Below are 57,671 nucleotides of genomic sequence, written 5' to 3'. Positions count from 1 at the left end.
CACGACATTCGGTTCGCCGGAGAGGGCGCGCGCCAGCGACAAGCCAAAGCGTGCCGCCGCCTGTCCCATGGACAACGTGGCAGACCCGCCGCCGGCCTTGGCTTCGACCACTTCGGTGCCAGCGTTTTGAATGCGCTTGGTAAGATCGGCCGCTTCTTTTTCGGTAAAGGAAACGCCTTTGACCTGGGACAACAGCGGCAGAATGGTGACACCCGAGTGACCGCCGATAACGCGAACCTCGATATCCTCCGGCGCGCCGCCTTTGAGTTCGGCGACAAACGTATTGGAACGGATGATATCCAGGGTACTGACGCCGAATAATCTGCGTTTATCATAAACGCCGGCTTTCTTCAGCGTCTCGGCGGCAATGGCCACCGTGGTATTGACCGGATTGGTAATAATGCCGATCATGGCGGCAGGACAGGCTTTGGCGACCTGACTAACCAGATTTCGCACGATGCCGGCATTAACATTAAAGAGATCGGAACGATCCATACCCGGCTTGCGCGCCACGCCCGCTGAAATAAGAACGATATCCGCGCCGTCCAAGGCCGGCGTGGCGTCTTCACCGCTAAACCCTTTGATGTTTACCTGGGTCGGGATGTGGCTGAGGTCGACCGCCACACCGGGCGTAACGGGGGCGATATCATACAGAGAGAGTTCAGAACCGGAGGGTAGCCGGGTTTTAAGCAACAGGGCAAGCGCTTGGCCTATGCCGCCCGCTGCGCCGAGGACTGCGACTTTCATTCATATCTCCTTATTATAATAGAGAAAATTAAATGCCGACAAATCATCTGCTTAAGATCATAGTGACATCATCGGCTAAAAACAAATCAGTGATCGCAAAATTGCGAATTGACGCCGGTATTTAGCTAAATGGGCGCGCAATGTTGACCAAATTTGCCTTATTCACTTTTTTCCGTTAGCCGGCATCAGTCATGTTACCTGTGTTTATTATTAACATTACACCCAATTTACCGGACAAAACAACGACGTTTTAATAACAATTTGTTTACTTTAACACCCATGCTAAACCCGGCCGTTGCCCATCGCAGTGAGATGTCCCAAGGGTTGGTATTGCATAAAAATTCATTTAAATGCATAATTAACCCTTAATTATGGGTCAATTTCGGGTTCGATATGCGTAATCAATTAAAACAAGAAGAATTGGTCAAAGCTTTCAAAGCCATGCTCAAAGAAGAAAAATTCAGTTCCCAGGGAGAGATCGTGCTTGCCTTGCAGGAAGAGGGCTTCGAAAACATCAATCAGTCCAAAGTGTCGCGGATGTTGACCAAATTCGGCGCGGTGCGCACCCGTAACGCCAAAATGGAGATGGTTTATTGCCTGCCGGCGGAACTGGGGGTGCCAACCACCACCAGCCCATTAAAAAACCTGGTTCTCGATGTGGATTACAACGAAGCGGTCATTGTCATTCATACCAGTCCCGGCGCAGCACAACTCATCGCCCGTTTGCTGGATTCCCTCGGCAAAGCGGAAGGCATTCTGGGTACCATTGCCGGGGACGATACGATTTTCACCACACCGGCCCGCGGCTTTAGCGTCAAGCAGTTATATGAAGCCATACTGATCCTGTTCGAACAAGAGCTTTAAGAGGCGTAGGTCGTGCTGACAAAAGGGTTTGCGGCGGGGGGTTCTACGCCGGAACCGCCGAAATTTCCGTTACCCCAGTTTCAGCCTGGCAACCAGCGCATCCGGGTCAATAATTTCATTGCCACTCTGGAAGAGCATAAATTTGAGCGTGAAGCCCCTGACGACAATAGGCCAGCGCCAGCTCAGATTGGTCCAGAGCAAGATATTCCAGGCGCTGTGCATCATCGAAATCAGGGAGACCCTACAGCGCTTCCTGCTGGGCATTATTTAAAACAGCCAGTCGTTCACTTTTGCCTGTCGCTTTGCCACGCGTTGTCATCCTGATCCCGCTTAATCATGTCCGTAAGAATATGGCTATCGCCCAGGGAAAAGGGAAACTGCGGGAAAACAACCTAAGTTGTCTGATAAACAGCAAAAAGAGCTTTGCAGGATGCGCGGAAGCGGCGAGTATTCCATCAGCGATCTGGCTGAATTATTTTCCGTTTCGCGGCCGACGGTTTACCGGACGCTTTCCCGCGTACAAAAATAAAAAACTGGATTTAATGAAAATAGCAAGGAGCGGTTATGTACAACAACAATGAAGTTATCAGATACTGTCAGGCCAACAGGATCCTCGCCTTAAACTCGACCATGCAGTTTCTACCGTCGGTCAGCAGGTTACAACTCAGGTTGAAACATTAGGAAGGGGCGCTTCTTCTTTTCGGTCTACGGCCCAACCGTGCTAACAATTGTTTTTGCCCTGGTTCAGGCCTATTTTTTCCCAGGTAGTCCAGTCTGGCCAATCGGTGTTTTCTTCATAGCCGTAATGATTATTTTTGGTCGTTATGTGAAAGGGTGAAACGCTGAACACCCCAATTTGCGTGAACATTTCTAAATTTTCATAACAAATTATGAGCAAACTACTAGTAACGATTGTTATTAGTGTATACTTATTTTCGTGAAGTACATCACGCTTTTACGGGTGATGACGCTAAATTTTCATGCAAGTAAGAGAGGTGGAAAATGAAAGTCAAAACCGCTGTTTCTCTGATGGGGGTCTTATCCGCCCTTTCATTCGGTTCTTTTGCCGCCGAATCCATTAATCTTGACCAGTCGGCGTCCCTGCAACCCATGGGTAGCGTCAGCGTCAGCGGCACCGATGCCTCGCCCGCGGATATGCACCAGGCGTTAAACCAGGCCGCCGATGCCCAAGGCGCCGCCGCCTACCGGGTGGTTGAAGCCCATGACGGCGATTATTGGCACGCCACGGCGGAACTGTACAAATAAAGGCGGTTCAAGCGCCCGACCTCGGGGCCCCGGCCTTTGCCGGCCGGTTGCCGATAGCCGGAAAGGGGGCGTCCCCGGTAAATCAATGCCATCATACCGTACATCGCCTTACCCGAGAGGCCAGTTACAGGATGGCGCATACAACACCCTCAGTGAGTCTGTGTCTTTATCATGACATAAATTTCGTTAGTGATTCTCTCGTCGTCCTATCCGACGAATTTTTGCCTCCGCGTGCGGAGGCTTTTTTTGATCATAACACAGCGCGGTCAATCAAACGGCCTGGCCGGCCTTGAGGTTCAATTGCTTAAGCAGTTTTTCATGAATGCCGCCGAATCCCCCGTTGCTCATGACCAGGACGTAATCGCCGGGCTGGGAGGTTTTCACTATCATATCCACCAGGGTATCCACGTCGGCGCTCCAGTGAGCCGGTTGGACGCAGGCTTCCGCCACTTCGCTCACCTGCCAGGGAATATGCTGCGGCTGGAACAGAAAGACTTCGTCGGCGCGTCCCAGCGCGGGGGCGAGCTCATTTTTGCTTAATCCCATTTTCATGGTGTTGGAGCGAGGCTCAAGCACCGCCAGGATACGGGCTGTGCCGCCTATTTTACTGCGCAACGCCGCAAGGGTCGCCAAAATGGCGGTGGGATGATGGGCGAAGTCATCGTAGAGTTTCACGCCGTTGGCGGTACCCCGCAGTTCCAGACGGCGCCGGGCATTGATAAAACCAGCCAGGGCCCGGCAGGCATCCGCCGGCTGAACCCCCACATGACGGGCCGCGGCAATCGCCATCAGGGCGTTGTGCATATTATGCTCGCCCACCAGATCCCAGTGAACCTCGCCTACCCTCTCGCCCTGTAAAAAGACCTGAAAGACGCTGAAGTCGGCGGCGACTTTCTTGGCGCGCCAGCCGTTGTCTTCGCCGATAAACTCCTGTTCGCTCCAACAGCCCATTGCCATGACCTGCTTTAGGTGGGGATCGTTTTCCGGCAGGATAATGCGGCCCTGACCCGGCACCAGGCGGATAAGATGATGGAATTGCCGCTGAATCGCTTTGAGATCGTCGAAAATGTCCGCGTGATCGAATTCCAGGTTATTGAGCAACAAGGTTCGCGGGCAATAGTGGAGGAATTTGGAGCGCTTATCGAAGAACGCGCAATCATATTCGTCCGCTTCCACCACGAAAAACGGGCTGTCTCCCAAACGGGCCGACACGGTGAAATTGCCGGGCACGCCGCCGATGACAAAGCCGGGATGATAGCCGCATTCTTCGAGGATCCAGGCCACCATGCCGGCGGTAGTGGTCTTGCCGTGGGTGCCGGCGACGGCGATAACCCAGCGTTGCTGCAAGACCTGGTCATGCAGCCACTGAGGGCCGGAGACATAGCGGATTCCCCGCTCCAGTACCGCCTCCACACACGGATTTCCCCGGCTCATGGCATTGCCGATAACGACCAGTTCCGGCTCCGGTTCCAGTTGCGCCGGATCGTAGCCCTGGATAAGTTGAATGCCCTGTTCCTGCAACAGTGTACTCATGGGAGGATAGACATTATCATCGGACCCGGTCACCTCATGTCCCAGGGAACGGGCCAGCATTGCCAGGCCGCCCATAAATGTGCCGCAGATGCCGAGAATGTGTATGCGCATAAGTTTTCCATTTTTTAACAACGTACTGCCATCCATTCTACCGCTGCGATCGTTTGTGATAAACGGATTTAATGATGTGCTTGCATTCGCTTAAGCTAAACTGTTAATAATTATGTCGTGGTAAAGTGCACAAATACCGCTTTTTATCCGCGGCATCTCGTCTTCTTTGGTCAGGGAAAGTGTTATGAAAACGTTAGGCGAATTTATTGTTGAAAAGCAGCATGAGTTTCCGCATGCCACCGGTGAACTGACTTCACTGCTTTCCGCGATTAAATTGGGAGCGAAAATCATTCATCGCGACATCAATACTGCGGGATTGGTGGACATACTGGGTACCAGTGGCGCCAACAATGTGCAGGGCGAAGTCCAGATGAAACTCGATCTGTTCGCCAATGAAAAGCTTAAAGCGGCGCTGAAGGCCCGCGGGCAAGTGGCGGGTATCGCCTCAGAGGAAGAGGACGAACTGGTCATTTTCGACGGCGGCCGCTCGTCAAGCGGTAAATACGTGGTATTGATGGACCCGCTGGACGGATCTTCCAATATCGACGTCAACGTTTCGGTCGGTACCATTTTTTCCATTTACCGTCGGATTTCGCCGGTGGGCACGCCGATTACCGAGGCGGATTTTCTTCAACCGGGCAGTAAGCAGGTGGCGGCGGGTTATGTGGTGTACGGCTCGTCCACCATGCTCATTTATACCACCGGCTGCGGTGTGCATGCCTTCACCTACGATCCGTCCATCGGGGTCTTCTGCCTATCCCATGAAAGCGTCCATTTCCCGCCAAGCGGCAATATGTACTCCATCAACGAAGGAAATTACATCAAGTTCCCCAATGGGGTGAAAAAATACATCAAGTACTGCCAGGAAATGGACGAAGCCACCCATCGGCCTTACACGTCGCGCTACATCGGTTCGCTGGTGTCGGATTTCCACCGCAATTTGATCAAAGGCGGCATTTACATCTATCCCAGCACCGCGACCCACCCGAAAGGCAAGCTGCGCCTGCTGTACGAATGCAATCCGATGGCGTTTCTGGCCGAGCAGGCCGGCGGCAAAGCGAGCAATGGCAAAAACCGGATTTTGGATATCATGCCCGAGAGCATCCATCAGCGCAGCCCCTTCTTTGTCGGTACGCAATCCATGGTGGAAGACGCGGAACGTTTTATGCGCGATTATCCTGACGAATAATCCGTCCGCGGCCTGATATGGAACGCCCCGGAGTGGGTTCCCTCCGGGGCGTTGTTTTTAGGCTGTTTAGCCGGCTCTTGCGTCAAACCGGCCGGAACGTGATCAGGCCGCCGCTTCCTCGATTTCGACGATTTCCGCTTCCTCGACGTTTTCTTCCAAATGAAACAACGCCATACTGTGAGTCAGTTGCCGGGATTGCGATTGCAACGACTCAGTGGCGGCGCTGGACTCTTCCACCAGCGAGGCGTTTTGTTGCGCCATGGCGTCCATCTGGGATACCGCCAGGCTAACCTGTTCTATACCACGGCTTTGCTCATCGGTGGCGTTGGATATTTCGCGCATCAAACGGGTTACCCGCATGACTTCTTCGGAGATTTCATCCATGGTTTCGCCAGCGGTTTGCGCCATTTCCGACCCCTCGCCCACCCTTCCCTGGGATTCCTGGATAAGCGCCTTAATTTCTTTGGCCGCTTGCGCGCAACGGTGCGCCAGACTGCGTACCTCGCCGGCGACCACAGCGAAACCCCGCCCCTGTTCGCCGGCCCGCGCCGCTTCCACCGCCGCGTTTAACGCCAGGATATTGGTCTGAAAGGCAATACCGTCAATCACGCCCAGAATATCGGCGATTCGGCTGGAACTGGCGGATATGGCTTGCATTTTCTCAATCATATAACATACCGCCTCGCTGCCCTTATCGGCGATATCTGATACCTCTTTCGCCAGCTCGTGGGCCTTGCGGGCGTGTTCGGCATTGAGTTTAACGGTTTGGGTTAATTGCTCCATGCTGGCGGCGGTTTCTTCCAGCGCGGCGGCGGAAGCTTCCGTTCGCCGGGATAAGTCGGTATTGCCCGCCGACAGTTCCCGGGTGCCGATATCGATTTGCGAACCGGCTTCGCGCACCTCGCTCACCGCGCCGGCCAACGCATCCTGCATTTGCAACATGGCCCGGCTCAACCGCCCCAACTCATTATTGCGTCCCGCGCTGATGGGATGGTAAAGATCGCCGGCGGCTATCTGTTCGAGATGTTCAATGGCGCCATCCAGCGGACGTAACACAAAACGCCGCACCGCCAGCCAGGCCACCAGGCCGAGCGCCAACGTCACCGCGCAGGCCGCCAGGATCAGGATCTGCTGTAGCCGGGCGGCGCGTTCCGCCGTTTTCTGGATGTCCTGTCCGGTTTGCAACGCCAACTGCTGAAACTTGTCCAATTGGCTATCCATTTCGTTGCTAAGCGGTGTCAGCGTGGTTTCGAGCAGATGAAAGTATGCGGCGGTATTGGCGTCGTTCAGCGCCGCCAATACCGGTTTAAGGCCCTGATGGTCGTAACGCCGATACGCATCCCGCATCTGCCGGGCGCGTTCAGCCCCTTGGGGGGTCAGTGTGCCGACCGCCAAAAAGGCATTCATGGATTCATCGGCCTTTTGCGCCAGCGCGGCGGCTTGGACTGTCGCCGCTTTTCCTTCGTCGGTCAGCCCGGTTTCATATTTTCTCACTGCCAGAGAAGCCTCGGTGCGCGCCCTCAGCGAGGCATTGTAAGCGCGATTGAGGTATCCCAGTTCAACCCCTTGTATTTGATTGACTTTGTGTAGGGAATTTACGCTTTGCCGAATAGAGTGGACACTCATGCCACTGATAATAAAGATAATTATTGCAACCAGTCCCATCCAGGCGAAAAGCCCCGCCTTTACGGTGATATTTTTTAACATACGCTGCCTCTGCAATTCAGAAGATCCTTGCAAAAATTCGCCCGAACGAAGTGGGGTTCTTCGCCCTGTATCGGTTATCGGTCCGGCAGTATGATGCTTTAACAATTCGCGTAATTTTAATGAGTTATGTGATTTCCATCACATGATCCGAACGATACGGGCAAAAAAGCAGGGGCGGAAGAGGCCGGCGCAAACAATCGTGATATACCGCAATTTCAGTTATAATAGCCGCCACATCACATTTCGACGTGTTTAAGGAAACCGACATGAGTTTGATTCAAGTACCGGCGGGTAAAGATCTTCCCGAAGATATTTTCGTGGTCATTGAAATCCCGGCCAATGCATCCCCCATCAAGTATGAAGTTGATAAGGAAACCGGTGCGCTGTTCGTCGATCGTTTCATGTCCACCGCCATGTTCTATCCCTGCAATTACGGCTACATCAATCACACGCTGTCGCTGGATGGCGACCCGGTGGACGTGCTGGTGCCGACCCCCTATCCGCTGCAACCGGGTTCGGTCATTCGTTGCCGTCCGGTGGGCGTGCTGAAAATGACCGACGAATCCGGTGAAGACGCCAAAGTCGTCGCCGTACCGCACACCAAAATGACCAAAGAATACGATCATATCCGGGACGTCGACGATTTGTCGGAGCTGCTGCGGGCGCAAATCGCCCATTTCTTTGAAAACTACAAAGACCTGGAAAAGGGCAAATGGGTGAAAGTGGAAGGATGGGACAACGCCGAAGCCGCCAAGGCGGAAATCATCGCTTCCTTCGAGCGCGCCAAAAATAAATAATCCCCCCTTTCGCCGCCTCCGGCGAGCTAAGGCTCGTCGGAGCGTTTTACCCAATCGCCGCCCTTGAGTTGCCGCAATCCCTTGACCGGGCGTTGATAAACATACATCCAGGCGCTGCCATAAGGCGTATCGACCAAAGCGCGTTTATATTCGCCGCTTTTGGTGCGCAGCGCATCCAGTTCGGCCAAGGTGGTGGAGTCAATGCGGTAAACTTCGCAATAGACCGTCCCCTCGCCAGCCACCACCGCCGGATAATGGCCGAGATCATATAATTCGTAGCCTGATATCACATGGTCGCCCAACCATTGGCCATTGGTCATCCAGTGGCTGTTGCCCTGATTGCGTCGCAGACTGCCGTAAACAATTATTCGCATCGTTAAAACTCGAACTGATAAAGCAAATCCAGCGCCTGATTAAGACCAGACACCGCTTCCAGGTAAAGTCGCGGCATTAAACGGTAACGTAGCGTTAGCGTTGCCAATGAATCGTAAATACCCACACCGTATTTGACCTGAAGATCACGGGTGACGTTGCCGCTCACCACCACCTGGGATTCGTCGCCGACCCCCTGGGTATCCAGCGTCAGATTGCTCACGCCGAAGGCCGCGCCGATTTTACCCACAAGTCGACCGCTTTGCGCAACCCCCATACCGATCAACATCGATGTCATCATACTACTGTCGGCGCCAGGAGTATCCAGCCCTTGGCCGCGCAAAAGGTAAGACAGCGCTTCCTGCTGCGATTTGACCGGATCACTGAACACTTCCACTTTTGGCTGATCGGCCATGCCGGTCACCCGGACCCCCGCGGTGACGCCATCGGCGGTGGAATCCGGGTTGCGAATGGCCTCGATATTCAATAGCGGTTGGGAAGGCGAACCGGCGAAGATCAATTGGCCGCGACGAATGATCAGATCCTGGCCATAAGCCCTGAAACGGCCGTAGGGAATATTGATTTGTCCGTGCAGCCCAAGCCCCTCCTTATCCTGGACGACATTCAGGTCGCCGCCTAGCCGCGCCTTGAGGCCAAAAGCGTCCAACCGGACATCATTGCCCACATGGATTTTCAGGTTGCTGTTGATAACCATCGCCGTGCCGGGTTCGCTGACCGGCTGAAGATTCTCGTCCAGGATCACTTCGTCGGGGGAGACGGCCACCGCGCTGGGCGGCAGTTCCTGTACTGTGATACGCGCCCAGGGAATGTCGACATTGCCGTTAAGGGTCAGCATTTGCGGCGACGCTTCCAGGGTAATGTTCGGCGAGGCATCCAGCCGGACCATCGGCGGCAACGTGATCCTGACCCGGCTACCTTGTGCGGCGATCCGGGCGCGCCAATCGTCGAGACGGCTCCAATCCGCGTCGCCGCTCAGGTTAAGCTGACCGCTGGTGGTGTGAACCACGCCTTGCAGGGTGGAACCGCTGCCGTTGAAGTTCATGACCAGTTGGCTTTCACTCATGGCAAACGGCATCCAGTTGGCGCGAACCCATGCCCGCTCCAGCGCCAAACGACCATAGAGCAACGGCCGGGCGCCGGTGCCGCCGAGGCGCAGCGAGGCGTTGACCTGTCCGGCGGCATGTTCTTCGCGGGACAACACGGGGTTGAGCAGGGCCAACGACAGGTTTTCAATGGTGACCTCCCCGCCTAAACGGCGGACATTGCGGGGATCGGCGACTTGAACCCGCCCGTTGAAACGCCCGTTGCCGGCAATGCCGATTTGCCAATCAAGCGTGGCCCGGTCATGCTCCAGGCCGGCTGAAACCGTGAAGCGGTCAAAGTCCACCGGCAGGACGCCGCCTTGCAGCGTCTGTCGCGCTTTGATTCCGGAGCCGGTCAGAACAATTTTGCCCTGAGGGAGAGCGCCGCCCGGCTGCCAGCTCAGATTGGCGTCGCCGCTGAACGTCCCGCTGAGGGCCGTATCGGGCGGCAGAAGCGGTTTAAGCATCGCCAAATCAAAACGTTCAAGCCGCACCGCCGCCTGTCCGCTCGCCCCAAGCCGGATATCGGCCGGGACGCAAAGACGGGCATTGGGGTTTTGCCAGCAATGGGGGCCGATTATGACCGTCTGCGCCTGTTGCTGGTAATCAATGGTCATGGGACGGGTCAACAGCCATTCGCCCACCGGCGTGGCGAACCGGGTTTGGCTCAGGCTGCCGCGCCAGCGCTGCTGCGCGCGATCATAGCCGCCTTGTAACGTCAGATGGCCCGATACCGGTTCGCCCCGGATATTAAGTTGCAGCCGATGCGCCTGTTCGTCGCCGGTCAGCGCCAGGGTCAGGCGGCTGACGGTCATGGCGTCACGCCGCAGGTCATCCACTTCCAGCCGTAGATCGCCGCCCACCTTATCACTTGACCGCACATTGCCGTTAAGCGCGACACGCCGGACGGTCAGGGCTTGCCAACGCAGACCGGACGCGGCCAGGTCGGCCGTGATTTGCGGCGCGTTCCGGCTACCGCGCGCTTTGAGGGCGCCCCGAATGGTACCGGCCAGTCCGGGGAGCGCGCCATTCAGGTTAGGGGCGTCGATAACGGCGTCCAGCGCCAATTGGTCGTTTATCTTCCCGTTGACCGTCAGGTTATTGCGCCCCAACGCCAGCCGGAGCGCGTCAACCTCCCATTGCCCGGCGGCATTGCCGGCGAGAGAGCCGCGGACACTGACGGCGTTTTGCCGGACGACGCCGTCCAGCGCCAGTTCCGGTATGCGCAATTGCCAATTGCCGCCGTACAGGCTACCGGTCATCGCCAGCTTGCCCGCCAGCCGGGCCGGCCATTCCGGCCATTGCCGGGAAGTATCGATACCGCTAAGCACCAGTTGACTGCGCCAGCTAACCGCTTTGCGCCAGTCCACCAGCGCCGTCAGATCCGCATGCCCCTGCAGGGCCGCGATACGAAGCAAGGACAGGGTGAATTGCCCGGTATCGCCCTTGCCTTGCAAGGTGACTTCCGCCGACGGCAACCCTTCGCCGCTCAGGGAGGCGCGGATATCCAACCTGTAATCCGTCGCTTTGCCGTCCAGCCGCAACGCCAAATCGCGGGCCTGGTACTCCGGCTGGCCGGTCGTCGGCCATTGCAGACCGGGACTTTCCACGGTCAGGGCGAGCGGCAGCCCCGGCTCCGCCAAACGTGTGCGTAGGTTCAGCCGCGTTTTGACCGGACCGGAAAGGTTCACCGCGACGGCCAGTTGATCCCGCAGAGCGCCATCCAGGTTCAATTTGATCTTTTCCCCTGCGAACGGAGCCATTCGCACGGCGGTATTCAACGTCAGCGTCAGCGGCCATTGTCCGCTCAACCTGGCCTGGCCGCTGGCGTTGAGCAGTCCTTGCGGCGCGTCGACGCGCAATCGCCGCAAAACGACTTGCCCGTCGTTCGCCTCGGCCTGTAAAGCGAAACTGTTCAGTTGTAAATCGGTATCGCCGGTCAGTCGCCAGTTTTCGCCCGTCAAATCGGTCAGCCGCAGGTTAAGCGGTAATACCGTTTCCGGCAGCGCCGGCAGAAGGGGTTTGGCGAAAAAGGCTTGCAGGGTTTGTTGGAGGGATGGCGGCGGCGCATCCGACGGCGGATGGGTATCCCGCGCCGCGGCAACGGCCTGTTCGGTCGCCGCCGCGGCGGTCTTCGGCAACGCGACGAGCAGATTGCGGATGCGGGTCGGCGTCAGGGTCAGGGTATTGCCGCGAAACGCCATTCCGCTTTGCAGGCTGCCAAGCGCGACCTGCGTATCGTCGATACGCACCTGTACGCCATTTATCGCCAGATGGCGCAAAATCAGCGGGTACGGCGTGCTGATAAGGCCGCCCGTCTCCTGGGCGGGGGTCCGGCTCTCCGCCGCCGGCGGTAATTCGCCGGTGGTGACCCGCACATCCACCTGATCCAGTGAAAAATCATTTAAACACAGCTGGCTATGACGAAGGCACGACGGATCCAGCGCCAGGTGAAAACGCGCTACCCCGACCGTCACTCCCGGCATACGGTAACGCAGGCGCCGGATCGTTAAATCCCGCCAGCCGCCGTCAACCTGGCCGATTTCCAACCCCGGCACCCAGCGAGCCGCGCCGGTCAGCAAGAGATGCAGGCCGCGGGCGGTACCGAGCAACAGCGCCACGGCGCACAACAGCACCAACAGCAAAGCCGCCGCGCCCAAGCCGATTTTTCTCGCCAGGCTCATAGCTCGGTCCCCAGGCCTATGTAAAACTGTAATCCGTGGGTATCCGGATCGCCCACCGGCGCGGCCACATCCAGTTTGATCGGCCCCACCGGCGATTGCCACCGCACGCCCACCCCGGCGCCGGTTTTCAAATGCGTATGGCGGATATCATTGACCGCCTGGCCGGTATCGACGAATGCCGCGCCCCACCACCGGCCGGTCACGTTGTATTGGTACTCCAGCGAGCCGGTCGCCAGTTTGGAGGCGCCGGTCAGCTTGCCGTCGTCGTCCCGCGGCGAGATGGACTGAAAACGATAGCCGCGGATGCTGCGATCGCCGCCGGCGAAAAAGCGCAGCGAAGGGGGAACCCGCTCGAAGTCGCTGGTTTCGATCCAGCCCAGATTGTAGCGGGCCACGAACCGATGCCGGCGCGCCAATGTGCGAACCCAGACGTTTTGCGCCTGGAGGATGTAAAAATTCACATCCGAGCCCCAGGCGGTACTCGAGACATCGACGGAATATCGCTGGCTGTCGCCCCAGGTGGGCATGGTGCCGCCCCGCTGCCGGGTTCGGTTGACGGTGAATCCAGGGTAGATCAGCATGGTGGTGTCGGTTACCGTGCCCTGGGTAAAATGGTCAAGACTCCAGCGCAAATTGACCGACCGTTGCCAGCCGCTGGAGAAATTCCAGAAACGCGCCACATTCAATGTGGTGGAATCGGCATTCGTGTCATTCAAATTCTGCCGCTTGAATCCGCCCTGGACCAGGTAATATTGTTCCAACGGGCTTCGGTACACCGGGATTTTATAACTCAGGTCGAGGTCTTGTTCCGGCGCCGACAGGCTTACGCCGGTTTGCAGGCTATGACCGCTGGCATTTAGCCAGGGACGATTCCAGGTGGTCCTGACCCGCGGCCCGATATCCGAGGCGAATCCGCCGCCGGTTTCAATAATATTGCGGCTGCGCGGCGTGACCACGACGTCCAGCGGTAGCGTTTTACTGACCTTGCCGCTGGCGAAATCCGGCGAGACCACCACGGAGTTGAACCAGTTGGTGGCGGACAGCTGCCGGTTCAGTTCCGCCAGATCGGTGGCGTCGTAAGGATCCCCGGGTTTTATGGAGGGGATGTTGGCCAACAGGTCCGGTCTGATTTGCGAACCCTGAAAGTGAATCTCGCCGAAACGGTAACGGGGGCCGCTGTCGAAATCGACATTCCAGAACGCCTGATGCCGGCTGGGCGACACCGCCAGTTGCCGTTTAAGAAACCGGGCGTCAAAATACCCGTTGCGCACGGCCAGCCCCGTCAAGCCATCGATGAATGCGGTATAATCGCCATGATTGAGAACGGTGCCGACCGCCGGACGGCTGCGGCGGACCAACCGCCCATATGCGGCATCGCGGCTGGCGCCGCCGCGCAGAAGGATATCGGTACCGGCGATTTTGACCGGCTGCCCGGGGGTGACTTTCGCCAATAGCACATCCCGCCCCCCGTGTTCCGCCGGACGGAAGGTGAAAACGATTTGCGGCTCATAATAGCCCAGCGCGCGCAGCCCTTCGCGGATGACGCCGTCAACCCGCGTTTGAAACCGCGCGTCGGCCGTGACTTCGTCCGCGCCTATGGTGGACAGCCGCGCCCGGACATTGCGTTGCAGTTCCCCCTTTAGTCCCTCAACCTGCAACCGGACATTGGCGGCATGGGACCAGGGTGTTACCGCTAACACACAAAGCAGGCAGACAAGGCGATTTTTTGGCAAACTGGCTCCTGAATTTGCTTTCCCAGAAATGGAACTCCATACGCGCTGGATCGCCATCGTTTCAGATGATAACCGGCCTCGGTGATTGTTATCATCCGTTTGCCCTAAAATACAGTCTTACAAAGATATCTCAACGTAAAATTGGCGTTTATTGTCTGTAAAGTAAATGTGTTAAACAACAGACTATCGCCCATTTTTACGATAAATCGCTCATACAGGAGTCCCCCGATGGACATTTTCAAGAAAAACCAGAGGGTAGCGCAGCATGACGCGTTACCAGGCCGTACAACGCCGATGCCGGTGGCGACCACGCATAGCGTTAACGGCCACTCCATGACGCAGGTCCCGGATGGCATGGAGGTGGCGTTATTCGCGATGGGCTGTTTCTGGGGCGTCGAAAGGCTGTTCTGGGCGTTGCCCGGCGTCTACAGCACGGCGGCCGGCTATGCCGGCGGCTATACCCCCAATCCCACCTACCGCGAGGTTTGTACCGGTCAGACCGGCCATGCCGAGACGGTACGGGTGGTGTTCGATCCCTCGGCCGTCTCCTATGAGGAATTGTTGCAACTGTTCTGGGAAAACCACGATCCGGCGCAAGGAATGCGGCAAAAAGGCGATATCGGAACGCAATACCGCTCGGCCATCTACGCGGTGACGCCCGCCCAGAAATCCGCCGCCGAGGAAAGCAAGGGGCGGTTTCAGACGGCGATGGCACAGTCGGGCGATGATCGGAACATTACCACCGAGATAGAACCGGCCACGCCTTTTTATTATGCCGAAGACGAACACCAGCAATACCTGCATAAAAACCCGCAGGGGTATTGCAGCCTCGGCGGTATCGGCGTTTGCCTGCCGGCGCAGGCGTAATCATTAGCGGCCTTGGCCTGGCTGCTGTTATACTAGACGGGTCGCCGGCGCAAGCCGGCGACCATTGCACTATTCCTGGTTGTCAAATCATTGCCCGGCGAAGGCGCGCTGAAATCATCCAGCCCGAAGTGGTCAGATTATGTTAAACAGTATCCTGCTTATTTTGCTCCTCATCGCGGTGAGCGCCTTTTTCTCCGTTTCGGAGATTTCCCTGGCGGCCGCGCGCAAGATCAAGCTTAAGGTCATGGCCGACGAGGGCAACATCAACGCCCAACGCGTGCTGCAACTCCAGGAAACGCCCGGTATTTTTTTTACCGTCATTCAAATCGGTTTGAACGCGGTGGCCATACTCGGCGGAATCGTGGGCGACGCGGCCTTTTCGCCGGCGTTTTCAGCCATTCTGGTTCGCTTTATGTCGCCGGAGCTGGCCGATCAGATCAGTTTCATCATTTCCTTCACCCTGGTTACCGGTCTGTTCATCCTGTTCTCGGACCTGACCCCGAAACGCATCGGTATGATTTCTCCCGAGGCTTGCGCCGTCTGGATCATCAACCCCATGCGCTTCTGCCTGCTGGTCTTCCGCCCGCTGGTATGGGCGTTCAACGGTTTGGCCAACGTCATCTTCCGGCTATTGAAGCTGCCGATGGTGCGAAAAGAGGACATCACCTCCGACGACATCTATGCGGTAGTGGAAGCCGGCGCCCTGGCCGGGGTGCTGCGCAAGCAGGAACATGAGCTTATCGAAAACGTGTTTGAGCTGGAATCGCGCACGGTGCCGTCTTCCATGACTTCGCGCGAAAGCATCATCTATTTCGATCTGCGCGAAACCGAAGACAGCATCAAGGAAAAAATCGCCACCCATCCCCACTCGAAGTTTCTGGTCTGCGACGCCAATATCGACCATATCGTCGGCTATGTGGACTCCAAGGACTTGCTTAACCGCGTGCTGGGCAATCAAAGCCTGGCGCTCAACAGCGGGGTGCAGATCCGCTCGGCATTGATCGTACCGGATACCCTGACACTGTCCGAGGCGTTGGAAAGCTTTAAAACCGCCGGCGAGGACTTCGCCGTTATCCTCAATGAATATGCGTTGGTGGTCGGCATCATTACGCTAAACGATGTGATGACCACGTTGATGGGCGATCTGGTGGGTCAGGGACTGGAAGAGCAGATCGTCGCCCGCGACGAAAATTCCTGGCTTATCGAGGGCGGCACGCCCATTGACGATGTGATGCGGGTATTGGATATCGAGGAATTCCCCCAGGCCGGCAATTATGAAACCATCGGCGGTTTCATGATGTTCATGCTACGCAAAATCCCCAAGCGCACCGACTTTGTCCGCTATGCCGGATACAAATTTGAAGTAGTGGATATCGACAGCTACAAAATCGATCAGTTGCTGGTTACACGCCTGGAAGAGAAATCCACGCTGATTTTGGCGCAAACCAGCGATTCCAGCCATGTGGCCTAAGGGACGGGCGCTGGGGTGACGTCGGTCGAACGCGTGGATGGGTGAGCGGAAGCGTGGGCGGATTGCCTCTGCCGGCTTATCGCCCGCAGAGGCGGGGCCGTCAGGCCAATTCGGACTGTAGTCGCATGATCTGACGATTGACTTCGGACATCACATGGTAATGCTGCTTATCACGGACCTTAGGGGGTAAAATCTTGCCTTTATCGAATTCAAAGGCACCGAAGCCTTTGATGTAGATTCTGCCGCGGAATAAGGTCTTTACATAAGTTGCTACTTTAAGAGCGTTAAAGCGATGGAAGATTCTCATTTTTTTACTTTGCTCCCGTGATTGACTTCGTCCTGCCCTGCGCTTGCCTTTCGGCTTGTGCATCAACACTACTTTCTTTAAGAGCGAAGATATGTGCTTTAGTTCACGCAGTTTCAGGACTGCTACGCGGTATTTACATAATTTGACAGAATGGCATATTCGTTCTGTCATTTAACGCAGTGCGTTATGCTGGTCAGGTCCCATGAGGAGTCGTTCCATGTTTCGCCGTTATGTCCTTATCATTTTGCTATGGCTTATCTCCTTCGGCCTTGAGGCCCAAAATCTCCGGATAGGCGCGCCGCTTCCCAAAGTGGGTATCGCCTATCAGGGTGAACTGCTCTACCAGGATAATGAGTTTAGCTACAAATTTTGGAATAGCGCGCAGCTCACCGGAAAAATTCATCTCATTCAGCATATCGCCGCCCGCACTTCCGCAAGCGAAATGAACGCCGCCATGATTGAGTCAATCCGCAAGGCCAATCTACCGTTAAAATATTACCAGACGACGACAATCATGAACGGCGACGACACCTTGCTCGGTGACGGTACCTACGCGGGCAATTGGCTGAAAAACAACAAAAAGCAATCGCCGCAATGGCAATTTATCTTGGATGGGCACGGTAATGCGCGCCGGGCCTGGGGCCTTAAGGCCAAAAGCTCGGCGATTGTGGTGACGGATGACCGCGGACGGGTGCGCTATGTGAAGGAAGGCCCTCTGACCCTCCAGGATGTCCAGCAGGTCACCGGTTTAGTGCGCCGTCTCTTGCCCAGGGGCGCACGCTGAAGGGACTTAGAACAACGATACCCTGAACCCCGGATTGAGAAAGGATTCCCGCGGATGATAGTCCAGCGCGCGCCCGGACCAATCGTTGACCACAGCCCCGGCCCCGAGGGCCACCGCATGACCGGCGGCGGTATCCCAGATATTGGTTGGCCCGAAACGGGGATAGAGTTGGGCGCTGCCTTCCGCCACCAGGCAAAACTTCAGCGATGAGCCTATGGTCACCGTCTGGTGCTCGCCCAATTGGCCAAGGTAATCCTGTAATTCCTGGTCGTCGCTATGGGAACGGCTGATGACCACCAACGGCGGACGCGCTTCTTTACAGTGAATAGCCAATCGTTCACCTTCAGCGGCCGTTTTCCAGGCCCTGCCATCGGCGGCGGCATAGAGGGTATTGCCAACCGGGGCATAAACGACCCCCATTACCGGCGCGCCATCCTCTATCAGCGCGATGTTTACCGTGAATTCGCCGTTACGCCGTAAAAACTCCTTGGTGCCGTCCAGGGGGTCCACCAGCCAATAGCGGCTCCAGCCGCGCCGGATTTCCCAGGCGGGCGGGGCTTCCTCGGACAGCACCGGGATTTCCGGCGCCAGTTTCGCCAAACCGGCGGCGATGGTACGGTGGGCGGCCAAATCCGCGGCGGTCAGCGGCGAATCATCCTGCTTATGCGTCAGACCCAGCGGAATATCGCCCGCGTACACCCGCATAATAGCCGCCCCCGCCTCGCGCGCCAATTGGCTTATTTCTTCAATCATTACGCACCTCGGACAAATTGCTGCTTTACATTGCGCGTCATCCTTCAAGCGGCCTTCTCAGCCAGCCAGACGCGGCCATCCCGTTTAGGGGATCCGCCGCGACGTTTGAAAGCACCCGCGTATAAAAAGACTAGTTTTTTTTCCTTCGAAAAGCCATTCGAATACGGCGCCACAACGCCGGGGCGGCAGTTTAACGATAACGGCGTCAGAGAATCTCCAACAGTTCGACATCAAAAACCAATGTACTGAAAGGGGGTATGGACGCGCCGGCGCCACGTTCGCCATAGGCCAGATGATGAGGAATAAACAATTCCCAGCGCGAACCGACCGGCATCAGGGTCAGTGCCTCGATCCAACCGGGAATAACGCCGTTTACCGGGAATTCGGCGGGTTGACCGCGCTGGACGGAACTGTCGAAAACCGATCCATCCAGCAGACGGCCGGTGTAATGCACCCGTACCCGATCCTGGCGCACGGGAATGGCGCCCTGCCCTTCTTGCAGCACTTTGAACTGCAGACCGGATTCCGTTTGGCGGACCCCTTCTTTGCCGGCATTGTCTTCCAGGAAGCGCCGGCCTTCGGCGGCGAGTTGCTCCTGACGCTCGTGACGCGCCGTATCGGCCCGTTCATGGACGATACGCAGCGCCCGATGGATAGCGTCCACCGGCACCGACGGCGGACGTCCCGCCAATGCGTCGCCGAGCCCGGCCAAGAGGGCTTCGGGCAACAAGTCCTCCAGGCCCGATTCCCGAAGTTGCTGCCCTACCTGCAGACCGATACCGTAACTGGCCTGCGCCTCGACGCTATCTAAAGAGGTTGTCGTCATCATTTTTCCTTGATTTGATAAAAAGCGAAAGGCGCAGCATATCAGCGCCAGCGTTTGAGGTAAAATCCTCCTAATTAGGGAATGTGTGCGACAATGCGCGATATACGATATCGGCGGCCGGGTTGATAAGGCATGGTGGAAAGGTTGGCAGCGCTCTATACTTCCCGGTGTAAGCAATAAAATAGTGCAAGAGAGGTTAGCATGGGCAGAATTGCCCGCGGGAAACACAGAGGCCCGGGCGGGATCTTGCCGGCTTTCGGCAAATTCCAATGGCCGCCGGCGAAATCTATCCGTCCCGGAGATGAATCCCAAGCAATAGGCCGTCCGATGCTCAACTTACTGAAAAAAATCTGGTACTGGCCGGAGCAATTGCACTGGATGCATCCGTTGCCGTTGTTTCATCGGCGAGGGCTGCTGATTTCGGCGGCGCTCATTATGTTGGCCTTGCTCTGGCCTTATTCTCCCGATGATCGCGTTGCCACCGGCCGGAATGCGGAAAATCAGGCCGGTCCGGGCGATGTCATGCAAGCCGAACTGGCGGATACCGATACCGCCGGCCATAGCGCGCCCCCCGCGGCGGATGAGGTGCGGAAATACCGTATCGTGGAGGGCCAGACGCTGGCGCAGTTGTTTCGGCAGCATAATCTGCCGGTGGCGGACGTGTTCGCCATGGCTCAGGCGGAAGGAGACGATAAACCGTTAAGCAACCTGCACGCCGGGCAACAGGTGGTGATTGATCTTAATGCCCAGGGTCTGGTGGCGTCGCTGGAGATCGAGGTCAGTCCCACCGCCAGCATCAAGTTCATCCGGCAGCCTGACGGTGCTTACCTGCGCCGATGAATGCATCCCGGCCGACGGGATGTCTGGCGAGGGTCTTCCCCGTCCCGCGCCCCGAAACGCAAAACGCCGGCAATTTGCCGGCGTCCTGATAGCAACCTAAGCGGAACGATTAGGCTTCAGCGACAACAATGACGTTCAGGTGGGCAAAAATTTCGCCGTGTACCTGGATGCTGATGTCATGATCGCCGACCGTGCGCAAAACACCATTCGGCAAACGCACTTCGCTCTTGGCGACGTCCACGCCGGCCGCGGTAATGGCGTCAGCGATGTCGCGGGTGCCTATTGAACCGAACAGTTTGCCTTCATCGCCGGCTTTCGAGGCGATAGTGACGCTGACCAACGCATTGATCTTGTCCGCGCGGGCTTGCGCGACGGATTGTACTTCGGCCAGTTTGGCTTCCAACTCGGCGCGGCGCACTTCAAAATACTCAATGTTTTTCTTGGTCGCCGGTACGGCCATGCCTTGCGGCACCAGGAAATTACGGGCGTAACCCGCTTTAACGTTAACTTGTTCACCCAAGCCGCCCAGGTTGGCGACTTTATCAAGCAGAATGACTTGCATTACCTTATCCTCTCAAAGTCTTATTGGACAAAGACCGATCACTGATGACGATCAGTGTACGGCAGCAGAGACAGGTAGCGCGCACGCTTGATCGCGCGGGCCAACTGACGTTGGTATTTGGCACGAGTACCGGTAATCCGGCTCGGGACAATTTTACCGCTTTCGGTGATATAGTTTTTCAGCGTAGCGATGTCTTTATAGTCGATCTCGATTACGCCTTCCGCGGTGAAGCGGCAGAATTTACGACGACGGAAATAACGTGCCATAAGGCTAGTCTCCAGAATCTATCAATTCAATCTGCTCGGCATGCAGCACCATTTTGGTTAACCCGTTGCGCGATTGATGGCAACACAGAAAGCCCTGAATGATGAGTTGCGTGCCGACCGTTATACTGCGAGTTATCTCTTGTGATTGTTTTCCGCTGACCACCACGGGTATTCGACACCATGCTAGTCGGGGAAAGCCGGCCTCCTGCTGCTGCGAGCGATGCTCTAGCACGAACTGGCAGTGAGGAATGCCTGACGGGCTGACCTTGCGCATGAGTGTCCCGCACACGGTGCCGGACAGCATCAGACGGTTAGCCGCCATCACTGATTACTCTTCAGAATCCCCAGCATCATTGTCATCGCTGGCTTCGGCGGCGAAATCTTCACGACGCTCGCGGCGTTCGTCTTTCGCTTTCACCATCGGCGAAGCTTCGGTAACGGCATGCTTAACGCGCATGATCATGCTGCGGATAACGGCGTCGTTGAAGCGGAAGTTGGTTTCCAGCTCGTCGATCACTTCCTGGGGGGCTTCGACGTTCAACAGAACGTAGTGAGCCTTGTGCAGTTTATTGATCGGGTATGCCAGTTGACGGCGCCCCCAGTCTTCCAAGCGATGGATGGTGCCTTGCGCATTGGTGATAAGACCGGTATAGCGCTCGATCATGCCGGCGACCTGTTCGCTCTGGTCGGGATGAACCATAAAAACGATTTCGTAATGACGCATACAGAACTGCTCCTTACGGATTATTCAGCCTCCCGTCCGGGTCAACCGCGGCCCATGGAGGCAAGGAACGTGATTTAGGTGCGGTCGAAAAATGACGCGCAATAGTACATTTATGACGACGGGAATACAAGAGCCGGGCAAGCAAAAAATCGCCGTTGCGCTGCCAGGGGGCTTTAAGACATAAAAATTAATATGCAAATTAATTAATTGACATTGAAGTTTTCAATCAAAAAATTTGAAAATGTCAATCAATAAAGTCATATTTCCTGCACAGACAGGCTGGCATATACTGATTGCTAATTAGGCAGCACCACTGGCCCGCGCCAATCCGTTTTTGACTATCCCGGCACCAGGGATACCATAAGAATAACGACATCGTGATCCTTTTTGGCCCCCGCGGGGGCTTTTTTCTTGCCGCAAACCACGAAAGCCCCACCGGACGCCAGCCTTGGCGCATTTACAAATTCCCCTGGAAAAAGCGGACGGCCGCCGCCAGCGCGGTCACGGTTATCTTGTGGCCGATGCCCGGTTCGGTCAGATAGGTCGCCTGTCCGGCCAGACCCGCGGCCGCCAACGCCGCATACACCCGGCGGCTTTCCGCCTCCGGCACCAGCGGATCGGCCTCGCCGTGCCAGAGCAGCAACGGCCGATCGCCGAGCTTTGCCAGTTGATGGAACACGTCATATTCGGCCAAGGGGGCCAGACGGCGTTCGAACTCACGGCGCCGGGCGGGAGAGGTGGGCGGTATCGGCGGAAACAACGTTTCGGGCAAACGCCGGAAATCCCCCGAGCCCATGAATTCAGCCACCGCCCGCAGCCAGGGATAGCGCGCCATGGCGCCAAGCGCGGTCATGCCGCCCATGGACGCGCCGCCGACGCCGATACGCGCGTCCGCAATCAGTCCCCGCCGCGCCAGCGCATCCTTGAGCGCCGGCAACTCGTCGATATTGCGCCGCAAAATGTCCCAAAAATGCGTCAACCGCCGCTGCTCATCACCGTCAAAACGGGCGCCGTGCATGTCCGCGTCCGGCAGGATAGCCCTGAAACCGGCTTTGCCCAGCGCATAACCAAAATAGCTATAGACCTCTTTGGAAGAGGTGTAGCCATGGTAGAACAGTACGGTCGGCAGCGGATCCTGATAACGCCCCGCCGGCACGGCATGGATAACGTCGATGCCGTCCAAGATTTCCTGATGCATTTCGACCATCGGGTCCCTCTTTTGTGCTTTATCGGGGCGGCGGCCGGGATGACCGGCGATAACCGCCAACCCGCCGCCGGCCCCTTTGCTAATTTATGCGCAAGGGCATCGCGGAGCGGGAGAGTGCGATATACTATCCGGGTTCCCTTAACAGGCGCACCCCTATGATATCGTTTAATCGTATGGTATTGGCCCTGATGCTGCTGACCCTGGCCGGATGCAGCGTGTTGCAGGGTAAACCGGTTCCGCCGCCGCCGCCGGCCGATCACGCGCAGGAAATCCAGCGCGACCAGACCAGCACGCTGACGCCTATCGGCCGAGTCACCGCGCAAGAGCGCGGCAGTCCGATGGATGTCGAGCAGGCGATACGCGATCAGGCGAATGCCCGCCATGCCACTTACTACCAGATTATCGCACTCTCGGAAATGATCACCCCCGGGATATGGCGCGCCGAGGCGATCCTGTACCGCTGATGCCGCCTGGCCGGGCCTGATCGCGCGGCCGACGGCGCCGATAAGTCGAAAGACGGCCTCGTACCCGGCGTTTTAGACCGCTTGCCGTTGCCTGACCGCCTCGAACAGGCATACGCCGGCGGCCACCGAGACATTCAGCGAGGAGACCGTACCCGCCATCGGGATACTGACCAGTTCATCGCAATGTTCGCGGGTCAGCCGGCGCATTCCCTCGCCTTCGGCGCCCATGACCAACGCCAGCGGCCCCGTCAGTTGACTTTGATAGAGGGTATGATCCGCCTCTCCCGCCGTACCCAGAATCCAAATCCGGTACTGTTGCAGCAATCGCAGGGTGCGCGCCAGGTTAGTCACCCGGATAAGCGGCACATTCTCCGCCGCGCCGCTGGCCACTTTGCGGGCGATGGCGCTCAGGGGGGCCGAGCGATCCCGCGGCACAATGACCGCATCGACGCCGGCGGCGTCGGCGCTGCGCAGACAGGCCCCCAGGTTATGGGGGTCGGTAACGCCGTCCAGCACGAGCAAGAGTGGGCTGGTCAGCCGTTCCAGTAAACCGGCGAGATCGTTTTCCTGATATTGCCGGCCTTCTTTGATGCGCGCCACGATCCCTTGATGGACCTCGCCTTCGACTTTTTGGTCGAGAAACTGACGATTGGCAACCTGCACAGGGATGCCGGCCGCCTCCAATTCAGTCACCAGATTGTGCAACCGGCGATCATCCCGGCCTTTGATGATATACACATCCAGAAAACGCTGCGGATCGCGTTGTAGCAATGCTGTAACGGCATGGATACCGTAGATGATTTCGCTCATGTATTAACATATTCCCGGCGGGCCAAACGCCCGCGTTAACCTGTCCCGCCGCGTACCGGACAATAACGCCGCCAAACCGTCGGACGTCAGCCCTTTTGCTCGGCGGCGGCTTTTTTCCGGCTGCGTTTCGGCTTGGCCGAAGCCGCGTTGTCCGCTGCGGCATGTTTTTTGTTCTTTCTGCCTTTGGATTTACCCGACTTGGCTTTGCTTTCGGCGCGCTCGCCATCCCGAAAGGCGCTGTCCGGTTCGAAATTACCCGCCTGTTTTGCCGAACGCCGCCGACGCGGTTTCTTATCGCCGCCCTCCGCGCCTCGGGCCGACAGCGCTTCCCGGCGACGATCGGTCTTGCCAGCGCCCCTCGGCTGGCGCCGGCTGGAAATCAGGGAAAAGTCGATTTTCCGTTCATCCATGTGTACCGCTTCAACCCGGATTTCCACGACATCGCCCAGACGGTAGACCCGGCCGCCGGACTCGCCGATCAACCGCTGACCGATATTGTCATAACGATAATAATCGTTGTCCAGTGAAGACACATGCACCAGGCCATCGATAAACAAATCGTTCAGACGGACAAAAAAGCCGAATCCGGTCACACTGGAAATGATACCGCTGAATTTTCCTCCCACATGATCCTGCATGAAGTCGCATTTAAGCCAATCGGCCACGTCCCGAGTCGCTTCGTCGGCCCGCCGCTCACATAAGGAGCAATGCTGACCCAGTTGCAGCATTTCCGCCATGTCGCTGTGCCAACCTCCGGTAGGCGTGGCGCGGCCTTCGCCTTCGACTTCGCCCTCTCGTTTTGCCAGGATGTATTTAATGCCCCGGTGTAAAGACAGATCCGGATAGCGCCTGATAGGCGAGGTGAAATGGGCGTAAGCTTGCAGCGCCAACCCGAAATGGCCACGATTCTCAGGATCATATACCGCCTGCTTCATCGAACGCAGCAGCATGGTTTGCAGCATCTCATGATCCGGCCGGCCGGCAATACGGTTCATCAGCTCGGCATAATCCTTCGGATCCGGTTTGGCGCCGCCGCCCAGGACCAGCCCCAGTTCGCCCAGCACGCTGCGCAACGCGGTGATATGATCGTCGCTTGGCCGGTCATGGATACGGTAAAGCGCCGGTTCCTGGTTTTTTTCCACAAATCGCGCCGCGGCGATGTTGGCCAGTATCATGCATTCTTCAATCAGCTTATGGGCGTCGTTGCGCACCACCGGCTCTATGCGCTCGATACGTCGATCGGCATTAAAGACAAATTTGGCTTCCTCGGTTTCAAAAGCGATGCCGCCACGCTGCATACGGGCCTGGTCCAGCGTCCGGTACATTTCATGCAGGGTCTGCAACGGCTTGACCAGCGGCGAATACTGCTCGCGCAATGCCTGATCGCCTTGCAGGATCTGCCAGACCTTGTTATAGGTCAGCCGGGCGTGCGAATTCATCACCGCTTCGTAAAATTTATAGGAAGACAACCGTCCCTGGGCGGAAACCGTCATTTCACATACCATGCACAGGCGATCCACCTGGGGGTTGAGCGAACATAGCCCGTTGGATAACACTTCCGGCAGCATCGGGATAACTTGCGACGGAAAGTAGACCGAGGTCCCCCGGCTGCGGGCTTCTTTGTCCAGGGGCTCGCCGGGACGGACATAATAGCTGACATCAGCGATGGCAACCCAAAGGCGCCACCCGCCGCCGCGTTTTCTTTCGCAAAAAACCGCATCGTCGAAATCCCGCGCATCTTCGCCGTCGATGGTCATCAGCGGCAACGGCCGCAAATCCACCCGCCCTTGCAACGCGCCCGCTGGCACGTCTTCTTTCAGGCCGGCCGTCTGACTTTCTACCTCCGGCGGCCAGACATAGGGAATATCGTGGGATCGCAGAGCGATATCCACCGCCATGCCGGTGCCCATATTTTCGCCCAGCACTTCCACCACCTGGCCTATCGCTTTAGTGCGCCGGGTGGGACGCTGGGTCAGTTCTACCACCACCACCGACCCCATCCTGGCGCTTAAGGTGTTTTCCGGTGGAATAAGAATATCGAAACTCAGCCGGCTATCGTCCGGCGCCACAAACGCACTGCCGGCGTCAGTGAAGAACCGGCCGACAATCTGGCTGGTTTTCGGCACCAGCACCCGGACAATCCGGGCCTCCCGCCGACCTTTGCGATCGGCGCCCAGGGGCTGCGCCAATACGATGTCGCCGTGAATCGCCATTTTCATTTGTTCGGCGGAGAGATAAAGGTCGTCTTTGCGACCCTCGACCCGTAAGAAGCCGAATCCGTCGCGATGGCCTATCACCGTACCGCGCAGCAAGTCCAGCCGCTCAGGGAGGGCATAGCATTGCCGCCGGGTAAAGACAAGCTGGCCGTCACGCTCCATGGCACGCAAGCGACGACGGAACCCCTCCAATTGATCCTCCCCGGTGATCCCCAGGTCTCTGGCCAGCTCTTCGCGACTGACCGGCGTCTCCCTTTCGGCCAGTTGGGCCAGAATATATTCCCGGCTTGGCACGGGAAACTCATACTTTTCCGCCTCGCGTTCAAGAAAAGGATCTTGAGACATTAACGCTACCTCCATTGTCTAAAACCGGCCGCCATACCGAGGATATCTCCGTCATACTTCACGCTGCCTCTTTGCAAGAGATGAGGGCCGCAGATTCATGACGCGCCCCCTCCGCTTATCAGGGACACGATGAGTCCCCTGCTGCGGATAAGAACAGATGCAATAAGAGTAACCTTTAGGAAAGGAACAGGCTATATGACTTGAGGCCCGGCGGTGGGGGAAAGAGACGTGAATCAAATTAACTCATTGATATTTAATCATAAACCGAGCTTTGCCCGGTTTATGACATTTTTCAGAAACAGGCCTTTTGCATCGAATCAGGCATCAAAAGGATCGCGCAGGATGATGGTTTCGGTCCTATCCGGCCCAGTAGAAATGATATCCACCGGCACTTCAGTGACTTCTTCCACCCGGCGGATATAGTGGCGGGCGGCAGGCGGCAGCTTGTCCACTGTCTTGACGCCGAAAGTGGATTCACTCCAGCCCGGCAATGTCTCGTAAACAGGCTCAATGCCCTCCCATCCCTCGGCGGCCAGCGGCGTGGTTTTTACCTCGCGGCCATCCGGCATCCGATAAGCGACGCAAATTTTGACCTCTTGCAAACCGTCCAGGACATCCAGCTTGGTCATGCAAAAACCAGACAATGAATTGATTTGCACGGCCCGGCGGACGGCAACCGCGTCCAACCAGCCGGTACGGCGGCGGCGGCCCGTGGTCGCGCCGAATTCGTTGCCCTTGATGCTCAGATGCTCGCCGACATCGTCGAATAACTCGGTGGGGAATGGACCGGCGCCCACCCGAGTGGAGTAGGCTTTGACAATGCCCAGCACGTAATCCACGTAGCGCGGACCAATGCCCGAACCGGTGGCGACGCCGCCGGCGGTGGTGTTGGACGATGTCACGTAGGGATAAGTGCCGTGATCGATATCCAGCAACGTGCCCTGCGCCCCTTCAAACATGATCAGATCGCCGCGTTTGCGGGCGTTATCCAGCAATTCGGAGACGTCGACCACCATACCGGTGAGGATATCGGCGATAGACAGAATATTATCCAGAATGATCTGATAATCGACCCCATCGACCTTGTAATAATTCACCAATTGAAAATTATGGTATTCGACAATCTCTTTGAGTTTGGCGGCGAAGGTCTTTTTGTCGAACAAATCGCCGACACGCAAGCCGCGGCGGGCGACTTTATCTTCGTAAGCCGGGCCGATACCCCGGCCGGTGGTGCCAATGGCCTTGTCCCCACGGGCTTTTTCCCGCGCCATGTCCAACGCGATATGATAGGGGAGGATTAACGGGCAGGCTTCGGAAATGAGCAAGCGCTCGCGTACCGGGATACCGCGTGCTTCTAATTCGGTCATTTCCTTCATTAATGCCTCAGGCGACAGCACTACGCCATTGGCGATAATGCTGGTTACATTTTTGCGTAAAATACCTGAGGGAATCAAATGAAGGACGGTTTTCTCACCGTCGATGACCAGCGTGTGGCCGGCATTATGTCCGCCTTGATAACGAACCACATACTTTGCACGTTCAGTCAGCAAGTCGACGACCTTGCCTTTACCTTCGTCACCCCATTGGGTGCCCAGTACTACGACGTTCTTGCCCATCTCTCACTATACCAGGTTGCTTAAAAATGGATTCTACCATCTCAGTCTGAGGCTTTCAGTACTTTTTAACAGCAAACTGCATTGTTTTTCGGCACTGCGATCATCCTCCCATTCTGCTTCGCAACATGTAGTAGATGACGCCGCCGGCCACCACCAGGCCGCCGCCGAAACGACGCAGCAATTTGTCAGGCAGCATCGCAATGGCGCCAATCATTTTGCGCCAGGCCGTGGGAAACAGCATCGGCCCCAATCCTTCGAGAACCAACACCAGCCCCAAAGCCATCCAGATTGTCGGATTCATGTTTACCTCGAAAAAAGGCCCGCATCAACGGGCCTTGAGAAGCGTTTCCCCGCCGTCAGTGACGGGCGGCGGGAGGAGCGGCGGGACTTGTGGCGTCCGGCGACTTCATATAACGGAAGAAATCGCTGTCGGGACTGAGCACCATGATGTCGTTACCGCTGCTAAAGCTGTTTTCATACGCCCGCAGGCTGCGGATAAAGGTAAAGAACGCCGGATCCGCGCCAAAGGCGTTGGCATACAGTTGCGCGGTTTCCGCGTCGGCTTGGCCGCGGATGATGAGCGCCGTGCGCTGCGCTTCCGCCAACGTGCGCGTGACCTCATAATCGGCCGCCGCCCGCAGCTTTTCCGCCTGCTCTTGCCCCTGCGAGCGATGACGACGGGCTACCGCCTCGCGCTCGGCGCGCATGCGTTGGTAGATGGCGTCGGACACCTCCGCCGGCAAACTGATCTGCTTTATCCGCACATCCACGACCTCAATGCCCAGGGCCGCCATACTGTTGGGATTCACCGCCGGCTGGGCGCCATGGGTTTCCTTTTCAACCCGGGCCGCCGCCGACGCGATGGCGCTATCCGCCGCCGAGGTTTCCGCTTCGCCGCTGGTGCCGGTATTCAGCGCCTGGCGGACATCGGTCATCAGACGGTTGCGCGAATCGGTAACGATGCCCTGCACGTCAAGGCGGCCTATCTCGGAACGCAGCCGGTCGCTGAATTTGCGCTTAAGCAGCACTTCCGCCTGGGAGATGTCGCCGCCGCCGGTCGCCAGGTAATAACGGCTGAAATCACTGATACGCCATTTGATATAGGAATCGACGATCAGGTCCTTTTTCTCCATGGTCACAAACCGGTCGGCCTGGTTTTCCATGGTTTGAATCCGCGCATCCAGGGTTTTCACCGTTTCGATGAACGGAATTTTGAAGTGCAGGCCGGGATTGAAGATTTCCGGCTTGTTGTCACTGTCGCGCAGCACTTTGCCAAAACGCAGTACGATGCCGCGCTGGCCTTCTTGTACGACGAACATCGATGCATACAGCGCCAACGCCACCACGACGAGAATGAAAATGATTGACTTGCGCATCGGTTATTCCCTCCCTACGCGAGTGGTGTCGTCGCGCTGGGCGTTGGCCCTGCGCTGGTCCATGACGGAGCCGGCGCTGCCGGTATCGGAGGACGGCGTGGGTTCGGTCGCGCTCGGCGTCGACAACGGCGGCAGTTTCAGGAGAGAGTTCGCGGAAGATTTATTACCCGCTTTGCTCGCCGAGGCATTGCGCAGCATTTGTTCCAGCGGCAATACCATGATGTTATTGCCATTCTTCTCATTGACCAGAATTTTACGCGTATGGCTGAGCAGGCGCTCCATCGAATCGATATACAGACGCTGGCGGGTGATTTCCGGCGCGGCCTTGTATTCGGGCAGCAGTTTGGCGAACCGCTGTACCTCGCCCTGGGCTTCCAGCACAGTACGCGTTTGATAGGCGCGGGCCTCTTCCAGAATGCGTTGCGCCTGTCCGTTGGCTCTTGGCTGCACTTCGTTGGCGTAGGCTTCGGCCTCGCGAATGTATTGCTGCTCGTTTTCGCGGGCGGCGATGGCGTCATCGAAAGCGGCTTTCACTTCATCGGGCGGGCGCGCCGTCTGGAAGTTGACATCCAGGAGAGTGATGCCCATATCGTAGGGCCGAATGGTCTCTTCCAACTCCCGCTGGGTATCGCTGCGGACCACCGTTCGGCCTTCCGTCAGGATGCGATCCATGGTGTACTTGCCGATAACCCCGCGCAAGGCGCTGTCGGTGGCCTGACGCAGGCTGTCGTCGGCATTGGTGACGCTGAAGAGGTAGCGCTCAGGGTCGGTAACGCGGTACTGAACGTTCATTTCCACCCGCACCACGTTCTCATCGGCGGTCAGCATGACGCCCGAGGCGGCCAGCTCGCGAACCGATTCAACATTCACCGGCGTCACATGATCGATGAAGGTGGGCTTCCAGTTCAACCCCGGTTGCACCAGGCGATCGAATTTGCCAAAGCGCGTGACAACGCCGCGCTCCGCTTCCTTGATGGTATAAAAACCGCTGCCGGCCCAAATGATCACCAGAACCGCCACCGCCAGTCCGATATAACGTCCGCTATGGGCGGGTCCCCTGCTGCCGCCGTCGGTGTTTTTGCCGCCTCCGCCCAACCCACTGAGCTTTTTGCCGAGTTTACGGAAAATATCGTCCAGATCGGGCGGCCCTTGTTCGCGGCCGCCTTTATTGTTATTTCCGCCGGAGTTGCCGCTGTTGTTATTGCTGCTCCCCCACGGGTCGCGGTCATGTCCGTTGTTACCGGGCTGATTCCACGCCATGTATTAGCTCCATTTTTAATGTGATTTCTTCAGGCTTTCACTTTCAATATCAAAGTACGGTCAGACCAAATAGTCCGCCAGCGTGTTTTCCTGTTTGCAAAGGCGACGCCAGTCGATTATGGGCATTCTGACCACCAGCCCGACGCTGCCATCGTCCTCAATCCATTCTTTTTCAATCGCCTGAAGCTGGTAAAAACGGCTGCGTAAACGTCCGGCCTGCGGCGGCAAGCGCAGCTCATGCAGGGCGATTTCACCTGAGAGACGCTCGCTCAACGCTTGAAAAAGCAGCGGAACGCCAGCGCCGGTCTGGGCGGACAGCCAGACGCGCACCGGCCGCTGGTTTTCATCCCGATCAATGCGCGGGACGAAATCATCCAGCATATCGATTTTATTCATTACCTCAAGGACCGGCACCTCATCCGCTTCGATCTCCGCCAGCACCGCGGTCACCGCCGCGACGTTTTCCCGGCTGCGCCCGTCGGAGGCGTCAATGATATGCAACAATAGCGTGGCCTCGCGGGTTTCCTGCAACGTTGCCTTGAACGCCGCCACCAAGTCGTGGGGCAGATGGCGGATAAAGCCTACGGTATCGGCAAGCACGGTGTCGCCGACATCGTCCACCACGATTCGCCGCAGGGTCGGGTCCAGGGTAGCGAATAATTGATCGGCGGCATACACGCCCGCCCGGGTCAGACGGTTGAACAAGGTGGATTTGCCCGCATTGGTATACCCCACCAGCGATACCGTGGGCACCTCGGCGCGACTACGGGCGCGCCGCCCTTGCTCCCGCTGCTTTTGCACCCGCTCCAGCCGGGACAGAATCAGCGTGATGCGGTTGCGCAGCAGGCGCCGGTCGGTTTCGAGCTGCGTTTCGCCCGGACCGCGTAAACCGATGCCGCCTTTTTGCCGCTCCAGGTGAGTCCATCCCCGCACCAGCCGTGTGGCAAGGTGGCGCAGTTGGGCGAGCTCCACTTGCAACTTACCCTCATGGGTACGGGCGCGCTGTGCGAAGATATCCAAAATCAGTCCGGTGCGATCGACCACCCGACATTGACACAAGCTCTCGAGATTGCGTTCCTGGGCCGGGGATAAAGCGTGATCGAACAATATGACAGACGCGCCACTGGTTTTGACCGCCGAGGCGATCTCTTCCGCTTTTCCCTCTCCGACAAAATATTTGGGATGCGGAGCCTTGCGGCTTCCGGTTATGACATGCAAAGCCTCTACTCCGGCGGAAGCCACCAGCGATTCAAACTCTTGCAGATCTTCCATGTCTTTGTCTTGCGAGAAAAATATGTGAACCAGTATGGCCTGTTCACCGGTATCGTAGCGGTCAAACAAGCGAAAAACCTCTCAACGGATAAACCGCAATGTTAACGGTACCCCGGCGCCACTACGCGCCAAAGCACCGCGATGGATTAAACCGGACGCGTCTTATTCGACGTCGTCGCTTTCCTGTGGCGTCTGAGGCGCTGCCGGATTGCCGCCATGATGGTAATTGCTGGAACCACCGCCGCCGGCCGGATTGTTATTGTGATGCGATACTGCGCGCGACGGTACTACCGTGGAGATAGCGTGCTTATAAACCATCTGGCTCACCGTGTTTTTCAACAAAATGACAAATTGGTCAAACGACTCAATCTGGCCCTGTAATTTAATACCATTCACCAAATAAATAGAAACCGGAACCCTCTCCCGACGCAATGCGTTCAGGAACGGATCTTGCAAAGATTGCCCCTTAGCCATTCTATCTTTTCCTTATGTGCTTGTAGTTTGTAACAAGAACCATGTGGCTCAAAATAAACGATGTAAAAAAAGCGCGTTCAGTACTTACCAATTGTACACAATCAACCAACCTATGCACCAACAACCTGTAATACCCTGTCCAGGGCGGCCTGGGGCTTGTCGCTATCGAGCCAGTGAACCGAGGGCCAGCCGCGCAGCCAGGTCATCTGGCGCTTGGCGAGCTGCCGGGTTGCGCAAATCCCGCGGAAAATCATTTCATCGTAATCGATTTCACCTGACAAGTATGACCACATCTGGCGATAACCGACGCTGCGCATGGACGGCAAATCCGTATGCAAGCCCTTGCGCGCGAAAAGCCGCCGGACTTCCTGCTCGAAACCGGCCGCCAACATCTGACGAAAGCGCTGTTCGATACGTTGGTGCAGCAGTTGGCGATTTTCCGGTGCTATCGCGAACTGATGAACACGGTAAGGCAAAGCTTCGCCAGAAGTTTTCGTCAGTTCTGTTAGAGTTTTACCTGAAACGAAAAAAACTTCCAGTGCTCTGGAGAGTCTCTGGGGATCATTCGGATGAATACGAATCGCCGACGCGGGATCAACGACATATAACTGCCGATGAAGTTCATCCCATCCCTTAGACTCCGCCTCCCGCAGGATGCGTTCGCGTACTTCAGGGTTCGCCGGGGGCAAGGGGGATAATCCCTCCAGGAGCGCCTTGAAGTAAAGCATCGTGCCGCCCACCAGCAGCGGCACACGTCCCGATGCGGTGATCTCCGCCATGGCGGCCAGCGCATCGCGGCTAAAATCCGCCGCCGAGTAGGTTTCTTCCGGTTCGCGAATATCGATAAGCCGGTGCGGCGCCGCGGCAAGTTCCTCTTTACCGGGTTTGGCCGTGCCGATATCCATGCCGCGGTAAACAAGCGCCGAATCCACGCTGATGATGTCCACCGACAACCGCTGGCGCAACGCGATGGCCAGTCCGGTTTTACCCGATGCGGTCGGCCCCATCAGAAAGATAGCCGGGGGCAAATCCTGGCGAACATTTTCAGTCATGATTCAGGGCCTCGATAGCGGCCTCAAGGTCGAGCATAACCAGCAGTCCGTCGGGAGGGGTTTTCACCCACTGCGGACACAGCCGTTCTACCTCGGCAAGGAGTTGTATCGCTTGGGAAAGGCTCCACGCACGCTGCTCGCTGTCTGACTGGCGGGCAATCCATTCAGCAATCTCATGACATGTCGCCGCTTCGGTCTCTGCCAGATAGCCTAACAGTTCAGGAATCAAGTTTTGTAAATTTTGTTGGCGTAATGGTAAAGGTACGCCATTAAGTGTGCCTTGCCGTTGGTTTAGCTGCAATCGAACGCCCATTTGCTCAAGCAAGGGCTGATAGCGCCGGTACGCTTCGACCTCGGCATCCCGCAACGTCAGACGCAGCGGAATCAGCAACGGTTGGGAGCGCTGCGCGCCGCCTTCGGGCGTCAATTGCCGTTGTTTAAGGCATCGTTCGGCCGCCGGCAGGGAAATCAGCGCCAAACGGCGGCGATATTCCGCCAGCGCGTAGCAGGGCGGATAGATGGCCAGTACCCGGCCGAACCCCGCGGGAACATCGGTCGGCGCCGGCTCGCCCGCGGGTTCTTCGGCCGCGGCCACTGGTAATGCGCCATCGTCTGGCGCGGTCTGCATCAATTGCCGGTAGAGTTCCCCTTCCGTTTTGCGAAAGCCTTCCGCGGGCGTGTAGGCGCCGGCCGATTCCCGCGCCCGGCCCGTCTGCCATTCGCTGCGGCGCGAGGGTGTCCCCCCGTCGCCGGGAATCGGCGGCGAGGACAGCTTCGGCGGCTGATCGAAAAGATTTTTTCCCGCCGCCGCGCGGTTTTCGGCGGCATAATGCGCGGGCGGGGCGTCGGCCATGGGCAACTCCGGCCGGCCGGCCTGCTGCAAGACGGCCACGACCGCCTGATAGATAAAATCATGCACCAGCCGTGATTGATGAAAGCGGACTTCCTGCTTGGCGGGATGGACATTGACGTCCACTTCGCGGGGATCGACTTCAAGATAAAGAATGAAGGCCGGCGGCCGGCCGTCGGGCAAACGTTCCTCGCAGGCCTGACGGACGGCGTGGATAATCAGTTTATCCCGCATGATGCGCCGGTTGACGTAGCAAAACTGCATCTCCGGCAAATCGCCGTCCACGGAGGGATCGGCCACCCAGCCGTGAATAGCCAGATCGCCATGTTGCCAGGACACTTCAAGCGCCCGCTCGACGAATGCCGCGCCGCACAAGTTGCCGAGACGCCGCGCATATTGGGACGGCTCGGTGGCGGAACGATAATGGCGTACCTGTTTGCCATTGTGCTGTAACGTGAAGGCGACATCGAAACGCGCCAGCGCGATCCGTTTTACCACCTCGTCGATATGCGCGAATTCGGTTTTATCGGTACGCATGAATTTACGGCGGGCCGGCGTATTATAGAAGAGATCCAGCACCTCTACCGTGGACCCCACCGGATGCGCCGCCGGTTTAACGGCCACCGCCATATCCCGTCCCTCGGCGTAGGCCTGCCAGGCTTCGCTCTGCCCCTCGGTACGCGACGTCAGGGTCAGGCGCGAGACCGCGCTGATGCTGGCCAGCGCCTCGCCCCTAAACCCCATACTGATAATGGACTCCAGATCGTCCAGGGTGGCTATCTTGCTGGTGGCGTGGCGGGCCAGCGCCAGACACAGTTCGTTTTTGCCGATGCCGCAGCCATTATCGCGAATGCGGATAAGCCGGCTGCCGGCCCGTTCGATATCGATATCGATACGCGTGGCTCCGGCGTCCAGGCTGTTTTCCACCAGTTCCTTCACCACCGACGCGGGCCGCTCGACCACCTCGCCGGCGGCGATCTGGTTGGCAAGCTGCGGCGGCAAAACCTGAATCGGCATGGCGGCGACTATCCTCTGGAATTAAGCGGGCGGAATAATGAGAATCTGGCCCAACATGACATTATCGGATTTCAGATGATTTATCCGTTTTATGCTATCACTTTTCACGCCATATTTGGCGGCGATGCCGTACAACGAGTCGCCGACCACGACTTTGTGTTTTCGCGCGCGCAGCGACTGGGTTTGCTGCGCCACCGCGCCGGACGGAATTCTCAACCGCTGGCCCACCCACACGCCATCTTTTTTCAGATGGTTGAGTTCGCGCAAATCCGCCATGCTCACGCCATACTGGCTGGCGATGCCGGACAGGGTTTCACCGCGCTGTACGACATGTCGGCCGGCGGCGGCCGGTTGCACCACCGCCGCGGTGGACTGGGATACGGCCTGGGCGCCGCTGGCGCCGGCGTCCGCCGCCGAGGCGATGCCTTGTCGCGGACGATTTTCCAACTTCGGGCCGTTTTGCAACGGATGGGACAGAAAATACGCGCGCAATCCCCGGTAAATGGCCTTGGCGATCTGATCCTGATAAGCGTCGCTGCCCAGTAGCCGTTCTTCCCGTGCGTTGCTGATAAAACCGGTTTCCACCAGCAAAGAAGGAATGTCCGGCGAGCGCAACACGCCCAGGCTGGCGTATTGCGGTCGCGTTTTGTGCAAATCGCCGATAATGCGCAACTGATGCAGGACCCGGGTCGCGACATCGTAACCCACCCGCTGGGAATGGCCGAACTGCAAGTCCAGCACGGCCTTGCTCAGGTAGGGATCGGCCTGGCTGTTGGCCAGCAAATCCCCCGCGCCGCCCAGCAGTTCCGATTGTTTCTCATGCTGTTCCAGCCAATTGGCCATCTCGCTGTTGGCGCGGCGATTGGAAAGTACCCACACCGAGGCGCCGGTGGCGCTGCGGTTGGGCGCCGCATCGGCGTGAATGGAGACCAGCAGATTGGCGCCCTGTTTGCGCGCCACTTCCGAGCGGCCCATGACCGAAATGAAATAATCCCCGGTGCGGGTCAGCGCCGGCCGGAACATCGGGTCTTGATCCAGCAGCGCCTTCAGTTTACGCGCGATGGCGATGGTGACATTTTTTTCCATCAAGCCGTGTTGGCCGATGGCCCCCGGATCCTGGCCGCCGTGGCCGGCATCGATAGCGACCACCACGGGTTCGCCCCGCGTCGAGACGCCCCGCGCCGGGCGGGTGTCGCGGCTGATAAGGGGATTGTTCGCCGCCTCGGACTTGCCGAACGGATTGGCGGCAGTCGGGCGCGGGCGGGCGGTGTTCGCCGCGGTTTCCGGCGCGGCGGACTGCCGCGGCGGCGCCTGACTCACCAGGGTTATCACGACGTTTTGCCGTCCGTTGGCGGCACTCACGGCCGCATTGGCCCGCGCCTTACGGGTCAGGTCGAGCACCAGCCGGAGACTTTGGGCATCGACGGGGCGGCTGGTGCGAATGCGCCGGATGATATTCTGGCCGTTGAATTCCAACGGTAATCCTTGCACCGCCGCGCTTTTGCGGATATCCACCACTACCCGCTCGGGATTATGCAGGCTGAAAAAAGCGTAATCCGGTTTCCCGCCGAATCCCAGCGTCACGACGGACCGTTCGGCGCCATTGCTGACGTTAAGATCGGAGAGATTGGCCGCCAGGACATGGCCTGCCAGACACAAACAGAACATTGCCAGAAGGGTTCGTAAGCGGTTTATCATTTGGGACAATCCCGCCGCGCCGCCAGCCCGCCCACAATCGCCCGCGCCCGGCCGGACAGGGACTCCACCGCGGCGAGACGACCGGCATCGGCATAGTTCAGCGTCAGGACGATATCGGCGCGGGGCAATATTCCCTCCCCCTTTTGCGGCCATTCCACCAGGCAAATCGCCTGTTGATCGAAATAGTCCCTCACACCCATGAATTCCAGCTCTTCCGCGTCCACCAGCCGATAAAGATCAAAATGGTAAACCGTGCGATTCTCAAGCTCATAGGGCTCGACCAGCGTGTAAGTGGGGCTTTTGACATTGCCGCGGTAACCCAGCGCTTGCAGGAATCCCCGACAAAACGTGGTTTTCCCGGCCCCCAAATCGCCATAAAGGAAGATCACGCAGGCCGGCGGGCAGGCGGCGGCCAAGGCCGCGCCTAAGGCGATGGTTGCCGCTTCGTCCGGTAAAGGAATAACACATTTTTCCATGTCTGATTTCTATGCGATACGCTCAGGGTTGACAAATCGGTATAAAACGGGCAACAAATCCGTGGCCAGCATGCCCCGGGTGCCTTTTTCCCTCGCCAGCCGGTCGGCGGCGGCGCCGTGAATGACGCAGCCGGCGCAAGCCGCATCATATAACGGCAGCTTCTGCGCCAGCAAACCGCCAATGATGCCGGACAGCAGATCACCCATGCCGCCCGAGGCCATACCGGCATTGCCCACGTCGGCGATGGCGGTCCGCCCGTCCTCGCCGGCAATCAGGGTGCCGGCCCCCTTCAGCACCGTCACCCCGCCATACCTGGCGACCAGCTCCGCCGCGGCCTGGAAACGATCGTGCTCCACCGTGCCGACGTCGCCGCGCAGTAACCGGGCGGCCTCGCCGGGATGCGGCGTAATGATACGATTGTGACGTTTCTGCGGACGTAAAGCCAGCAAGTTCAGCGCATCGGCATCCCATAACATGGGTTTATCCGAATTTTCCACCAGCCGCAGCGCATTTTTTCCCCATTCTTCCTGTCCCAGCCCCGGGCCTATCACAATCACATCGGCCCATTCCATACCCTGACGCAGCGAAGCGTCGGTGAGTGTGTCCACCATTAATTCCGGGCGGGCGGTGAGCAGTGCGCCCTGATTTTCTTCGCGAGTAAGCACTCGCACCAATCCGGCGCCGACGCGCAATGCCGCCTCGCCGGTCATGCGAATGGCGCCCGCCAGCCCCCTGTCGCCGCCAATGATCAGCAAACGCCCGTTATCGCCTTTATGGACGCAGGGATCGCGCGGTCGCAGCCAATGGGGCAGTTGATGGGCGGTAAGACGGGTAAACCGCGGGGTTTGGCTTGCCAGCCAGGTACCCAGTCCCAGGTCGTCATAATGCAGGCGCCCGACGGCGCTGCGCGCTTTGCCGGTGAGCAGGCCGGGTTTCAGGGCAATAAAAGTCACGGTATGCGCCGCCTTGATCACCGCGCCGGCCGCCGCGCCGGTCTCAGCGTTCAGTCCTGAGGGAATATCCAAAGCCACGATTGGCGCGCCGTGGGCGTTGGCCTGCTCGATAAGGCCGCGATAGGGCTCGCGCGGCGCGTGTTGCAGGCCGCTGCCGAGCAGGCCGTCCACGATGACATCCGCGTCCTCCGGCCATGGCTGGTCCGCGCTGGTGGACCTGCCACCGGCGTCCAGCCACGCCTGCCTGGCCTGCCCGGCCTGATCCGGCAACGGGTGGCGCCCTGGGCATTCCACCAGCGTGACCTGTTGGCCGCGTTCACGGGCCAGCCGGGCGAATACATAGCCGTCGCCGCCATTGTTGCCATGCCCGACCAAAACCAGGAAATGCCGGGCGGAGGGATAATGCCAGCGCGTCAGATGGAAAGCGGCGGCGCCGGCCCGCTGCATAAGCTGATATAACGACAGGCCCGCCAAACCGGCGGCTTCCTGTTCCCATGTCCTTAGCCATTGGGACGAATAAACGGAATATGGTAAACTGGATTGGTTTGTTTTATTGATACGGTCCGCCATGTCATACCCTTTCGATTTAATGGAATTAGCCCGGCTCATAAAGCATTGGGGACTGGCATTGGGTTTTCAACACATCGGTATCTGCGACACCGATCTTGCCGCTCATGAGCCCGAACTGCAAGCCTGGCTGGACAAACAATACCACGGCGATATGGCCTGGATGGCCCGTCACGGCATGTTGCGCGCGCGCCCCGCGGAACTGCTGCCCGGCACGTTGCGCGTCATCAGCGCCGGGATGAATTATCTGCCCGCCGACGCGGCGTTCGCCCGCACCTTGAAAAATCCCCGTCTGGGATATGTTAGTCGCTATGCGCTGGGACGCGACTATCACAAGGTATTACGCCACCGCCTGCAACAGTTGGGCGACCGGATACGCGAATGGTGCGCCGAGGTGAATTTCCGGCCGTTTGTCGACTCCGCGCCGATCCTTGAACGCCCGCTGGCGGCCAAAGCGGGGCTAGGCTGGGTAGGTAAACACTCACTTTTGCTCAATCGCGAAGCCGGCTCCTGGTTCTTTCTCGGCGAACTGCTGATTGATATTCCCCTACCGACGGACGCCCCGGCGGCCGAAGGGTGCGGGCGTTGCGTCGCCTGCCTGACCGCCTGTCCCACGGGCGCCATTGTCGCGCCCTATACCGTCGACGCGCGCCGTTGCATCTCTTATCTGACCATCGAACTGGACGGCAGTATTCCTGAGGCCTTGCGCCCCCTGATGGGCAACCGGATTTACGGCTGCGACGACTGCCAGCTGATTTGCCCCTGGAACCGTTTCGCTCCTCTTACCGCCGAAAAGGATTTCAGCCCGCGCGTCGTCTTGCAGTCATCCCGACTGCTCGAATTGTTCGCGTGGGACGAAGCGACCTTCCTGCGAACGACCGAGGGTTCGCCCATCAGGCGCATCGGCCATCGCCGCTGGTTGCGCAATATCGCGGTCGCGCTGGGTAATGCGCCTTATGAAGATCACATTGTCCTGGCTTTGCAAAACCGGCTGGGCGGCGACCCTATGGTGGACGAGCACATTGTCTGGGCCTTATGCCAGCAAAGGCAACGCCGCGGCGCATCAGGCGTTGAGGTCCAGCCGGCCGGTCATAAGCGATTGATAAGATCCATTGAAAAAGGGTTGCCCCGGGACGCGTGAAAAACGACCGATAACGGCGAAGAAAAGGTCAACTCGCAAAGCCTGTGGATAAAATAAAAAATCCTTTGACAATCAATTGAAACAAAAAAGACAAGATGTGACAATCATGTTTTTGCGATATAAAAAACGCGGTTTATCATAAAGATAAAATGTTTCAACCTATGGCACGCAAATTCGGAAAACAGGTTATTGCCGCCAAGCACTGTGGATAACTCTGTTCAAAAAAAATTATCCGAGCGACATCGGTCGTTGACAGTTTTCAAATTTCGCTGCAATTATCAATCAGATATTTCTCAATACCCAGGTTAATTGACGGCAAATCCTGGCATTTTACTTCATTGAATTTAGGCGGTTTTTTTTTCAGCCTTCCAGGGAGCCGTGCCTTATCCCACCCTCGGGGGCCACGGGCAGGCCAGATAGGCAGAAGTCGCCGCCATGAGGCCATGAGACAGCGATTTACCCCGTCATCATATAAGCGTCTCTGGTATTTACTAACGCCGGGCCGGGAGAAAAAATCCACCGCCCAGCCAGGGTAAATCGCAAAAAGGGCCATTGAATGGCGATAGATACCCCCCTTCGCGAGTAGTCCGTTCATACTCGTTATCCTTTACGATGCGCCCTTGTTGGCTACGCCCGCTCACCCCGGTCGCAGTATGATTCATGCGGCTGGGGATTATTCAGCACAGGGCATCCGCCAGACCACCGGAAATGCGGGGCAATCCAACACGCCGCCGTCTTCCGGGGCGTTATGCGCCGGTTCCGGCGGCGACATCTTCCCGCTACGCCGGCGAAATACGGCGTCATCGCCGGTCCACCGGGTGGAAAGCACCCGACGTGGCCGCGCGGAGGGATTACCGGCGGCGCCATGCAGTGTCAAACCATGAAATACCAGGCAATCGCCAGGTTCAAGCGGCCAACTGATAATGGGGTAATCGGCGCGGGCCGCCTCGATATCGGGCGGAATCGCCCATTGCTCATCATCGCCGTCGCGCAGTTGACCGGTAGCGAAAGCTTGCGGACGAAACCATTTGCCCCAGCGATGGGACCCAGCGATAAATTCCAAAGCGGTTTGCTGGTCCACCGGGTCCACGGGCAACCATATCGTGCAATAATCGTTCCCTTCCACCGGGCTGTAAGGTTGATCCTGATGCCAGAGCGTACGTTGCGTGGCGCCGGGTAATTTATACAGGACGTGATCGTGCAGGAAATTAAGTGTATGCGCCCCCATCAGCGCGGCGGCGATGTATTTCGCCGGCGAATCGAAAACGAATTGGCGAAACGCGGCAATCCTGCGCCAGTTATCGCTGTCTTGAAAAAACAGGTTAGTTTCGGGATCGGTATACCGTCCGTGATCGCTGGGCTGCGAGACATTCTCCGCAATACCTTGCGCGACGCTGTCCAGCCACTGGCGCGAGAATGCGCCGCGGATGATAACGGCGCCGTCGCGCGCAAAAGCGTCCTTATCCCGCTGGGATATGTCAAACATGTTAGCTCCATGGATAAACACAATGATTTTTCGCCAATCCCACCCCTTCTTACTTCACATTGCCGCTGTATCGCAGCGATCGTCACCCCAATCACAGCGTCGGCAATGGATTTGGGGCTGATGAGAGACAGTGGGTCTCTCACCAAAGGCCCGTCGTGGGCGGTTCACCTTCGTTTCCGACCAAGGCGTCGCTCACTGCCGCCGCGCTGCGAGCCGTCGGATCCAATCCCTTAAACCTTTTCCGGATTCCAGCGGCCGGGAAATTCCTGCCCACCCAATTGCCGATTGAAAAACATGCCTAAATACCACGGGAAATAGTGATAAGACCAGGCGCACATCCGGTTGCCGTATTTAATAAAGGCACGCATGAGCTCCTGAATTTCTTTCCGCGTTTTCGCTTCGGCGACAGCGTTACGCAGTAAACCGGCATATTCTTCCATCTGATAGAGTCCACTTACACCGAGGTAGCTGGAATACGGCACATCGAATTCGTTCAGCGTTTTGATGAAATCATCCACCGACAATATTTTGCTCAGCGTTAATAATGGATACAGCGTATACATAATATAATCGCGCAGCATACCATTAGCAAAATCCCAGGCAGTAAAATATTGTCCATATGTTCCAGTGGATTCAATGCGTCCCAGACGTATATTGCGTAAATCCTCCGGCTCGGTCAGTTGGATGCGCTCGGCTTCCTCCAAAAACCGCCGCGCCACGGCTGAAGCGGTATCGATCTGTTTAGGCACGCCGGGATGGGCCGATTTATCGTGAGCCGAGACTTCAACGAAGATAAGGTCTTTTTGCCAAAAAAGATTATTCCAAACCGCTTTACCCACGTCAGGCAATAAATGGCAATATTCGGGCAACACCTGTCCCAAAACCGGTTGAGCCAAGGGCTCCAAACCTACGCCATATTGGATGGACATTTTATTGCCGGTGGATTGGGAATAACGCAGCCGGCCGACCGGACAATCGGTTATCATTTCCCGGTGATGCACCGGCGCGCTGCTGACAATGGGCGTCCAGGCATACATCGACGCTCCCGATACCACAGGATGGGCCTGTAATATTTTAAATGGCAGATGCTGCCAGAATTCTTCGCAAAGTTCCGGATTACGCTCGTCATTCAGCTCGGCAACCACGGTGACGCCAAGACTTGGCCAGCTTATATCAATCAAACGTCCCATTTTTCATTCCTCGTTTGTCAAGACAACACTATCTTATTCACGGGCTTATCCCGATATAATTCAAGTTGCCTCTTTGGTGGCGGGGATAATTCGTCCCCGACGGATGTGTTTTTCAGTGGCCGCCACGCAGCAACTCAATTATTCAGGGCTAACGCCCTATTTACATTCGATGCAAGACTTTATTTAAAAATAATTTTGTGCGGGGGTTTTCCGGCTCGGTGAATATTTTCTGTGGCGGTCCTTTTTCAATGATTTCCCCGCCGTCCATAAATACCACCGTGTCGGCGACATGCCGGGCGAATTCCATTTCGTGGGTCACGACTATCATGGTCATGCCCTGGGCCGATAACCCCCTCATGACGCTCAGCACTTCCCCCACCATTTCCGGATCCAGCGCGCTGGTGGGCTCGTCGAATAACATAACTTCCGGATTCATCGCCAGCGCCCGGGCAATGGCCACGCGCTGCTGCTGTCCGCCCGATAATTGCGAAGGGTAGTGGGCCAGTTTGTCTTTGAGTCCCACCCGAGCCAGCAATTCCATCGCCTGGCGCTCAGTGGACGCTTTGTCCTGGTGCAGTACGCTGAGCGGCGCCTCCATGACATTTTCCAGGACGGTCATATGGGCGAACAGGTTAAACCGTTGAAACACCATACCGATTCTGCGACGGACCCGGGCGATGTTTTTTTCGCTGTCTTCAACCAAATTGCCCTTTTTCAACCGATAGCCGATCAGGCTGCCGCCAACATGGATAGTTCCCTGCTGGATTTTTTCCAAATGGTTAATACAACGGATTAACGTGGTTTTCCCCGAACCTGACGGACCGATAATCACCAGCGTCTCGCCGGTTTTGACCGTTAGCGAAACCTGGCGCAGCACGGGCGTGTCCCCATAAGATTTCACAACATCCCGGCACACCACCACCTCCGTCGGCGCAGGGGTTTCATTGGGATTCATCAGCCAACTCCGCTATGTGGTTAAGGGGGGCGGTTTTGCCGCGCTTGACCTTTCTTCGGCCGGCAAGATGCCGGCCCAGTTTCCGCTCCATCAGCATCTGAATGAATGTCCAGCCCGCGGTCAGCAGCAGGTAGTAAACCGATACGCCCAGGTAGACTTCAAACGTCATGAATGTGGCGGCCTGCAATTGCTCGGCGACGCGAAACATCTCCGATACGCCGATAATACTGAGCAGCGCGGTGGTCTTGAGCATGTTGTTGAACTGGTTCCCCAACGCCGGGAAGATCACCGGCACGGTCTGCGGCAGGATAACCCGACGCATCAATAACGCTGGCGGCATGCCCAGCGCTTTGGCCGCCTCGGTCTGGCCGATGTCGATGGAGATGATGCCCGCGCGGGTTATCTCGCTCATATAGGCGGCTTCATGCAAACCGAACGACAAAATACCGGCTACCAGCGCGCCCGGTACCGATAGCGGCCCCAGCGTCAGTTCTGTCGGAAACAGGTCGAAGCCCAGCAGGTAGGGCAAGCCGAAATAGATCAAAACCAGTTGCACCAGTACCGGCGTACCGCGAAAACACCAGATATAAATTTGGTTGAGCGCCCGTAAGGGAAGAAAGCGACTCATGCCGGCCACCGCCAGCAACATGCCCAGGATCGTGCCGATCACCTGGGCCAGCACGGCGGCCAGTACCGTCACCGCCAGTCCCTGCAACAAAACCGGCTGCGGATGAAAAACGAAGTTCAGAAAAAATGCCGTATTAAATTGCAACTGGATATGCGTTAGCACGTTGTCATCCTCGCCGGTTCGGTAATCTTCGCTTATTCGCAGGGGTGGCTGCTGTTACACAAACCTACGCCTTTCTCGATGCCCCATTTGGTTACGATTTTTAGCATGTCGCCGGACGCATTCATCTCATCCATGCCGGATTGCAGCGCCTGCCGCAACGCGACGTTCTTTTTCAGGACGGCGATGACCCAGGTTTTGGCCGGCACCGGCATGTCGACGGTCTGGAACTTGTTCGGCGCCTTGGACATGTAATAGTTAATCACAACCGTATCGCCCACCATGGCGTCCGCCCGCCCCAGCAGCAAATCATGGAACGCGGTGACATTGGTGCCAAGCGATACCAGCGTGATGCCGGGCTTGCCCTCGGCCACCAGCTTATCGCTGAATTGTTTGACCACCGATTCATTACGGCTGCCGAGCAGCGCGGCGACCCGGCGGCCGGATAAATCCTCGAATGTGGTGATATGCAGCGGATTGCCCTTGGCCACCAGTAGGCCGGATTTCACCCGCCAGTAATCCACCAGACCGTAGCGTTCGCCACGCTCGGGCGTTTTACCCAGACTGGCCATGACCGCATCGCATTTACCCGTATCCAGCGCCGCGAAAATGCCGGAAAACTGGTAGTTATCGATACGGGTTTTCACGCCCATCAGCGACCCCAGCCGATTCATGATATCGACGGCGACGCCGCTTGGCGTTTTACCGTCGTCCGCCATGCCTTCCGCCGGGGGATTCTCCAGGTCGGAACAAAAAGTCAATTGCCCGCGAGCCTTGATATCGGCGGGCGCAGTGACGGCAGAGAAAGCGAAATGAGGAACAACGGCCAACGATAAGCTCAACAGTGCGCCGCTGATTAATTGCTTTTTATTCACCATGATCTCCTGACATAAGGGGTCGCTGTGTAACGTTTTCACGGGATCGGCATCCAGGCTGTTAACACTTCAATAACTCCTTTTACAAGCAAAATACAACCAGCGTAATCACTCGTCAATATATGTATATACAAATAAGTTTATTGTATGGCAATGTACGAAACGAAGGAGGGATGCTCCTATTAACATATTGAAATAAATTCAGAAAGCCCTGATGCCGCAAGGATTTCCATTGTCAGAGGGGTGTCAAAGGCAGGCCAACATGGCGGGGAAACACCGCCGGCCAGGGGCACGTGCAGGCCGCGTGGACCGAAATCGGCCGGCACGCGACCGCCATTGGCGGCGAGCGTTTAATGGGGCGATCACTGGGGCGTGGCGGGGCTAGGTCCGAAGCGCACCAGGAAGCGATGGCGCTCGCCGGGATAGATAAGGCGCACAAAAGTGATCAATGCGCCGGACAGCCAGGTACGGCGGGCAATGGAAAAACAAGCCGTGCCGGGAGATATGGACAATTGCCGGGCCAGGACGTCATCGGCGGCGATAGCGCGCAGGGAGTGTTCCCCTTCGGACCAGGGGACATGACTTAACAGCCAGCTTCCCGGCGGCATCTCAGCGAATGCTTCCTCGGCGGCGTCGGGTACCACCGCCAGATTGATCTGGCGCGCTTCCAGGGCAAACGGCAGATTATCGGCAAAATGCATGACGTCGATGCACAACATGCGGGCATTCACGGGAATACCGATATGCGCGGCCTCCACCGGATCGGCAATAGTGCGGACGCCGCGATAAAGCACCGTAAAGCTGTACATGCTGTCGGTGGCCAGAACTTCTGCGCGAATATCCTGAATGGCCAGTAACGGCTCTTCCACCCTGGGCATCGCCACAAACGATCCTTTACGGCGCTTGCGCATAATCATGCCGGAGGCTACCAGCGTCGATAACGCCTTGTTCACCGTCATTCGCGAACAGCTGTAAATTTCCATCAATTCCTGCTCCGTGGGGACGCGATCCCCCGGATGCCATTCATTATTCAGGATTTTGTTTTTAATATCGCTTTGGATTTCCTGATGAATAGGCAGAGGTTTGCCCCGCGAGCGCCTGGCCATGGGGTTTTTAAGCTCGGGTTCCGCTAGACGGGTTTTGGTCTCAATGGATTTTACCTGCTTCATGATATCCCTTTTCATTACATGCATTTTAAGTCTATACATAACCGCAAGCGATTCAGCTCAACCTCCCTATCCTACCATCTTTTACCGGGTTTGGTGTGGACTCGGGTAAGCGCTTTTCGGTCCGGGGCGCGCGCGGACAGACATGCATAGGATATTCGTATGGCCCGGCGGGGGATTTCAGTTGACGCTCGTCTCATTAAAGACAATTTATAATATTGTCTATACCAAGGAAACCCATCCAGACTGTTTCCGACCGTTTTGCTTCGGCAGTACCCCTGATCAACCCTGGGTGACCGGAGTGATAAGGGTGGGGTCGCCATCGGCGGCACATCGCCGATGTCGCCAGTCGCTTGCGGTGGAGATCGCATCACAAAGGACACGAACCCTTCCATTATATATATACATAATATTTTATTGTATATACAATAACCCTGTTTCAGTTATCTTCCCCCATCCGTTCGCGGCGGGATGAACCGGTTACTTAACGACGACAGGAGTAAGTGGAATGAGTTACACCAGCCTCGGCGCGGTCATCAGCGATATCCGCCGCCATACCGCCATCATCGCCAATGAAGAACCCGAAGAAATTCATGCCTTTCGCACCGGCGCGCTGGCAAATCAGGCGGGCAGCTATGGGCAATATTTCGGTACCTGGGATATCGCGGCCGGAATGATGCGCGACTACTCCATGTATACCTATTACCCGTTATTACAAATTGTCGAAAACCCCCAAATCTCTCTGACGCAATTCGCGTTTGTTCTTGACAGTTTTGATCATCCCTATAGCAACTATTTGCGCTACAGCGGCTTTCCCACTCTGGGCAAACTGGCCTTCGCACTGCGAGAGTGGTTGCCCAAGGCACTCTCGCGCCAACAAGCCATTGAGGCCATCCGCGCTTTTTGCCTCTACACCAATCAGATGGCCGCGTGGTCTTTTCATTATTTTCCCTGGGGACTGGGCACGTCATTTACTTACGCCGGCGAGGAAAGCGCCGCCCCATCCATCGCCGATCCCGCCCGGCGCGTAAAAATCGCTGGCGGCCGGAAGATCCGCCTGACCTGGCAGCCGCTGAATATCAGCGTAGACGCTTATCTTGCGGTCAATGAAAATCCCGAGTTGTGCCAGGATGTTATTGCTGCGCTTCCCTTCACCGTTTTGCAAGATCACGCGGTGGTCACCGGCGAATCCATGTATGCCTGGTCTCCCCTGGTTTCCACCGCGCCCATTTATGTTCGCGAACGGATCTGCGATGCGCCCAAAGGGCGGCTGCGCTTCTCTCAATCCACCGGGCAGAAATTTATCGTCCAGTACGGTCCCACTACCGAGGATCTGGCCCAGCCGGTACTGGGGGAAGTGGCGCCGGAACATACCAGCCGCCTGGATGCGGTAGGCGCCGCGGTATGGGCCAGCACCTTCGATAACAAATCCCTCATCTGGCTTACCGTCGAATCGGCTTGAGGCCGATTAGGGGCGCCCACCCGGAAATTCCGCCAATCGCTGACTGGCCGGCGCCAATGCGCCGGCGCAAAAACCGATGAATTTCGCCACCCGCCGATACCGCGTTTATCCGTTGTAATGAGGTATTCCATTTCTTTTATTTTCCCGCGATCACTTTTTGTTGCTGAAAGTATCACGTGATTAACTTGATTTTTACGGCGAGGTGGATTATTGCCCCCTAAATATATTAAAAAATAAATTAAACTTCACACCTCTTAGCATTCCGCTTACGTCATCTGGATATTTTTATTCACGCCATTCATATAAGGTTCTCGAACGGTATCAATCCGCATTCCGTTGATACCGTCCGCCCCTTTCGGTGTTGGTAGCGCGGCGAGGGGCGGATTTCATCGTCCGATTCTCGCTGACGGCCGCGGCAGACAAGGAATTTGCCGGCATTCCGTGCCAATGCGGAATCCATCTCCGTGAATACGTTATCGACCCTTACCCCGAATAAATCGAGTTGCATCGCGGCGGCGCCATGAGCAGGTACCCCCAGCGTAAAGGCAGCGAGGAACATGACCGGTAAAGGGTTCAAAGAATAACGCCTCGGAAATCTCGGGAATTTCAGCCTTTTTAGCGATTACCGGATAGGGATGTTCAATCGCGGACGCCGCTTGCTGGATGATGTTCGATTAATGAGATTGACTATGCGCATAAACGTTCTTTCCGTCGGCGTGTTCATATTACTGGTCGGTTGCGACCAGCACTCCGCCACAACACAAACGCCCCCATTACCGGCCGTCACGGTGGTGACGCTGAGAACCCAGCCGGTGACGCTGTTTACCCAATTGCCCGGCCGCGTCACGGCGGTCAAAACCGCCGAAGTTCGTCCCCAGGTCAGCGGCATTATCCAAAAACTGCTGTTTAAAGAAGGGGGGCAGGTTAAGGCGGGCCAACCTTTGTATCAAATCGATCCCGCCAGTTATCAGGCCGCCTACGATAAGGCCCTGGCGACCTATACTAACGCGGCGGCGCTCGCCAAACGCTATCGTCCGCTCGCCGCCGCCCACGCCGTCAGCCAGCAAAGTTATGAGGATGCGGTCGCCAGCGCCAATGAGGCAAAGGCCGATTTGGAAACCGCGCGGGTCAATCTGGATTATACCCGGGTCAGCGCGCCCATCAGCGGACGTATTGGCCGGTCCCTTTCCACTGAGGGGGCATTAGTCACCGACGGCCAGACCAGCTATCTCACCACGATTCAGCAACTTAATCCGATTTATGTGGATGTCAGCGAATCCTCGTTGGATTTGCTGCGTCTGCGCCGGGCGCTGGCCGAGGGTAAATTGCAAAAAGCCGGCGACAACGCCGCCACGGTAAAGCTCACGCTGGAGGACGGCTCCACTTATCCCGAGCAGGGCCGTCTGGAATTTTCGGAAGTCACGGTGGACGAAGCCACCGGCAGCGTCACGATGCGCGCCGCCTTCCCCAATCCCCATAACATCCTGCTGCCGGGCATGTTTGTTCACGCCAGTTTCCCGCAGGGCATACAGGAACAGGGCATTCTGGTGCCGCAAGAAGCCATCATGCACGATAACAGCGGACAGCCTTACGTTTATCTGGTGAAAAACAATAACACCATTGCCCAGACCACGGTGGTCACCGGGCAAATGGAGGGTGATAAGTGGCTGGTGGACAAAGGATTGAAGGCCGGCGACCGGGTGGTTATCAGCGGTCTGCAACAAGTGCGCAGCGGCAGCAAGGTGAAGGCGACGGAAGGCAAGGCCGACGATGTGCCCGGCAATAACGGGGTCTCGTTGTCTATGACCGACCCCGCGGCGCAATAAAGGGGGCGTTATGTCAAAATTTTTTATCGAACGCCCGATTTTCGCCTGGGTCATCGCCATTATTGTGATGCTGGTCGGCGCCATCGCCGCCTTTAATCTGCCCATCAGTCAATATCCCGATATCGCGCCGCCGGCCGTGTCCATTTCCGTCACGTATCCCGGCGCCAGCGCCGAAACGGTGCAAAACACCGTGGTACAGGTGATAGAACAGCAGCTTAATGGCTTGGACAATCTGCGCTATATCGAATCGCAAAGCAGCAGTGACGGCAGCGCGCAGATTATCGTGACGTTCAATCAAGGGACCAATCCCGATATCGCTCAAGTACAGGTACAAGATCGGGTGTCGCTGGCGGAATCGCAATTACCGGAGGAAGTCACCCAGCAAGGACTGCGGATCCGTAAATACCAGTCCAACTTTATGATGGTGGTCAGCCTGATCTCCAAAGACGGTAAGCTTAGCAACGGCGACCTGGCGGATTTACTGGTCTCGAAACTTGAAGATCCTATTTCGCGCACCAAAGGGGTGGGCGACTTTATGGTCATGGGCGCCGAGTATGCCATGCACATCTGGCTGGATCCGGCCAAACTCTATAAATATCAACTGATTCCCAGCGATATCACCACCGCCATCAGCAACCAGAACGTTCAGGTTTCTTCCGGGTCCCTCGCCGGCCTACCCACGATACCGGGGGTGAAGACCAGCGCCACCATCCTGGGCAAATCCCGCTTTACCACCGTCAAACAATTCGAAAATATCCTGCTTAAGGTCAATAGCGACGGCTCTCAGGTACGGCTTAAGGATGTGGCCAAGGTGGCCCTCGGGCCGTCAAGTTACTCCGTCGACTCCACTTATGACGGTCGGCCCTCCGCCGGCATCGCTTTGCGTCTGGCCACCGGCGCCAACGTTCTGGATACCGCGAAAGCCGTACGGGAAACCGTGGACAGTATCAAGGATTCCCTGCCGGACAACGTGGAAGTGAAGTTCCCCTATGACACCTCGCCGGTTGTCAGCGCATCCATCAAAGAGGTGGTGAAAACCCTGTTTGAGGCCATCGTGCTGGTGTTCCTGGTGATGCTGTTGTTCTTGCAAAACCTGCGGGCCACGCTGGTCACCACGCTGGTGGTGCCGGTGGTGTTGTTGGGAACCTTCGGCGTGCTCGCCGCCTTTGGCTACACGATTAATACCCTGACCATGTTTGGTATGGTGCTGGCCATCGGCCTGCTGGTGGACGATGCCATTGTGGTGGTGGAAAACGTCGAGCGCGTCATGGCCGAGGAGGGGTTGCCGCCCAAGGAAGCCACGGTGCGATCCATGCAGCAGATCCAGAGCGCGCTATTCGGCATCGCGCTGGTACTGTCCGCCGTGTTGTTGCCGATGGCTTTTTTCAGCGGCTCCACCGGCGTTATCTACCGCCAGTTTTCCATTACCATCGTGTCGGCCATGGCGTTGTCGGTGCTGATGGCGCTGATTTTCACGCCGGCGCTGTGCTCCACCCTGCTAAAACACAGTGCCATTGAGCATAAAACCCGGGGCTTCAGCCACTGGTTTAACCGCAAATTCGAGGCGGGAACGCGGTTTTATACCGGCGGCGTCGGCGAGGTTATCCATCGGCGCGGCCTGTTTCTGCTGGTGTATCTCGCCTTGGTGATAGTTACCGGCCTGCTGTTTTCCCGTCTGCCCACCTCATTTTTGCCCGACGAGGATCAGGGCGTGATGATGATGCAGATCACCCTGCCCGACAACGCCTCGTCACAGCGCACCCAGAAAGTGATCAACGATATCAATGCCTGGTTGCAGAAAAACGAAAGCGCCACCGTCAGTTCGGTTTTCGCCGCCAACGGGTTCAGTTTCGCCGGCCGCGGCCAGGGCAGCGCCATGGCATTCGTCAAATTGAAAGACTGGAGCGTGCGCGGCAAGAGCGAGCAAAGCGTTCAGAACCTGGCGAAACGGACCATGGCGCACTTCGCCAACTATCCGAACGCGAAGATTTATGCCCTGGTGCCGCCGGCGGTGATGGAGCTGGGCAACGCCACCGGCTTCGATTTCTATCTGCAAGATACGCTGAACAAAGGCCATAGCGCGCTTATGGCGGCACGCAACCGATTTCTTCAGTTGGCCGCGCAGGATAAACGGTTGACCGCGGTGCGGCCCAACGGTATGAACGATGAACCGCAATATCAATTGATCATTGATGACGAACGGGCCAGCGCGCTGGGACTCAGTCTGGCGGACATTAACGATACGCTGTCGGCGGCCTGGGGTTCCAGTTATGTCAACCAGTTTATGTACCATGGCCGGGTAAAATACGTTTATGTGCAGGGCAACGCCGGCTCGCGGGTGACCCCGGAAGATCTCAACAAATGGTACTTCCGTAACAGCAGCGGCACCATGGTGCCATTTTCCGCCTTCGGTAGCGGCAAGTGGGTCTACGGCTCGCCGCGTTATGAGCGCTTCAATGGCCTGTCCTCCATGGAAATCATGGGTTCGCCGGCGGCCGGCTACAGCACCGGCGACGCGGTAAAAGCGGTTAACGACATCGCCGCCAAACTGCCGAAAGGCTTCAAGGTTAGATGGCATGGCATCTCATATGAAGAACAGATGTCGGGTTCGCAGACGCCGGCGTTGTACAGCATCTCGATCCTGGTGGTATTCCTTTGTCTGGCGGCGCTGTATGAAAGCTGGTCGGTGCCTTTCTCGGTGATTCTGGTGGTACCGCTGGGCGTGTTGGGCACCATTGCGGCCATGTTAATGCGCGGACTGGAAAACGATGTGTTCTTCCAGGTGGGACTGCTTACCACCGTGGGGTTGGCGGCGAAAAACGCCATTCTGATTGTCGAGTTTGCCAAGGAGATGCATGAACGCGAGGGTAAAGGCGTGGTGGAAGCGGTGACCACCGCGGCGCGTATGCGTATCCGCCCCATTATTATGACCTCCATGGCGTTCGTTCTCGGCGTACTGCCCATGACCGTTTCCCATGGCGCCGGGGCGGGCAGCCAACATTCCATCGGCACGGCGGTGGTGGGCGGTATGATCACCGCCACTTTCCTGGCCATTTTCTTCGTGCCGATGTTCTACGTTGTGGTGGCGCAGCGTTTCGCCGGCAAAAAAACCGCTAACGATGCGCATAAACAGGCGATACATCATGATGATCAGTAACACTTTCCGGCCGGCGCTGGCGCCGCTGGCCCTGGCCGTCTTATTGAGCGGCTGTACGTTGGAGCCGAAATACCAGCGCCCAGCCCTGCCCGTCGCCAATCATTATGACTACAGCGACGCCGCGACGCCGGGTACCGGCGCCGATTTACCCTGGCAGCGCTTTTTCACCGATCCGACCATGCACCGGCTTATCGCGCTCGCTCTGGAAAACAACCGCGATCTGCGGGTCGCGGCACTGAATGTCGAGACGGCGCGCGCGCAAATACAGATTGACCGGGCGGCGCTCCTGCCCACGGTGGATCTGAACGCCAGCCAGACATCCGCCCATCTGCCGGGCGGGCTCTACGATACGAAAAGCAGCGGGCCGGTCACCTATCACGAGCTGGATACCAATCTCGGCGTGACCTCTTGGGAACTGGATTTCTTCGGCCGTTTGCGCAGCCTGCGCGATCAGGCGCTGGAAAAATACCTTTCTCTTGACGCCACCCAGCGCGCCACCCAGATAAGCCTTATCGCCGAAGTGGCGTCGGATTACCTGACGTTGTGCGCCGATAATGAACTGCTGACGTTGGCGCAGGACACGGCGAAAAGCCAGCAGGCCTCTTATGATCTGACCAAACGCGGCTATGACGGCGGGGTGTATAGCGATCAGGATTTGGCCCAGGCGGAAACTTCGGTGCGCAGCGCCCAGGCCGATGTGGCCAGCTATACGCGGCAGGCGCGCCAGGATGTCAACGCCCTTAGGCTGCTGGTGGGCGCCGAGCTGCCGGCCGATCTGGCGGCGAAGGCCCGTTTGAAGCAGGATTGGCATTTCCCGGCCACGCCGGCCGGACTGCCCTCCGATCTGCTTACCCGCCGGCCGGATATCATCGCCGCCGAGCATACCTTGAAAGCCGCCAACGCCAATATCGGCGCGGCGCGAGCCGCTTTCTTCCCCAGTATTACCCTGACGGCGGCGGGCGGTTCTTCCAGCAGCAGCCTGGGACACTTACTGGAAGGCGGTACCGCGGCCTGGTCATTCTCGCCCTCGATAACGCTGCCGATTTTCGATGGCGGCGTGAATTCGGCCAACCTGGCGATAGCCAAGGCGGAAAAGCGCATTGAGATCGCCGACTATGAAAAGGCCATCCAAACGGCATTCAAGGAGGTGGCCGACGCGCTGGCCGGGCAGGACACCTATCGGGATGAGCTGAAAGCGCGGCGGCAGGACGTGGCGGCCAACCAGCGCTACTACGATGCCGCCCTGTTGCGCTTTCGTACCGGCATCGACAGCGATTTGAATGTGCTGGTGGCGCAACGCAATCTGTATACGGCGCAACAGGCGCTAATCACCACCCGGCTGGGCCGGTTGAACCAACAAATTACCTTGTATAAGGCCTTGGGCGGGGGGTGGCGTTCATAAATGCGTCCTTGGGATGACCTGGCAAATGAAATCGCCGCTATGGAAGCGGCTCGTATGACACCTGTCTACTCTGAATACCGACCCGACCCGCTATGCCTCGCAACGCGCGTCAGGTCCGCGCCGTTTCCGTTGTCCGCGCAGCCCGCCGAATGTCAGCAGCACGACAAAAAACCCCGCCACCGCCAGCAAAGCCGCCGCCAGCGGAACGCTTATCAGGCCGAAGCCCCGGTCGATCACATCGCCGCCAATCCAGGCGCCCAGCGCGTTGCCGACATTAAACGCGGAAATGTTCAGCGTGGAGACCAGATTGGGTGAATCCTGGCCGTGACGCACCACATTGATCTGTAGGGCCGGGACAGTGGCGAACGTGGCCATCGCCCACAAAAACAATGTGACCTCCGCCGGCCACAAGCCGTGACTGGTCCAACGTAGGGCCAGGGAAAACAGCGCTATCAGCGCGAAACTCAACAGCAGGCTGAACGAGACTTTCCAGTCGGCCAACCTGCCGCCGACAACGTTCCCCACCGTCAGCCCAATGCCCATCAGGAACAATGTCAGACTGACGCCATGTTCATCAACGCCGGTTACCTGTAACAGCAGCGGGGCGATGTAACTGAAGAGCGTGAACATCGCGGCGGCGAAGAACACCGTCATTAACAGCGACAGCCACAGCGTGCCGTTGGCCAGCGCCGTGACTTCGCTGGCAAGATGCACGGGTTTTTCCTGTCGATTGGTCGGCAGGCTGATGATCAGCGCGGCGAACGCCAAAACGCCAATAACGGCGACCGCCCAAAAGGTTGAACGCCAGCCCAGCATTTGGCCGAGCCAGGTCCCAAGCGGCACCCCCAGGACGTTGGCCAGCGTCAGTCCGGTAAACATCAAGGCCACCGCCGAAGCCTGGCGGTTGGGCGCGACGAGGCTGGCCGCCACCACCGAGCCGATACCGAAAAAAGCCCCGTGGCACAGCGCCGTCACCACCCGCGCCAGCATCAGCATCGGGTAGCTGTAAGCCAGAGCGCACAGCGTATTGCCGACGATAAAGATACCCATCAACAAAACCAATGTGCGCTTACGCGGCAATTTCGCGGTCAGCAACGCCATAATCGGGGCGCCGATGGCCACGCCCAGCGCGTATCCGCTGATAAGCCAGCCCGCGGAAGGTAGGGTTACCCGTAAGCTATCGGCCACCTCCGGCAACAGCCCCATGATAACGAATTCAGTGGTACCGATGGCAAAGGCGCTAAGCGCCAGGGCCAGTAATGCAACAGGCATAGCCTCTCCTCCATCCATCCCGGCCGCAATCACATCAAATCGCGATTATGTGACAAGAGTCACATAAGTTACCAGGAAATGTCAGTCAGGGGAATGGACCATGACGGCGTTAAGCGGAGAGTGTAAACCGTCCGGTCCTTCAGGAATGCGCTGCTATGGGTGGGCTAACGTTTACCCGCCATCGGATTCAATTCATCATCATCGGCCCTCACACCTATTATTTTGGCCTGCTTGCCCAGGACCTTGATACCTATCAGGGTAATCAGCCAGGCGATGATCCCCATGACCAGATAGGTCATGGCAAAGCCGTGTTTATCATAAAAATAACCGGCCAGCGGGTTGATGGCGGTAATGCCCAGGTAATTGAAGCATCCCAATACCATATATAGGGTTCCAGTTAAACGCTTGTCGAAATTCTCAGCCAGGAACTTAAAAATGGAGACGAGCAGCAGTGCCATTTCCAATCCATAAAACGGTTTGATAATCACAATCATCCATGAATCCGTCGCCAATCCGGAAAGCACAAGCCTTAAGCCTATAACGAACCCCGCCAGCAACAAGCCGTTTCGCGCGCCGATACGATTTATCAGAAACGGAATAGAAAACATCAGCACGAATTCAAAGGCGGATTGGACGAACCCCAGATATCCCAACACGGCATTACCGCTCTGATGCGTGGCGAAAAAAGTAACGAAGAAGCGTGGAAACTGTTGCTCAGCGCTTTGCATCATCCAGATGATGCCGCCATAAAACAGCATTAGCACCCAAAAACTGGCGTACTGAAATAGCAGTTTGATATCCTTTCTATTCACTTTTTCTTTTTTAGCCGCATTGACAGCCTGCCAGTTGATACCTTCGCCGCTGGTTTTCAGAGTCGCCAGTGTCAATAGCACTAACACCGCCGCACACGAGGTTATGGCGAAATTGATATGTGGGTTGATGTTGAAAAGCTGGCCGGAAAATATTGAAGCAATGGCCCAACCAAGGGACCCCCACATCCGCACGCGACCAAATTCAAAATTATAAGCGCGAGCATAACGATCAGAGTAGGACTCAAATACCAACACACCGGCCAAATAAGCGACACCCAGGTAAAGACCGCCGGCGATAATCCCCACAACCCTATGGCTTAATAATAATACCTGATAAACATAAATAAAGAAGGGAGCGGCCAATGCGGAGAGGACGGCCACCCCCATTAAAAGCGTTTTTTTGAGACCTAGCTTGTCCATGATGACGCCGAATACCGGCTTTATCGCCAGGGCAAAGAGGGCATTAACCGATAAAGTATACCCTATCTGGGTACTGGTAAAACCGATCTTATCACCTAACCAAATAGCCAAAAACGACCAACTTATCGACCAGGAAAAATAATACAGAAACAAGCACGTACTCATCCGTATATAAGCGGACCTGTTTGCGGCGAGCATTGACATAATTTAATCCTTGTTGTCAGGAGAAAACGCCAGGTTCATGACGGATAATGGTCTCAATAAAACCTGACACTCTAATTCAACGGCACATTGCCCAGGCAAGTCCGTCCAGCATTGCCGCCTATCGTTGCAACGGCAGAGATATCGTCGACGGTCTGGTTGTTATCGGTGATACAGCGCGCGGTTTTATGATAGGCCACTTACGTTACCCTCTGATATTTATACTAAAATAATGATGGTGTTTTTGTATAATACTGATTCTCTGATTAAGAATTTTGTTATCTTGATCACAGAGTATTATGCCTGGCGGCCAGCCCTTTTTGAAAATTGGAATTTATTGCCATCACGGAACCCGGCAC

The 57,671-nt window shown here is 57.1% G+C and carries 51 protein-coding genes and 1 pseudogene (1 of these 52 only partly in view); 15 read left to right on the top strand and 37 right to left on the bottom strand.

From position 1 onward, the window contains the following. Positions 1 to 747: the 5' portion of a malate dehydrogenase gene (mdh, locus tag FCN80_RS00540; RefSeq protein WP_136987872.1), read on the bottom strand. 192 nt of this gene lie to the left of the window's left edge; the window shows 747 of its 939 coding nt (coding positions 1-747); it begins with the start codon at positions 745 to 747; the stop codon falls past the left edge of the window. Positions 748 to 1,140: 393 nt separating this feature from the next. Between mdh and argR the strand changes: the two genes are divergently transcribed. Continuing rightward, positions 1,141 to 1,611, top strand: a complete 471-nt coding sequence (gene argR, locus FCN80_RS00535; protein ID WP_136987871.1) for a transcriptional regulator ArgR — start codon at positions 1,141 to 1,143, stop codon at positions 1,609 to 1,611. A gap of 130 nt (positions 1,612 to 1,741) precedes the next feature. On the opposite strand, the pseudogene FCN80_RS00530 reads toward argR, so the two are convergent. Continuing rightward, positions 1,742 to 1,930 (bottom strand): annotated as a pseudogene (locus tag FCN80_RS00530) (hypothetical protein); the annotation flags it as partial. Positions 1,931 to 2,041: 111 nt separating this feature from the next. Here FCN80_RS00530 and FCN80_RS26620 point away from each other — a divergent pair. Together FCN80_RS26620 and yhcN are read left to right on the top strand one after the other, a co-directional pair. Beyond that, the gene (locus FCN80_RS26620) at positions 2,042 to 2,140 is read left to right on the top strand and encodes a helix-turn-helix domain-containing protein (protein WP_230492438.1); all 99 of its coding nucleotides are present in this window, start codon (positions 2,042 to 2,044) and stop codon (positions 2,138 to 2,140) included. A gap of 473 nt (positions 2,141 to 2,613) precedes the next feature. Further along, positions 2,614 to 2,877 (top strand): peroxide/acid stress response protein YhcN, encoded by a 264-nt coding sequence (gene yhcN / locus FCN80_RS00520; protein WP_136987870.1) that lies wholly within the window; start codon positions 2,614 to 2,616, stop codon positions 2,875 to 2,877. 270 nt (positions 2,878 to 3,147) lie between these two features. Here yhcN and mpl read toward each other — a convergent pair whose 3' ends face one another. Beyond that, entirely contained in the window at positions 3,148 to 4,521 is a 1,374-nt protein-coding gene (gene mpl, locus FCN80_RS00515; protein WP_136987869.1) for a UDP-N-acetylmuramate:L-alanyl-gamma-D-glutamyl-meso-diaminopimelate ligase, read from the bottom strand. Positions 4,522 to 4,705: 184 nt separating this feature from the next. Between mpl and fbp the strand changes: the two genes are divergently transcribed. Further along, positions 4,706 to 5,710: a class 1 fructose-bisphosphatase gene (gene fbp / locus FCN80_RS00510; protein WP_136987868.1), complete on the top strand. Its 1,005-nt coding sequence runs from the start codon at positions 4,706 to 4,708 to the stop codon at positions 5,708 to 5,710. Positions 5,711 to 5,812: 102 nt separating this feature from the next. Here fbp and FCN80_RS00505 read toward each other — a convergent pair whose 3' ends face one another. Further along, the gene (locus FCN80_RS00505; protein ID WP_136987867.1) at positions 5,813 to 7,417 is read right to left on the bottom strand and encodes a methyl-accepting chemotaxis protein; all 1,605 of its coding nucleotides are present in this window, start codon (positions 7,415 to 7,417) and stop codon (positions 5,813 to 5,815) included. A gap of 266 nt (positions 7,418 to 7,683) precedes the next feature. Here FCN80_RS00505 and ppa point away from each other — a divergent pair, with 266 nt between their 5' ends. Then, positions 7,684 to 8,214, top strand: a complete 531-nt coding sequence (ppa, locus tag FCN80_RS00500) for an inorganic diphosphatase (RefSeq protein WP_136987866.1) — start codon at positions 7,684 to 7,686, stop codon at positions 8,212 to 8,214. Between the two features lie 26 nt (positions 8,215 to 8,240). Here ppa and FCN80_RS00495 read toward each other — a convergent pair whose 3' ends face one another. Genes FCN80_RS00495 through tamA form a run of 3 tightly spaced genes read right to left on the bottom strand, consistent with a single transcriptional unit; the run spans position 8,241 to position 14,106 of the window. Continuing rightward, positions 8,241 to 8,588 (bottom strand): gamma-glutamylcyclotransferase family protein, encoded by a 348-nt coding sequence (locus FCN80_RS00495; protein ID WP_136987865.1) that lies wholly within the window; start codon positions 8,586 to 8,588, stop codon positions 8,241 to 8,243. A gap of 2 nt (positions 8,589 to 8,590) precedes the next feature. After that, entirely contained in the window at positions 8,591 to 12,373 is a 3,783-nt protein-coding gene (gene tamB / locus FCN80_RS00490) for an autotransporter assembly complex protein TamB (protein WP_136987864.1), read from the bottom strand. After that, complete coding sequence (gene tamA, locus FCN80_RS00485) at positions 12,370 to 14,106, bottom strand: autotransporter assembly complex protein TamA (RefSeq protein WP_136987863.1); 1,737 nt, start codon at positions 14,104 to 14,106, stop codon at positions 12,370 to 12,372. Before tamA ends, tamB begins: the two co-directional genes overlap by 4 nt. A gap of 228 nt (positions 14,107 to 14,334) precedes the next feature. Between tamA and msrA the strand changes: the two genes are divergently transcribed. Together msrA and paeA are read left to right on the top strand one after the other, a co-directional pair. Beyond that, positions 14,335 to 14,973, top strand: a complete 639-nt coding sequence (msrA, locus tag FCN80_RS00480; protein ID WP_136987862.1) for a peptide-methionine (S)-S-oxide reductase MsrA — start codon at positions 14,335 to 14,337, stop codon at positions 14,971 to 14,973. Between the two features lie 139 nt (positions 14,974 to 15,112). Next, complete coding sequence (paeA, locus tag FCN80_RS00475; RefSeq protein ID WP_136987861.1) at positions 15,113 to 16,444, top strand: polyamine export protein PaeA; 1,332 nt, start codon at positions 15,113 to 15,115, stop codon at positions 16,442 to 16,444. A gap of 100 nt (positions 16,445 to 16,544) precedes the next feature. Here the strand turns inward: paeA and FCN80_RS00470 are convergent, their stop codons facing one another. Beyond that, positions 16,545 to 16,814, bottom strand: a complete 270-nt coding sequence (locus FCN80_RS00470; RefSeq protein WP_445081501.1) for a DUF1107 domain-containing protein — start codon at positions 16,812 to 16,814, stop codon at positions 16,545 to 16,547. Positions 16,815 to 16,968: 154 nt separating this feature from the next. Here FCN80_RS00470 and FCN80_RS00465 point away from each other — a divergent pair, with 154 nt between their 5' ends. Further along, entirely contained in the window at positions 16,969 to 17,535 is a 567-nt protein-coding gene (locus FCN80_RS00465) for a YtfJ family protein (protein WP_136987860.1), read from the top strand. Between the two features lie 6 nt (positions 17,536 to 17,541). On the opposite strand, the gene cysQ is transcribed toward FCN80_RS00465, so the two are convergent. Together cysQ and FCN80_RS00455 are read right to left on the bottom strand one after the other, a co-directional pair. Continuing rightward, the gene (gene cysQ / locus FCN80_RS00460) at positions 17,542 to 18,288 is read right to left on the bottom strand and encodes a 3'(2'),5'-bisphosphate nucleotidase CysQ (protein WP_136987859.1); all 747 of its coding nucleotides are present in this window, start codon (positions 18,286 to 18,288) and stop codon (positions 17,542 to 17,544) included. Between the two features lie 205 nt (positions 18,289 to 18,493). Then, entirely contained in the window at positions 18,494 to 19,114 is a 621-nt protein-coding gene (locus FCN80_RS00455) for a BamJ family beta-barrel-assembly machinery protein (protein ID WP_136987858.1), read from the bottom strand. A gap of 327 nt (positions 19,115 to 19,441) precedes the next feature. Between FCN80_RS00455 and FCN80_RS00450 the strand changes: the two genes are divergently transcribed. Then, on the top strand, positions 19,442 to 19,954 hold the full coding sequence (locus FCN80_RS00450) for an OapA family protein (RefSeq protein ID WP_170975287.1): 513 nt from the start codon (positions 19,442 to 19,444) through the stop codon (positions 19,952 to 19,954). Positions 19,955 to 20,063: 109 nt separating this feature from the next. Here the strand turns inward: FCN80_RS00450 and rplI are convergent, their stop codons facing one another. The 5 genes from rplI to yjfP all read right to left on the bottom strand — a co-directional run bounded on the left by rplI (position 20,064) and on the right by yjfP (position 22,713). Next, a complete protein-coding gene (gene rplI, locus FCN80_RS00445) occupies positions 20,064 to 20,516 on the bottom strand; it encodes a 50S ribosomal protein L9 (RefSeq protein WP_136987856.1) in 453 nt (150 codons plus the stop codon). 38 nt (positions 20,517 to 20,554) lie between these two features. Beyond that, positions 20,555 to 20,782, bottom strand: coding sequence for a 30S ribosomal protein S18 (gene rpsR / locus FCN80_RS00440; RefSeq protein ID WP_048637617.1), 228 nt, complete (start codon positions 20,780 to 20,782; stop codon positions 20,555 to 20,557). 4 nt (positions 20,783 to 20,786) lie between these two features. Further along, positions 20,787 to 21,104 carry a primosomal replication protein N gene (gene priB, locus FCN80_RS00435; protein ID WP_136987855.1) on the bottom strand — a complete coding sequence of 106 codons (318 nt, stop codon included), beginning with the start codon at positions 21,102 to 21,104 and terminating at the stop codon, positions 20,787 to 20,789. A gap of 6 nt (positions 21,105 to 21,110) precedes the next feature. Further along, the gene (gene rpsF, locus FCN80_RS00430) at positions 21,111 to 21,506 is read right to left on the bottom strand and encodes a 30S ribosomal protein S6 (RefSeq protein ID WP_136987854.1); all 396 of its coding nucleotides are present in this window, start codon (positions 21,504 to 21,506) and stop codon (positions 21,111 to 21,113) included. A 457-nt stretch (positions 21,507 to 21,963) separates the two neighbouring features. After that, positions 21,964 to 22,713: an esterase gene (yjfP, locus tag FCN80_RS00425; protein WP_136987853.1), complete on the bottom strand. Its 750-nt coding sequence runs from the start codon at positions 22,711 to 22,713 to the stop codon at positions 21,964 to 21,966. 155 nt (positions 22,714 to 22,868) lie between these two features. On the opposite strand from yjfP, the gene bsmA reads away from it, so the two are divergent. Then, positions 22,869 to 23,177, top strand: a complete 309-nt coding sequence (gene bsmA, locus FCN80_RS00420; protein ID WP_170975286.1) for a biofilm peroxide resistance protein BsmA — start codon at positions 22,869 to 22,871, stop codon at positions 23,175 to 23,177. A 72-nt stretch (positions 23,178 to 23,249) separates the two neighbouring features. On the opposite strand, the gene rlmB is transcribed toward bsmA, so the two are convergent. The 13 genes from rlmB to nnr form a co-directional block, all read right to left on the bottom strand. Then, the gene (rlmB, locus tag FCN80_RS00415) at positions 23,250 to 23,987 is read right to left on the bottom strand and encodes a 23S rRNA (guanosine(2251)-2'-O)-methyltransferase RlmB (RefSeq protein ID WP_136987852.1); all 738 of its coding nucleotides are present in this window, start codon (positions 23,985 to 23,987) and stop codon (positions 23,250 to 23,252) included. Positions 23,988 to 24,073: 86 nt separating this feature from the next. Continuing rightward, entirely contained in the window at positions 24,074 to 26,548 is a 2,475-nt protein-coding gene (gene rnr, locus FCN80_RS00410) for a ribonuclease R (RefSeq protein ID WP_136987851.1), read from the bottom strand. Positions 26,549 to 26,865: 317 nt separating this feature from the next. After that, the gene (locus FCN80_RS00405; protein WP_136987850.1) at positions 26,866 to 28,164 is read right to left on the bottom strand and encodes an adenylosuccinate synthase; all 1,299 of its coding nucleotides are present in this window, start codon (positions 28,162 to 28,164) and stop codon (positions 26,866 to 26,868) included. A 100-nt stretch (positions 28,165 to 28,264) separates the two neighbouring features. Next, on the bottom strand, positions 28,265 to 28,465 hold the full coding sequence (locus FCN80_RS00400) for a DUF2065 family protein (protein WP_136987849.1): 201 nt from the start codon (positions 28,463 to 28,465) through the stop codon (positions 28,265 to 28,267). 55 nt (positions 28,466 to 28,520) lie between these two features. Beyond that, a complete protein-coding gene (gene hflC / locus FCN80_RS00395; RefSeq protein WP_136987848.1) occupies positions 28,521 to 29,540 on the bottom strand; it encodes a protease modulator HflC in 1,020 nt (339 codons plus the stop codon). 3 nt (positions 29,541 to 29,543) lie between these two features. Continuing rightward, the gene (hflK, locus tag FCN80_RS00390) at positions 29,544 to 30,800 is read right to left on the bottom strand and encodes an FtsH protease activity modulator HflK (RefSeq protein WP_136987847.1); all 1,257 of its coding nucleotides are present in this window, start codon (positions 30,798 to 30,800) and stop codon (positions 29,544 to 29,546) included. 60 nt (positions 30,801 to 30,860) lie between these two features. Then, positions 30,861 to 32,141 (bottom strand): ribosome rescue GTPase HflX, encoded by a 1,281-nt coding sequence (gene hflX / locus FCN80_RS00385; RefSeq protein WP_136987846.1) that lies wholly within the window; start codon positions 32,139 to 32,141, stop codon positions 30,861 to 30,863. Between the two features lie 93 nt (positions 32,142 to 32,234). After that, positions 32,235 to 32,546, bottom strand: a complete 312-nt coding sequence (hfq, locus tag FCN80_RS00380) for an RNA chaperone Hfq (protein WP_136987845.1) — start codon at positions 32,544 to 32,546, stop codon at positions 32,235 to 32,237. A gap of 110 nt (positions 32,547 to 32,656) precedes the next feature. Next, complete coding sequence (gene miaA, locus FCN80_RS00375; protein WP_136987844.1) at positions 32,657 to 33,598, bottom strand: tRNA (adenosine(37)-N6)-dimethylallyltransferase MiaA; 942 nt, start codon at positions 33,596 to 33,598, stop codon at positions 32,657 to 32,659. Beyond that, positions 33,591 to 35,465, bottom strand: coding sequence for a DNA mismatch repair endonuclease MutL (gene mutL, locus FCN80_RS00370; RefSeq protein ID WP_136987843.1), 1,875 nt, complete (start codon positions 35,463 to 35,465; stop codon positions 33,591 to 33,593). Before mutL ends, miaA begins: the two co-directional genes overlap by 8 nt. Positions 35,466 to 35,486: 21 nt before the next feature. After that, the gene (gene amiB / locus FCN80_RS00365) at positions 35,487 to 37,163 is read right to left on the bottom strand and encodes an N-acetylmuramoyl-L-alanine amidase AmiB (RefSeq protein WP_136987842.1); all 1,677 of its coding nucleotides are present in this window, start codon (positions 37,161 to 37,163) and stop codon (positions 35,487 to 35,489) included. Continuing rightward, the gene (gene tsaE / locus FCN80_RS00360) at positions 37,160 to 37,639 is read right to left on the bottom strand and encodes a tRNA (adenosine(37)-N6)-threonylcarbamoyltransferase complex ATPase subunit type 1 TsaE (protein ID WP_136987841.1); all 480 of its coding nucleotides are present in this window, start codon (positions 37,637 to 37,639) and stop codon (positions 37,160 to 37,162) included. The genes amiB and tsaE overlap by 4 nt, the downstream gene beginning before the upstream one ends. Before the next feature lie 9 nt (positions 37,640 to 37,648). Then, positions 37,649 to 39,163, bottom strand: a complete 1,515-nt coding sequence (nnr, locus tag FCN80_RS00355; protein WP_136987840.1) for a bifunctional ADP-dependent NAD(P)H-hydrate dehydratase/NAD(P)H-hydrate epimerase — start codon at positions 39,161 to 39,163, stop codon at positions 37,649 to 37,651. Here nnr and queG point away from each other — a divergent pair. Then, positions 39,162 to 40,301, top strand: coding sequence for a tRNA epoxyqueuosine(34) reductase QueG (gene queG, locus FCN80_RS00350; RefSeq protein WP_136987839.1), 1,140 nt, complete (start codon positions 39,162 to 39,164; stop codon positions 40,299 to 40,301). The genes nnr and queG overlap by 2 nt on opposite strands. A 673-nt stretch (positions 40,302 to 40,974) precedes the next feature. Here queG and FCN80_RS00345 read toward each other — a convergent pair. The 6 genes from FCN80_RS00345 to hutC all read right to left on the bottom strand — a co-directional run bounded on the left by FCN80_RS00345 (position 40,975) and on the right by hutC (position 46,763). Then, entirely contained in the window at positions 40,975 to 41,787 is an 813-nt protein-coding gene (locus FCN80_RS00345) for a phytanoyl-CoA dioxygenase family protein (RefSeq protein ID WP_136987838.1), read from the bottom strand. Positions 41,788 to 42,017: 230 nt separating this feature from the next. Continuing rightward, positions 42,018 to 42,977 carry a cucumopine synthase-related protein gene (locus tag FCN80_RS00340; RefSeq protein WP_136987837.1) on the bottom strand — a complete coding sequence of 320 codons (960 nt, stop codon included), beginning with the start codon at positions 42,975 to 42,977 and terminating at the stop codon, positions 42,018 to 42,020. A gap of 160 nt (positions 42,978 to 43,137) precedes the next feature. Beyond that, complete coding sequence (locus FCN80_RS00335) at positions 43,138 to 43,932, bottom strand: amino acid ABC transporter ATP-binding protein (protein WP_136987836.1); 795 nt, start codon at positions 43,930 to 43,932, stop codon at positions 43,138 to 43,140. After that, entirely contained in the window at positions 43,919 to 44,722 is an 804-nt protein-coding gene (locus FCN80_RS00330) for an amino acid ABC transporter permease (RefSeq protein ID WP_170975285.1), read from the bottom strand. The genes FCN80_RS00335 and FCN80_RS00330 overlap by 14 nt, the downstream gene beginning before the upstream one ends. A gap of 32 nt (positions 44,723 to 44,754) precedes the next feature. Continuing rightward, positions 44,755 to 45,597 carry an ABC transporter substrate-binding protein gene (locus tag FCN80_RS00325; protein ID WP_136987835.1) on the bottom strand — a complete coding sequence of 281 codons (843 nt, stop codon included), beginning with the start codon at positions 45,595 to 45,597 and terminating at the stop codon, positions 44,755 to 44,757. A gap of 359 nt (positions 45,598 to 45,956) precedes the next feature. Next, positions 45,957 to 46,763, bottom strand: a complete 807-nt coding sequence (hutC, locus tag FCN80_RS00320) for a histidine utilization repressor (protein ID WP_170975284.1) — start codon at positions 46,761 to 46,763, stop codon at positions 45,957 to 45,959. A 505-nt stretch (positions 46,764 to 47,268) separates the two neighbouring features. Here hutC and FCN80_RS00315 point away from each other — a divergent pair. The 4 genes from FCN80_RS00315 (at position 47,269) to FCN80_RS00300 (ending at position 54,607) form a co-directional block, all read left to right on the top strand. Beyond that, positions 47,269 to 48,222 (top strand): cucumopine synthase-related protein, encoded by a 954-nt coding sequence (locus FCN80_RS00315; RefSeq protein ID WP_136987833.1) that lies wholly within the window; start codon positions 47,269 to 47,271, stop codon positions 48,220 to 48,222. 689 nt (positions 48,223 to 48,911) lie between these two features. After that, positions 48,912 to 50,048, top strand: coding sequence for an efflux RND transporter periplasmic adaptor subunit (locus tag FCN80_RS00310; protein WP_136987832.1), 1,137 nt, complete (start codon positions 48,912 to 48,914; stop codon positions 50,046 to 50,048). A 10-nt stretch (positions 50,049 to 50,058) separates the two neighbouring features. Beyond that, the gene (locus tag FCN80_RS00305; protein ID WP_136987831.1) at positions 50,059 to 53,205 is read left to right on the top strand and encodes an efflux RND transporter permease subunit; all 3,147 of its coding nucleotides are present in this window, start codon (positions 50,059 to 50,061) and stop codon (positions 53,203 to 53,205) included. Beyond that, positions 53,192 to 54,607: an efflux transporter outer membrane subunit gene (locus tag FCN80_RS00300; protein WP_230492410.1), complete on the top strand. Its 1,416-nt coding sequence runs from the start codon at positions 53,192 to 53,194 to the stop codon at positions 54,605 to 54,607. Before FCN80_RS00305 ends, FCN80_RS00300 begins: the two co-directional genes overlap by 14 nt. A 90-nt stretch (positions 54,608 to 54,697) precedes the next feature. On the opposite strand, the gene FCN80_RS00295 is transcribed toward FCN80_RS00300, so the two are convergent. The 3 genes from FCN80_RS00295 to FCN80_RS27165 form a co-directional block, all read right to left on the bottom strand. Continuing rightward, complete coding sequence (locus tag FCN80_RS00295) at positions 54,698 to 55,879, bottom strand: MFS transporter (RefSeq protein ID WP_136987830.1); 1,182 nt, start codon at positions 55,877 to 55,879, stop codon at positions 54,698 to 54,700. A gap of 164 nt (positions 55,880 to 56,043) precedes the next feature. Further along, positions 56,044 to 57,315, bottom strand: a complete 1,272-nt coding sequence (locus FCN80_RS00290; RefSeq protein WP_136987829.1) for an oligosaccharide MFS transporter — start codon at positions 57,313 to 57,315, stop codon at positions 56,044 to 56,046. Positions 57,316 to 57,386: 71 nt separating this feature from the next. Next, positions 57,387 to 57,512: a hypothetical protein gene (locus tag FCN80_RS27165; protein WP_306767819.1), complete on the bottom strand. Its 126-nt coding sequence runs from the start codon at positions 57,510 to 57,512 to the stop codon at positions 57,387 to 57,389. Positions 57,513 to 57,671 lie beyond the last annotated feature (159 nt).

It is taken from the genome of Martelella alba (assembly GCF_005217455.1).
In the GTDB taxonomy this organism is placed as follows: Bacteria; Pseudomonadota; Gammaproteobacteria; order Enterobacterales; family Enterobacteriaceae; genus Acerihabitans.
This window is presented reverse-complemented; position numbering and strand designations above follow the sequence as displayed.

Excerpts from the sequence above, each read along its gene's own strand:
- FCN80_RS00290 (WP_136987829.1), bottom strand. The coding sequence starts at position 57,315 with ATGTCAATGCTCGCCGCAAACAGGTCCGCTTATATACGGATGAGTACG.
- miaA (WP_136987844.1), bottom strand. The coding sequence starts at position 33,598 with ATGACTGAAAATGTTCGCCAGGATTTGCCCCCGGCTATCTTTCTGATG.
- FCN80_RS00505 (WP_136987867.1), bottom strand. The coding sequence starts at position 7,417 with ATGTTAAAAAATATCACCGTAAAGGCGGGGCTTTTCGCCTGGATGGGA.
- FCN80_RS00400 (WP_136987849.1), bottom strand. The coding sequence starts at position 28,465 with ATGAATCCGACAATCTGGATGGCTTTGGGGCTGGTGTTGGTTCTCGAA.
- FCN80_RS00325 (WP_136987835.1), bottom strand. The coding sequence starts at position 45,597 with ATGGTGAATAAAAAGCAATTAATCAGCGGCGCACTGTTGAGCTTATCG.
- yhcN (WP_136987870.1), top strand. The coding sequence starts at position 2,614 with ATGAAAGTCAAAACCGCTGTTTCTCTGATGGGGGTCTTATCCGCCCTT.
- msrA (WP_136987862.1), top strand. The coding sequence starts at position 14,335 with ATGGACATTTTCAAGAAAAACCAGAGGGTAGCGCAGCATGACGCGTTA.
- FCN80_RS00305 (WP_136987831.1), top strand. The coding sequence starts at position 50,059 with ATGTCAAAATTTTTTATCGAACGCCCGATTTTCGCCTGGGTCATCGCC.
- amiB (WP_136987842.1), bottom strand. The coding sequence starts at position 37,163 with ATGATAAACCGCTTACGAACCCTTCTGGCAATGTTCTGTTTGTGTCTG.
- rlmB (WP_136987852.1), bottom strand. The coding sequence starts at position 23,987 with ATGAGCGAAATCATCTACGGTATCCATGCCGTTACAGCATTGCTACAA.
- FCN80_RS00465 (WP_136987860.1), top strand. The coding sequence starts at position 16,969 with ATGTTTCGCCGTTATGTCCTTATCATTTTGCTATGGCTTATCTCCTTC.
- argR (WP_136987871.1), top strand. The coding sequence starts at position 1,141 with ATGCGTAATCAATTAAAACAAGAAGAATTGGTCAAAGCTTTCAAAGCC.
- FCN80_RS00345 (WP_136987838.1), bottom strand. The coding sequence starts at position 41,787 with ATGTTTGACATATCCCAGCGGGATAAGGACGCTTTTGCGCGCGACGGC.
- FCN80_RS00450 (WP_170975287.1), top strand. The coding sequence starts at position 19,442 with ATGCTCAACTTACTGAAAAAAATCTGGTACTGGCCGGAGCAATTGCAC.
- FCN80_RS00405 (WP_136987850.1), bottom strand. The coding sequence starts at position 28,164 with ATGGGCAAGAACGTCGTAGTACTGGGCACCCAATGGGGTGACGAAGGT.
- priB (WP_136987855.1), bottom strand. The coding sequence starts at position 21,104 with ATGGCGGCTAACCGTCTGATGCTGTCCGGCACCGTGTGCGGGACACTC.
- mpl (WP_136987869.1), bottom strand. The coding sequence starts at position 4,521 with ATGCGCATACACATTCTCGGCATCTGCGGCACATTTATGGGCGGCCTG.
- bsmA (WP_170975286.1), top strand. The coding sequence starts at position 22,869 with ATGATATCGTTTAATCGTATGGTATTGGCCCTGATGCTGCTGACCCTG.
- cysQ (WP_136987859.1), bottom strand. The coding sequence starts at position 18,288 with ATGATTGAAGAAATAAGCCAATTGGCGCGCGAGGCGGGGGCGGCTATT.
- paeA (WP_136987861.1), top strand. The coding sequence starts at position 15,113 with ATGTTAAACAGTATCCTGCTTATTTTGCTCCTCATCGCGGTGAGCGCC.
- FCN80_RS00315 (WP_136987833.1), top strand. The coding sequence starts at position 47,269 with ATGAGTTACACCAGCCTCGGCGCGGTCATCAGCGATATCCGCCGCCAT.
- tsaE (WP_136987841.1), bottom strand. The coding sequence starts at position 37,639 with ATGGAAAAATGTGTTATTCCTTTACCGGACGAAGCGGCAACCATCGCC.
- rplI (WP_136987856.1), bottom strand. The coding sequence starts at position 20,516 with ATGCAAGTCATTCTGCTTGATAAAGTCGCCAACCTGGGCGGCTTGGGT.
- fbp (WP_136987868.1), top strand. The coding sequence starts at position 4,706 with ATGAAAACGTTAGGCGAATTTATTGTTGAAAAGCAGCATGAGTTTCCG.
- FCN80_RS00335 (WP_136987836.1), bottom strand. The coding sequence starts at position 43,932 with ATGAATCCCAATGAAACCCCTGCGCCGACGGAGGTGGTGGTGTGCCGG.
- rnr (WP_136987851.1), bottom strand. The coding sequence starts at position 26,548 with ATGTCTCAAGATCCTTTTCTTGAACGCGAGGCGGAAAAGTATGAGTTT.
- rpsR (WP_048637617.1), bottom strand. The coding sequence starts at position 20,782 with ATGGCACGTTATTTCCGTCGTCGTAAATTCTGCCGCTTCACCGCGGAA.
- FCN80_RS00340 (WP_136987837.1), bottom strand. The coding sequence starts at position 42,977 with ATGGGACGTTTGATTGATATAAGCTGGCCAAGTCTTGGCGTCACCGTG.
- nnr (WP_136987840.1), bottom strand. The coding sequence starts at position 39,163 with ATGGCGGACCGTATCAATAAAACAAACCAATCCAGTTTACCATATTCC.
- yjfP (WP_136987853.1), bottom strand. The coding sequence starts at position 22,713 with ATGGTCGAAATGCATCAGGAAATCTTGGACGGCATCGACGTTATCCAT.
- FCN80_RS00470 (WP_445081501.1), bottom strand. The coding sequence starts at position 16,814 with ATGCACAAGCCGAAAGGCAAGCGCAGGGCAGGACGAAGTCAATCACGG.
- hflK (WP_136987847.1), bottom strand. The coding sequence starts at position 30,800 with ATGGCGTGGAATCAGCCCGGTAACAACGGACATGACCGCGACCCGTGG.
- FCN80_RS00295 (WP_136987830.1), bottom strand. The coding sequence starts at position 55,879 with ATGCCTGTTGCATTACTGGCCCTGGCGCTTAGCGCCTTTGCCATCGGT.
- FCN80_RS00455 (WP_136987858.1), bottom strand. The coding sequence starts at position 19,114 with ATGACGACAACCTCTTTAGATAGCGTCGAGGCGCAGGCCAGTTACGGT.
- hflC (WP_136987848.1), bottom strand. The coding sequence starts at position 29,540 with ATGCGCAAGTCAATCATTTTCATTCTCGTCGTGGTGGCGTTGGCGCTG.
- rpsF (WP_136987854.1), bottom strand. The coding sequence starts at position 21,506 with ATGCGTCATTACGAAATCGTTTTTATGGTTCATCCCGACCAGAGCGAA.
- FCN80_RS26620 (WP_230492438.1), top strand. The coding sequence starts at position 2,042 with ATGCGCGGAAGCGGCGAGTATTCCATCAGCGATCTGGCTGAATTATTT.
- mutL (WP_136987843.1), bottom strand. The coding sequence starts at position 35,465 with ATGCCGATTCAGGTTTTGCCGCCGCAGCTTGCCAACCAGATCGCCGCC.
- ppa (WP_136987866.1), top strand. The coding sequence starts at position 7,684 with ATGAGTTTGATTCAAGTACCGGCGGGTAAAGATCTTCCCGAAGATATT.
- queG (WP_136987839.1), top strand. The coding sequence starts at position 39,162 with ATGTCATACCCTTTCGATTTAATGGAATTAGCCCGGCTCATAAAGCAT.
- FCN80_RS00495 (WP_136987865.1), bottom strand. The coding sequence starts at position 8,588 with ATGCGAATAATTGTTTACGGCAGTCTGCGACGCAATCAGGGCAACAGC.
- FCN80_RS00300 (WP_230492410.1), top strand. The coding sequence starts at position 53,192 with ATGATGATCAGTAACACTTTCCGGCCGGCGCTGGCGCCGCTGGCCCTG.
- FCN80_RS00310 (WP_136987832.1), top strand. The coding sequence starts at position 48,912 with ATGCGCATAAACGTTCTTTCCGTCGGCGTGTTCATATTACTGGTCGGT.
- tamB (WP_136987864.1), bottom strand. The coding sequence starts at position 12,373 with ATGAGCCTGGCGAGAAAAATCGGCTTGGGCGCGGCGGCTTTGCTGTTG.
- hutC (WP_170975284.1), bottom strand. The coding sequence starts at position 46,763 with ATGAAGCAGGTAAAATCCATTGAGACCAAAACCCGTCTAGCGGAACCC.
- hfq (WP_136987845.1), bottom strand. The coding sequence starts at position 32,546 with ATGGCTAAGGGGCAATCTTTGCAAGATCCGTTCCTGAACGCATTGCGT.